The 57,671-nt window shown below is 54.5% G+C and carries 51 protein-coding genes, 5 tRNA genes and 2 pseudogenes (2 of these 58 only partly in view); 9 read left to right on the top strand and 49 right to left on the bottom strand.

Features of this window, described 5'->3' with window-relative positions; genetic code table 11:
• From luxS to tam, 15 genes are all read right to left on the bottom strand, one after another.
• Nucleotides 1-509, bottom strand: partial view of an S-ribosylhomocysteine lyase gene (gene luxS / locus LBW88_RS18045; protein WP_039330800.1) — the 5' portion only. 7 nt of this gene lie to the left of the window's left edge; the window shows 509 of its 516 coding nt (coding positions 1-509); it begins with the start codon at nt 507-509; its stop codon lies off the left edge, out of view.
• A 150-nt stretch (nt 510-659) separates the two neighbouring features.
• A complete protein-coding gene (gene gshA, locus LBW88_RS18040) occupies nt 660-2,264 on the bottom strand; it encodes a glutamate--cysteine ligase (RefSeq protein WP_224933369.1) in 1,605 nt (534 codons plus the stop codon).
• Between the two features lie 31 nt (nt 2,265-2,295).
• Complete coding sequence (locus tag LBW88_RS18035; RefSeq protein ID WP_100703645.1) at nt 2,296-2,724, bottom strand: YqaA family protein; 429 nt, start codon at nt 2,722-2,724, stop codon at nt 2,296-2,298.
• Nucleotides 2,721-3,287: a fructose-1-phosphate/6-phosphogluconate phosphatase gene (gene yqaB / locus LBW88_RS18030; RefSeq protein WP_224933370.1), complete on the bottom strand. Its 567-nt coding sequence runs from the start codon at nt 3,285-3,287 to the stop codon at nt 2,721-2,723. The genes LBW88_RS18035 and yqaB overlap by 4 nt, the downstream gene beginning before the upstream one ends.
• A gap of 233 nt (nt 3,288-3,520) precedes the next feature.
• Nucleotides 3,521-3,597: transfer RNA gene (locus tag LBW88_RS18025), tRNA-Arg, on the bottom strand.
• Nucleotides 3,598-3,657: 60 nt separating this feature from the next.
• Nucleotides 3,658-3,734 (bottom strand) — tRNA-Arg (locus LBW88_RS18020).
• A gap of 58 nt (nt 3,735-3,792) precedes the next feature.
• A tRNA-Arg gene (locus LBW88_RS18015) sits at nt 3,793-3,869 on the bottom strand.
• 85 nt (nt 3,870-3,954) lie between these two features.
• A tRNA-Arg gene (locus tag LBW88_RS18010) sits at nt 3,955-4,031 on the bottom strand.
• Nucleotides 4,032-4,039: 8 nt separating this feature from the next.
• Nucleotides 4,040-4,132 (bottom strand) — tRNA-Ser (locus LBW88_RS18005).
• Nucleotides 4,133-4,436: 304 nt separating this feature from the next.
• Nucleotides 4,437-4,622 (bottom strand): carbon storage regulator CsrA, encoded by a 186-nt coding sequence (gene csrA, locus LBW88_RS18000; protein ID WP_004155916.1) that lies wholly within the window; start codon nt 4,620-4,622, stop codon nt 4,437-4,439.
• Between the two features lie 250 nt (nt 4,623-4,872).
• Nucleotides 4,873-7,500: an alanine--tRNA ligase gene (gene alaS / locus LBW88_RS17995; RefSeq protein WP_224933371.1), complete on the bottom strand. Its 2,628-nt coding sequence runs from the start codon at nt 7,498-7,500 to the stop codon at nt 4,873-4,875.
• Nucleotides 7,501-7,634: 134 nt separating this feature from the next.
• The gene (locus LBW88_RS17990) at nt 7,635-8,150 is read right to left on the bottom strand and encodes a regulatory protein RecX (RefSeq protein ID WP_224933372.1); all 516 of its coding nucleotides are present in this window, start codon (nt 8,148-8,150) and stop codon (nt 7,635-7,637) included.
• A 107-nt stretch (nt 8,151-8,257) separates the two neighbouring features.
• Nucleotides 8,258-9,334, bottom strand: coding sequence for a recombinase RecA (gene recA, locus LBW88_RS17985; RefSeq protein ID WP_224933373.1), 1,077 nt, complete (start codon nt 9,332-9,334; stop codon nt 8,258-8,260).
• Between the two features lie 94 nt (nt 9,335-9,428).
• Nucleotides 9,429-9,923 carry a nicotinamide-nucleotide amidase gene (gene pncC, locus LBW88_RS17980; RefSeq protein WP_224933374.1) on the bottom strand — a complete coding sequence of 165 codons (495 nt, stop codon included), beginning with the start codon at nt 9,921-9,923 and terminating at the stop codon, nt 9,429-9,431.
• A 102-nt stretch (nt 9,924-10,025) separates the two neighbouring features.
• Nucleotides 10,026-10,802, bottom strand: a complete 777-nt coding sequence (gene tam / locus LBW88_RS17975) for a trans-aconitate 2-methyltransferase (protein ID WP_224933375.1) — start codon at nt 10,800-10,802, stop codon at nt 10,026-10,028.
• A gap of 168 nt (nt 10,803-10,970) precedes the next feature.
• Here tam and LBW88_RS17970 point away from each other — a divergent pair, with 168 nt between their 5' ends.
• Nucleotides 10,971-11,858: a dihydrodipicolinate synthase family protein gene (locus LBW88_RS17970; RefSeq protein ID WP_224933376.1), complete on the top strand. Its 888-nt coding sequence runs from the start codon at nt 10,971-10,973 to the stop codon at nt 11,856-11,858.
• A 35-nt stretch (nt 11,859-11,893) separates the two neighbouring features.
• On the opposite strand, the gene LBW88_RS17965 is transcribed toward LBW88_RS17970, so the two are convergent.
• Nucleotides 11,894-12,229, bottom strand: a complete 336-nt coding sequence (locus tag LBW88_RS17965; RefSeq protein ID WP_224933377.1) for a zinc ribbon domain-containing protein YjdM — start codon at nt 12,227-12,229, stop codon at nt 11,894-11,896.
• 86 nt (nt 12,230-12,315) lie between these two features.
• Nucleotides 12,316-13,398: a lytic murein transglycosylase B gene (gene mltB / locus LBW88_RS17960; protein ID WP_224933378.1), complete on the bottom strand. Its 1,083-nt coding sequence runs from the start codon at nt 13,396-13,398 to the stop codon at nt 12,316-12,318.
• Between the two features lie 348 nt (nt 13,399-13,746).
• On the opposite strand from mltB, the gene mutS reads away from it, so the two are divergent.
• The gene (gene mutS / locus LBW88_RS17955; protein ID WP_414004092.1) at nt 13,747-16,308 is read left to right on the top strand and encodes a DNA mismatch repair protein MutS; all 2,562 of its coding nucleotides are present in this window, start codon (nt 13,747-13,749) and stop codon (nt 16,306-16,308) included.
• Between the two features lie 134 nt (nt 16,309-16,442).
• Here the strand turns inward: mutS and rpoS are convergent, their stop codons facing one another.
• From rpoS to cysG, 13 genes are all read right to left on the bottom strand, one after another.
• Entirely contained in the window at nt 16,443-17,435 is a 993-nt protein-coding gene (rpoS, locus tag LBW88_RS17950) for an RNA polymerase sigma factor RpoS (RefSeq protein ID WP_039330767.1), read from the bottom strand.
• A gap of 50 nt (nt 17,436-17,485) precedes the next feature.
• Nucleotides 17,486-18,625, bottom strand: coding sequence for a murein hydrolase activator NlpD (nlpD, locus tag LBW88_RS17945; protein ID WP_224933380.1), 1,140 nt, complete (start codon nt 18,623-18,625; stop codon nt 17,486-17,488).
• A gap of 166 nt (nt 18,626-18,791) precedes the next feature.
• Nucleotides 18,792-19,418: a protein-L-isoaspartate(D-aspartate) O-methyltransferase gene (locus LBW88_RS17940; protein ID WP_224933381.1), complete on the bottom strand. Its 627-nt coding sequence runs from the start codon at nt 19,416-19,418 to the stop codon at nt 18,792-18,794.
• Nucleotides 19,412-20,173: a 5'/3'-nucleotidase SurE gene (gene surE, locus LBW88_RS17935; RefSeq protein WP_224933610.1), complete on the bottom strand. Its 762-nt coding sequence runs from the start codon at nt 20,171-20,173 to the stop codon at nt 19,412-19,414. The genes LBW88_RS17940 and surE overlap by 7 nt, the downstream gene beginning before the upstream one ends.
• 217 nt (nt 20,174-20,390) lie before the next feature.
• Nucleotides 20,391-21,434, bottom strand: a complete 1,044-nt coding sequence (truD, locus tag LBW88_RS17930) for a tRNA pseudouridine(13) synthase TruD (RefSeq protein ID WP_224933382.1) — start codon at nt 21,432-21,434, stop codon at nt 20,391-20,393.
• The gene (gene ispF / locus LBW88_RS17925; RefSeq protein WP_034823359.1) at nt 21,431-21,913 is read right to left on the bottom strand and encodes a 2-C-methyl-D-erythritol 2,4-cyclodiphosphate synthase; all 483 of its coding nucleotides are present in this window, start codon (nt 21,911-21,913) and stop codon (nt 21,431-21,433) included. The genes truD and ispF overlap by 4 nt, the downstream gene beginning before the upstream one ends.
• On the bottom strand, nt 21,913-22,629 hold the full coding sequence (gene ispD, locus LBW88_RS17920) for a 2-C-methyl-D-erythritol 4-phosphate cytidylyltransferase (protein WP_224933383.1): 717 nt from the start codon (nt 22,627-22,629) through the stop codon (nt 21,913-21,915). The genes ispF and ispD overlap by 1 nt, the downstream gene beginning before the upstream one ends.
• Before the next feature lie 3 nt (nt 22,630-22,632).
• On the bottom strand, nt 22,633-22,950 hold the full coding sequence (gene ftsB, locus LBW88_RS17915; RefSeq protein ID WP_007893240.1) for a cell division protein FtsB: 318 nt from the start codon (nt 22,948-22,950) through the stop codon (nt 22,633-22,635).
• 171 nt (nt 22,951-23,121) lie between these two features.
• Nucleotides 23,122-23,442 carry a DUF3561 family protein gene (locus LBW88_RS17910; RefSeq protein WP_224933384.1) on the bottom strand — a complete coding sequence of 107 codons (321 nt, stop codon included), beginning with the start codon at nt 23,440-23,442 and terminating at the stop codon, nt 23,122-23,124.
• Between the two features lie 56 nt (nt 23,443-23,498).
• Entirely contained in the window at nt 23,499-24,104 is a 606-nt protein-coding gene (cysC, locus tag LBW88_RS17905; protein ID WP_224933385.1) for an adenylyl-sulfate kinase, read from the bottom strand.
• Complete coding sequence (cysN, locus tag LBW88_RS17900) at nt 24,104-25,531, bottom strand: sulfate adenylyltransferase subunit CysN (RefSeq protein WP_224933386.1); 1,428 nt, start codon at nt 25,529-25,531, stop codon at nt 24,104-24,106. The genes cysC and cysN overlap by 1 nt, the downstream gene beginning before the upstream one ends.
• Before the next feature lie 10 nt (nt 25,532-25,541).
• The gene (cysD, locus tag LBW88_RS17895) at nt 25,542-26,450 is read right to left on the bottom strand and encodes a sulfate adenylyltransferase subunit CysD (RefSeq protein ID WP_100703628.1); all 909 of its coding nucleotides are present in this window, start codon (nt 26,448-26,450) and stop codon (nt 25,542-25,544) included.
• A gap of 9 nt (nt 26,451-26,459) precedes the next feature.
• On the bottom strand, nt 26,460-27,875 hold the full coding sequence (gene cysG, locus LBW88_RS17890; RefSeq protein ID WP_224933387.1) for a siroheme synthase CysG: 1,416 nt from the start codon (nt 27,873-27,875) through the stop codon (nt 26,460-26,462).
• A gap of 248 nt (nt 27,876-28,123) precedes the next feature.
• Between cysG and LBW88_RS17885 the strand changes: the two genes are divergently transcribed.
• Both LBW88_RS17885 and LBW88_RS17880 read left to right on the top strand, forming a co-directional pair.
• Nucleotides 28,124-29,143 carry an aminopeptidase gene (locus LBW88_RS17885; protein ID WP_224933388.1) on the top strand — a complete coding sequence of 340 codons (1,020 nt, stop codon included), beginning with the start codon at nt 28,124-28,126 and terminating at the stop codon, nt 29,141-29,143.
• A gap of 9 nt (nt 29,144-29,152) precedes the next feature.
• Nucleotides 29,153-29,437, top strand: a complete 285-nt coding sequence (locus LBW88_RS17880) for a YciI family protein (protein WP_224933389.1) — start codon at nt 29,153-29,155, stop codon at nt 29,435-29,437.
• 105 nt (nt 29,438-29,542) lie between these two features.
• Here the strand turns inward: LBW88_RS17880 and LBW88_RS17875 are convergent, their stop codons facing one another.
• From LBW88_RS17875 to cysJ, 3 genes are read right to left on the bottom strand one after another with little or no spacing between them, the layout of a single operon-like run.
• Nucleotides 29,543-30,277 (bottom strand): phosphoadenylyl-sulfate reductase, encoded by a 735-nt coding sequence (locus LBW88_RS17875; RefSeq protein WP_224933390.1) that lies wholly within the window; start codon nt 30,275-30,277, stop codon nt 29,543-29,545.
• Complete coding sequence (gene cysI / locus LBW88_RS17870; RefSeq protein WP_224933391.1) at nt 30,274-31,998, bottom strand: assimilatory sulfite reductase (NADPH) hemoprotein subunit; 1,725 nt, start codon at nt 31,996-31,998, stop codon at nt 30,274-30,276. The genes LBW88_RS17875 and cysI overlap by 4 nt, the downstream gene beginning before the upstream one ends.
• On the bottom strand, nt 31,998-33,803 hold the full coding sequence (cysJ, locus tag LBW88_RS17865) for an NADPH-dependent assimilatory sulfite reductase flavoprotein subunit (RefSeq protein WP_224933392.1): 1,806 nt from the start codon (nt 33,801-33,803) through the stop codon (nt 31,998-32,000). The genes cysI and cysJ overlap by 1 nt, the downstream gene beginning before the upstream one ends.
• A gap of 294 nt (nt 33,804-34,097) precedes the next feature.
• Here cysJ and queD point away from each other — a divergent pair, with 294 nt between their 5' ends.
• Both queD and LBW88_RS17855 read left to right on the top strand, forming a co-directional pair.
• Nucleotides 34,098-34,460 carry a 6-carboxytetrahydropterin synthase QueD gene (gene queD / locus LBW88_RS17860; RefSeq protein WP_176505758.1) on the top strand — a complete coding sequence of 121 codons (363 nt, stop codon included), beginning with the start codon at nt 34,098-34,100 and terminating at the stop codon, nt 34,458-34,460.
• A 129-nt stretch (nt 34,461-34,589) separates the two neighbouring features.
• Nucleotides 34,590-35,189 carry an inorganic diphosphatase gene (locus LBW88_RS17855; protein WP_224933393.1) on the top strand — a complete coding sequence of 200 codons (600 nt, stop codon included), beginning with the start codon at nt 34,590-34,592 and terminating at the stop codon, nt 35,187-35,189.
• Nucleotides 35,190-35,296: 107 nt separating this feature from the next.
• On the opposite strand, the gene queE is transcribed toward LBW88_RS17855, so the two are convergent.
• From queE to rumA, 6 genes and pseudogenes are all read right to left on the bottom strand, one after another.
• Complete coding sequence (gene queE, locus LBW88_RS17850; protein WP_224933394.1) at nt 35,297-35,968, bottom strand: 7-carboxy-7-deazaguanine synthase QueE; 672 nt, start codon at nt 35,966-35,968, stop codon at nt 35,297-35,299.
• 149 nt (nt 35,969-36,117) lie between these two features.
• Nucleotides 36,118-37,413, bottom strand: a complete 1,296-nt coding sequence (gene eno / locus LBW88_RS17845) for a phosphopyruvate hydratase (RefSeq protein ID WP_084936397.1) — start codon at nt 37,411-37,413, stop codon at nt 36,118-36,120.
• Nucleotides 37,414-37,490: 77 nt separating this feature from the next.
• Nucleotides 37,491-39,128 carry a glutamine hydrolyzing CTP synthase gene (gene pyrG / locus LBW88_RS17840; protein ID WP_224933395.1) on the bottom strand — a complete coding sequence of 546 codons (1,638 nt, stop codon included), beginning with the start codon at nt 39,126-39,128 and terminating at the stop codon, nt 37,491-37,493.
• A 235-nt stretch (nt 39,129-39,363) separates the two neighbouring features.
• Nucleotides 39,364-40,170: a nucleoside triphosphate pyrophosphohydrolase gene (gene mazG / locus LBW88_RS17835; RefSeq protein ID WP_224933396.1), complete on the bottom strand. Its 807-nt coding sequence runs from the start codon at nt 40,168-40,170 to the stop codon at nt 39,364-39,366.
• A 138-nt stretch (nt 40,171-40,308) separates the two neighbouring features.
• Nucleotides 40,309-42,543 (bottom strand): GTP diphosphokinase, encoded by a 2,235-nt coding sequence (gene relA, locus LBW88_RS17830; protein WP_224933397.1) that lies wholly within the window; start codon nt 42,541-42,543, stop codon nt 40,309-40,311.
• Between the two features lie 32 nt (nt 42,544-42,575).
• A pseudogene (gene rumA, locus LBW88_RS17825) lies at nt 42,576-43,113 on the bottom strand (23S rRNA (uracil(1939)-C(5))-methyltransferase RlmD); the annotation flags it as partial.
• Between the two features lie 226 nt (nt 43,114-43,339).
• On the opposite strand from rumA, the gene barA reads away from it, so the two are divergent.
• On the top strand, nt 43,340-46,069 hold the full coding sequence (gene barA / locus LBW88_RS17820; protein WP_224933398.1) for a two-component sensor histidine kinase BarA: 2,730 nt from the start codon (nt 43,340-43,342) through the stop codon (nt 46,067-46,069).
• A 219-nt stretch (nt 46,070-46,288) separates the two neighbouring features.
• Here the strand turns inward: barA and LBW88_RS17815 are convergent, their stop codons facing one another.
• The 6 genes from LBW88_RS17815 to LBW88_RS17790 form a co-directional block, all read right to left on the bottom strand.
• Nucleotides 46,289-47,428: a glycerate kinase gene (locus LBW88_RS17815; RefSeq protein WP_224933399.1), complete on the bottom strand. Its 1,140-nt coding sequence runs from the start codon at nt 47,426-47,428 to the stop codon at nt 46,289-46,291.
• 85 nt (nt 47,429-47,513) lie between these two features.
• The gene (gene garR / locus LBW88_RS17810; RefSeq protein ID WP_224933400.1) at nt 47,514-48,398 is read right to left on the bottom strand and encodes a 2-hydroxy-3-oxopropionate reductase; all 885 of its coding nucleotides are present in this window, start codon (nt 48,396-48,398) and stop codon (nt 47,514-47,516) included.
• 19 nt (nt 48,399-48,417) lie between these two features.
• Nucleotides 48,418-49,185 (bottom strand): 2-dehydro-3-deoxyglucarate aldolase, encoded by a 768-nt coding sequence (gene garL / locus LBW88_RS17805; protein WP_224933401.1) that lies wholly within the window; start codon nt 49,183-49,185, stop codon nt 48,418-48,420.
• A 52-nt stretch (nt 49,186-49,237) separates the two neighbouring features.
• Nucleotides 49,238-50,569 carry a glucarate dehydratase gene (gudD, locus tag LBW88_RS17800; protein WP_224933402.1) on the bottom strand — a complete coding sequence of 444 codons (1,332 nt, stop codon included), beginning with the start codon at nt 50,567-50,569 and terminating at the stop codon, nt 49,238-49,240.
• A gap of 10 nt (nt 50,570-50,579) precedes the next feature.
• Nucleotides 50,580-51,926, bottom strand: a complete 1,347-nt coding sequence (locus tag LBW88_RS17795) for a glucarate dehydratase family protein (RefSeq protein ID WP_224933403.1) — start codon at nt 51,924-51,926, stop codon at nt 50,580-50,582.
• Between the two features lie 9 nt (nt 51,927-51,935).
• Nucleotides 51,936-53,282, bottom strand: a complete 1,347-nt coding sequence (locus LBW88_RS17790) for an MFS transporter (RefSeq protein ID WP_224933404.1) — start codon at nt 53,280-53,282, stop codon at nt 51,936-51,938.
• A gap of 169 nt (nt 53,283-53,451) precedes the next feature.
• Between LBW88_RS17790 and LBW88_RS26645 the strand changes: the two are divergent.
• Both LBW88_RS26645 and garD read left to right on the top strand, forming a co-directional pair.
• A pseudogene (locus LBW88_RS26645) lies at nt 53,452-53,499 on the top strand (LEPR-XLL domain-containing protein); the annotation flags it as partial.
• A 289-nt stretch (nt 53,500-53,788) separates the two neighbouring features.
• A complete protein-coding gene (gene garD, locus LBW88_RS17780) occupies nt 53,789-55,348 on the top strand; it encodes a galactarate dehydratase (RefSeq protein ID WP_224933405.1) in 1,560 nt (519 codons plus the stop codon).
• A gap of 126 nt (nt 55,349-55,474) precedes the next feature.
• Here the strand turns inward: garD and LBW88_RS17775 are convergent, their stop codons facing one another.
• The 4 genes from LBW88_RS17775 to syd all read right to left on the bottom strand — a co-directional run.
• On the bottom strand, nt 55,475-55,921 hold the full coding sequence (locus LBW88_RS17775; RefSeq protein ID WP_224933406.1) for a flavodoxin: 447 nt from the start codon (nt 55,919-55,921) through the stop codon (nt 55,475-55,477).
• A gap of 12 nt (nt 55,922-55,933) precedes the next feature.
• Entirely contained in the window at nt 55,934-56,713 is a 780-nt protein-coding gene (gene truC / locus LBW88_RS17770; RefSeq protein ID WP_224933407.1) for a tRNA pseudouridine(65) synthase TruC, read from the bottom strand.
• Complete coding sequence (locus LBW88_RS17765; RefSeq protein WP_224933408.1) at nt 56,713-57,039, bottom strand: YqcC family protein; 327 nt, start codon at nt 57,037-57,039, stop codon at nt 56,713-56,715. The genes truC and LBW88_RS17765 overlap by 1 nt, the downstream gene beginning before the upstream one ends.
• A 590-nt stretch (nt 57,040-57,629) precedes the next feature.
• Nucleotides 57,630-57,671 carry the final stretch of a SecY-interacting protein gene (syd, locus tag LBW88_RS17760; protein ID WP_224933409.1) on the bottom strand. 507 nt of this gene lie beyond the right edge of the window, so only the last 42 of its 549 coding nucleotides appear in the window; its start codon lies off the right edge, out of view — the gene reads right to left on this strand; its stop codon occupies nt 57,630-57,632.

Here is a 57,671-nt window from a genome sequence, read left to right as displayed (position 1 = left end):
TGCAGCTCTTTCAGCTTCTCAGCCGGCAGTTTCAGATCTTCGTTACGGTTCACGCCAATGTCATGCGCCAACACGTTGCGCGCGATCTGCTGCGCTTCGTCGAGTGAGTGCAGCTTGTAGCTACCACACTGGTATTCATTCAGTTCCGGGATCTGGCTCTGTTCTTTCACTTTCAGAACGTCTTCCATCGCCCCTTTCCACGCTTTCGCTACGCGCTGCTCGTCAGGTTCACCAATCAGGCTCATGTAGAAGCCGGTGCGGCACCCCATTGGCGAGATATCAACGATTTCTACGCCATCACCGTTGAGGTGATTACGCATAAAGCCGGCAAACAGGTGCTCCAGCGTATGGATACCGCGCTCAGTCAGAATATCGATATTCGGACGGCAGAAACGCAGGTCAAAAACGGTGATGGTATCGCCATGCGGAGTGTTCATGGTTTTTGCAACGCGCACGGCAGGTGCGCCCATGATGGTGTGATCAACAGTAAAACTATCCAGTAGTGGCATACGTCACCTCCTGTTTTGAGATTTTTTTTAAAACGATGAAACTTTTCCGTTCGCCCAACGTCTGAATATATGAAAGACGCGCATTTGTTATCATCATCCCTGACAACAGAGATGTTAATTTTGGCCACAATGATGTGGCCATTTTCTTTTTCAGCCTTCGCGACCTGCCAGATAGCTTTCGAAATCCAGCGTATCGCTCTGTTCCAGCTTTTCCTGCGCCTGCACCGACTCCAACGCCTGACGACTAAAGTCATCTTCAGTCAAAATCTCTAACGGCTCTTCACACAGCAGATGGCGATACTGTTCAGCCAGTGCCACACCTGCGCCGGTCAAGCCATTTTCTTTGATGGCATGCAGAATGCGCGCTGAATAGGTTAGCTCAGGATCATCAAACGATGCCACCAGTTGATCGCAAACCTGTTGATATTGCGTGCTGCCGTAATTGCTGTCGAGCACTTCGGCCACACGACGCAGGTCGGCAAACAGGGCCTTACCCACATCAACCAGCGGATGTTCTGTGTCGCTACAACCCACGCCAATCACCTGTCCCGGCTTACGTCCTTCCATGACCACGCGGTTCCAGTTCTTACGGCTGCACAGCAGTTCGTCGGAACTCATTTCAGGGGCATCCGCCAGGGTACACCAGATCAGGAACAGGTCGAGGAAACGCGCCTGATTAGCGTCCACGCCAATAGCGGAGAACGGGTTGATATCCAGAGAACGTACTTCGATGTACTCGATCCCGCCGCGTAACAGCGCATCAGAAGGCGCTTCACCCGAACGTGTTACACGTTTTGGACGAATCGGTGCATACAATTCGTTCTCAATCTGCAACACGTTAGTGTTCAGCTGCAACCAGTTGCCGTCTGCATCTTTAGTTCCCATCGCCTCATACTCTGCGGACGGCGTTTTGATCGCCGCTTTCAGCGCAGCAACGTAACCGTCGAGCGAGTTAAAGGTGATGCCCAGGCCGCTTTGTGACTTGTTGGTATATCCCAAATCACTGAGACGCAGTGAAGTCGCATACGGCAGCCACAGCGTACCCTTGCCGTCTGTTTCAAACGGGAGCTTGCTTTCGCGCCCTTGCAGGAAGGACGAGCAGATCGCCGGTGAGGCACCAAACAGGTATGGGATCACCCAGCCAAAGCGATAGTAGTTGCGGATCAGACGCAGATAACCGGCAGAGATGGTCTCTTTACCGCTTTCCGCATCTTTAACGTCTGCCCACTCCTGCCAGAACGACAGTGGCAGCGAGAAGTTATAGTGCACGCCAGATATAATCTGCATCAGTGCGCTATAGCGATTTTTCAGCCCCTGACGGTAGAGCGTTTTCATCTTGCCGATGTTAGAGCTGCCATATTGCGCCAGCTCGATGCTATCAACATCATCAACATAACCTGGCATACTGAACGGCCACATGCGTTCCTGACCCAACTCACGCGCCGTGTGGCGGTGAATATCACGCAGGAATGCCAGTGAACGATCAATACTTTGATCGACAGGTGTGATGAACTCCAGCAGCGTTTCGGCAAAATCGGTGGTGATCCAACTGTGCTTCAGCGCTGAACCCAGAGATTCAGGATGTCCGGTCGTTGCCAGGTGACCATTCGGATTGACGCGCAACGTCTCGCGTTCAATGCCACGGCCGATACCCTTTAACGCGTCGGGATGCGCTTCCAACCAGGAAAGTGCTTTTGATACGTCCGGGATCACATTAACCTCCCGCTGTGCGAATAATTTATTTTTGTTCAGCATAATGTTAACCGTAGCCTCGAATCTGTGCGAATCAATGCCACCATTGCATTGTTTGTAATGTGGCGGTCGCGATAACGATATAACGCAGCGTTTTACCGATGGCGAGGAACAGCACCGAGGGCAGCCAGGCAAAGCGCAACCAGCCTGCAAGCACGCAAAGCAGGTCGCCCACTACCGGCAGCCAGCTTAATAGCAGTGCTGCAGGTCCCAATCGATGTAACCACGTCATTGCTGTGTCATGCCATCGCCCCTGCCCTTTTGGCGGCATGAGGCGACCAAGAATAATGTTGGTCAGGCCACCCAGCGTGTTTCCCACTGATGCGGCCAATAACAATCCATAGATCGAACCCTTTTGGGCGATCAGCAAAGCAATCAGCACAGCCTCTGAACTTCCCGGAAGCAGGGTGGCACTCAGAAAGCTACTGCCGAATAACGATCCATAGGTCAGGAATTCATTCACAGTAAACGGACATCAACCACATCCATGCCCGCGGCTTGCGCCGCCTGAACACCAAAGTCAGCATCTTCAAACACCACACAGCGTTCAGGTGCCACGCCCATTAATTCGGCGCAGCGTAAAAAGGTATCGGGTTGAGGTTTATGGCGCTGCACATCATCCGCACCGACCACGGCATCAAACAGATGATAGACACCCAACGCTTCCAGCAGAGCCTTTGCCAGGCTGTGTTCACTGCCCGTGCCCACCGCCATCGGCCGACGACCGTGATACGCTTTCACCACGTCCATTAACGGTAACGGACGCACGTCATCCAGCAACATCGCTCTAAGCGCCTCGGTTTTCTCTGCGGCCAGCAGATGAGGATCGTGCTCAGCGTTGTTCTGCTCAAGAATGTACTGCGCCAGCTGCCAGGTGGGTGCGCCATTAAAGCTCACCATTTTTTTCTCATCCATGGTGAAACCGTAGCGGCTCAGCACCTGCTGCCAGGCTTTTCGATGTGTCGGCTCAGTATCCAGGATCGTGCCGTCCATATCGAAAATCAGGGCATCATATTGGTCGTACATTGTCACTCCATCGAGCACCACAAAATGAGCCATTACTTTAGCGTAATGCGCTTAGGTTGTCGCCAGGTGTGCTTAACAGCAAATGCTTTGAAAGCATTAGCTATTTTTGTTTTCGGAAAAAGGTCAGGTGGCGATGCCGGGGATAAATGGCGGTTATATAAGTGGTTTTTGCGTGATGAAGAAAAATGGGAGGTAAATTCAGAAAGCAGGCGTTGATTGTTTTGAACAGGAGATGGTGCATCCAGGAGGATTCGAACCTCCGACCGCTCGGTTCGTAGCCGAGTACTCTATCCAGCTGAGCTATGGATGCATTGGGGTCTGACTGATATGACTAATGAAACACACTGAGAGTAGCGTGCGGAAAGCAGAATGGTGCATCCAGGAGGATTCGAACCTCCGACCGCTCGGTTCGTAGCCGAGTACTCTATCCAGCTGAGCTATGGATGCATTGAGAGATTTTCTTACGATGGACTTACTGCAATCAACCTGGGAATGATACGAAGAATGGTGCATCCAGGAGGATTCGAACCTCCGACCGCTCGGTTCGTAGCCGAGTACTCTATCCAGCTGAGCTATGGATGCATCGAGTTAATTCTTGTACAACGCAGGGTGCTGACAACTCACCATGAAAGGAACTGCTCGTTCACTCTTACTTCAGTTTTCCGAATGGTGCATCCAGGAGGATTCGAACCTCCGACCGCTCGGTTCGTAGCCGAGTACTCTATCCAGCTGAGCTATGGATGCATCGGAAATGGCGGTGAGGCGGGGATTCGAACCCCGGATGCAGCTTTTGACCGCATACTCCCTTAGCAGGGGAGCGCCTTCAGCCTCTCGGCCACCTCACCATACGCGTTCTTCCGAACCGTGCTTCTGAACTTGCTTCTGCTCATCGGCACTGCGTGGCGCACATATTACTTTCCCGCACTTATAAGTCAAACAATTTTTCCCGACTTTTTCCGGATATCGATTTGTTTGCACAAATGACGCGCAATTAGGATGTTTTACCGACAAAAAGAGTGATTAATCAACAGAGAAAGCACGTTGCAGTTAACAAAATGGGAAGAAAGAAAATGGGATCAAAGCAGGGAGAAAAGAGAAATGCGGGAAGAAAAGCGGTAGCGCCTCGCTGGATGCGAGGCGCTGAATCCGTTAGTAACTCGTTTGCTGAGTTTTTTCGGCCTGGATACGCTGATAGATTTCTTCGCGATGCACCGAAACTTCTTTAGGCGCATTAACGCCAATACGGACCTGGTTACCTTTAACACCCAGCACCGTTACAGTCACCTCATCGCCAATCATGAGGGTTTCACCAACTCGACGAGTTAGAATAAGCATTCTTTGCTCCTTGAAAGATTAAAAGAGTCGGGCCTGTTCGGTCTCCCGGCCATATCCATCATATAACGCTGAACAATGTCTATGACAAATACACCATTGTGCATCGCCACGCCAATACATTCTGCTGATAGTTAGTTTAGCCGAAATACACTACATCAACCGGACTTTGTCATTATCGGGTGCACACCGCGTTAAAAAGCGCCAGAACACGGGGATTCTGGCGCTGCTCACGATGCTGAGTTTTAATTCGTTACAGTCGGTTACTCACCCACTCCGGCACACCAGCCAGTGCACCAGACAGGGCCTCAGGGTTTGTGCCGCCCGCCTGAGCCATATCAGGACGGCCACCGCCTTTACCGCCAACCTGAGCGGCCAGTTCGCCAACCAACTCACCCGCTTTGACACGGTCGGTCAGGTCTTTGGTCACACCAGCAATCAGGGAAACCTTACCGTCCGCAACGGTTGCCAGCACAATGATGGCCGAGCCGAGCTGATTTTTCAGATCATCCATCATGGTACGCAGCATCTTCGGCTCAACGTTGCTGAGCTCGCTGACCAGCAGTTTGGTGCCCTTCACGTCCACCGCTTGACTGCTGAGCGAGGCACTTTCTTGCGCCGCTTGCTGATCACGCAGCTGCTGCAGTTCTTTTTCCAGCGCACGAACATGATCAACCAGACCGCGCACCTTCTCATTCAGATTACTGCTGTTGGCTTTAACCACCTGAGCAATTTCAGATATCTGATCGCTTTGCGCATGCAGTTGAGCAATCGCGCCCTCACCCGTCAGCGCTTCAATACGGCGCACACCTGCCGCCGTACCGGATTCAGACTGAATGCGGAACAGACCGATGTCACCGGTGCGCGCAGCGTGTGTACCGCCACACAGCTCAACGGAGTATTCGCCCATGCTGACCACGCGCACACGCTGTTCATATTTCTCACCAAACAACGCTGTTGCGCCACGCGCTTTCGCTTCATCCAGTTCCATCACTTCAGTCTGAATGAGTAAATTGCGACGAATCTGGGTATTAACGATATCCTCAACGGTACGAATCTGCTCTGGCTTCATCGCTTCAGTATGAGAGAAGTCGAAGCGCAGATATTTATCGTTGTTGAGCGAGCCTTTCTGACCCACATGATCGCCTAATACTTCGCGTAACGCTTCATGCATCAGATGCGTTGCCGAGTGGTTCAGGATGATACGTGCACGACGCTCTTCGTCCACTTGCGCATTGAGGCGGTCGCCAACACGCAGCTCACCGCTGTTGAGCTTACCGATATGACCAAAGGCTTTGCCATACTTCTGTGTATCCTGGACGCTGAATTCAGCATTCTGCCCAGTTAACACACCGGTATCGCCTACCTGACCACCTGATTCTCCGTAGAACGGCGTCTGGTCCAGAATCACTACCGCATCCTGACCAGCAGCAACCTGCTCGACCTGCTTGCCGTCAACAAACAGCGCCTGCACGGTGCCTTCAGCCTGCAGTTGCTCATAACCTTTAAAATCAGTGGCAGCATCAAAGCGAATTACGCTGTTGTAGTCAGCACCGAAGCCACTGGCCTCACGTGCACGCTGACGCTGCTGTTCCATGGCCGTTTCAAAGCCCGCTTCATCAATCTTCAGATTGCGCTCGCGGCAGACATCGGCAGTCAAATCCGCCGGGAAACCGAAGGTGTCATACAGACGGAAGACCGTTTCACCATCCAGCGTATCGCCTTGCAGATTGGCCAACTCTTCATCCAGCAATGCCAGGCCGCGTTCCAGCGTCTTAGCGAACTGCTCTTCTTCATTTTTCAGAGCATTTTCAACATGCTTCTGCTGGCGTTTCAGGTCTTCACCGGCATCGCCCATGACATCAATCAATGGCGCGACCAGCTTGTAGAAGAAGGCCTCTTTAGCGCCCACCATATTGCCATGACGCACTGCGCGACGAATGATGCGGCGCAGCACGTAGCCACGGTTTTCATTCGATGGGATGACACCATCAGCGATCAGGAATGCACAGGAACGGATGTGGTCAGCGATGACGCGCAACGATTTATTATTGAGGTCGGTTGCACCAGTAACCTGCGCAACGGCCTTGATCAGCCTGGCAAACAGATCGATTTCATAGTTAGAGTTAACGTGCTGCAGTACCGCGGCGATGCGCTCCAGGCCCATACCGGTATCAACAGAAGGCTTCGGCAAAGGTTCCATGGTGCCGTCGGCCTGACGGTTGAACTGCATGAAGACGATGTTCCAGATCTCAATGTAGCGATCGCCATCTTCTTCCGGGCTGCCGGGCGGGCCACCCCAGATATGGTCGCCGTGATCGTAGAAAATTTCGGTGCATGGACCGCAAGGGCCGGTATCACCCATCTGCCAGAAGTTGTCAGATGCGTAGGCGCTGCCTTTGTTATCGCCGATGCGGATGATGCGTTCGCGCGGTACACCGACATCGTTAGCCCAGATTTCGAAAGCTTCATCATCGGTTTCATAAACCGTGACCCACAAACGCTCTTTTGGCAGCTTGAACCACTGCTCACCCGTCAGCAGTTCCCAGGCATAAGCAATTGCTTCTTTCTTGAAGTAGTCGCCAAAGCTGAAGTTACCCAGCATTTCAAAGAAGGTGTGGTGACGAGCGGTGTAGCCAACGTTCTCAAGATCGTTGTGCTTGCCACCGGCGCGCACGCAACGCTGAGACGTGGTTGCGCGTGCATAATCGCGTTTATCCTGACCGAGGAAAACGTCTTTAAACTGCACCATTCCCGCATTGGTAAACAGCAACGTTGGGTCGTTATTCGGTACGAGGGAGCTGCTGGCTACAACCTGATGTCCCTTGCTATGAAAAAAGTCGAGAAACGCTTGACGGATCTCAGCAGTGCTCTTGCTCATATAATTCCTGGAATCACGCTAACGAACGTTCCCTTTCGCGGGCAAACCACATCTGCAGGTTTACCGCTGATTGAGGAACAAAAAGTGGGAATAAGATAAATTTTCTTCAGTGGGAAGTAAAATCCCATCGCCTTTCAGTCGTCAATATTTCTGAAAACTGCATGAATATCTTCCATCATAAAGCCTTTAGACATTAAAAAGCGCTGTACCTTGCTTTTCTCAGCCCAGGTTTGTGGCAGAGGTTCACCAAATTTACGCTTAGCCAAATCAGCCGCGCACTGGCTCCAGTCCACTTCAGTATCCATCATTGCCTGATTGATCTCATCGCGGCTGATGCCCTTCTGTTGCAACTCCATGCGCACGCGTTGTGAACCATATCCTTTGCGCGCCCGGCTTTGGATAAAACGTTCGGTAAAGCGCTGATCGTTCAGCCAGCCGCTTTCCTGGCACCAGTCGAGCACCTTTTCCAGCAACTCATCCGGTATCGGCACGTTTTCTTCTTGCTTCAGATAAGCTGCTCGCTGACTAGAGAGTTGCAGCTTACGTTTCAATTCGTCACGACTGTGGTCACGCTGTGATAACACACGCATGGCACGATCCAGCAAACGAGAAAATGTCGGCACCGAAGCCGCAGAAGGTGATGATGACATGAGTTGTACCTTGTTCTGACTGTTGCGCAGGGTAAAGCAAGAAGACGAGCAGGGGAAGTGTTGACGGGGAAAAGCAAACGGGAGCATCGCTGCTCCCGTTGGGTATCTTAGAAATCTTCGTTAGTTTCGCTAGCTTCCTGGTAGTCACCAGCAGGGGTTTGTGCTGCAGCGGCTCCTGCTGTCGCTGTCGCTCCCGTCAGCAGCAGATCACGCAACTTCTTATCGATCTCGTTGGCAATCGCTGGATTCTCTTTAAGGAAGTTGGTCGAGTTCGCTTTACCTTGACCAATTTTATCGCCGTTGTAGCTGTACCACGCACCGGCTTTCTCAACCAGTTTGTGCTTCACGCCGAGATCCACCAGCTCGCCGAAGGTGTTGATCCCTTCGCCATACATGATCTGGAATTCAGCCTGCTTAAACGGTGCAGCGATTTTGTTCTTCACCACTTTGACGCGGGTTTCGCTACCGACCACTTCATCGCCCTCTTTAATCGCACCGATACGGCGGATATCAAGACGAACAGAAGCGTAGAATTTCAGCGCGTTACCACCGGTGGTGGTTTCTGGGTTACCAAACATCACACCAATTTTCATACGAATCTGGTTGATGAAGATCAGCAGCGTGTTGGACTGCTTCAGGTTGCCCGCTAACTTACGCATCGCCTGGCTCATCATACGTGCAGCCAGACCCATGTGCGAATCACCGATTTCACCTTCGATCTCCGCTTTCGGCGTCAGTGCCGCCACGGAGTCAACGATGATCACATCAACGGCACCCGAGCGTGCTAACGCATCACAGATCTCCAGCGCTTGCTCACCGGTATCCGGCTGCGAACACAGCAGATTGTCGATATCTACGCCGAGTTTTTTGGCATACACCGGGTCAAGCGCGTGTTCCGCATCGATAAAGGCACAGGTTTTACCTTTACGCTGCGCTGCGGCAATCACCTGCAGTGTTAGCGTAGTTTTACCGGATGATTCTGGTCCGTAAATCTCAACGATACGGCCCATTGGCAAACCGCCGGCACCCAACGCGATATCCAGTGACAGTGAACCGGTCGAGATGGTTTCTACATCCATCGAACGGTCTTCACCCAGGCGCATGATCGAGCCTTTACCAAATTGTTTCTCAATCTGGCCCAGCGCGGCTGCTAAAGCTTTCTGTTTGTTCTCGTCAATCGCCATTTCCACTCCTAATCATGCTGGGTAAGCCGACATCATTATGTGCCTGCTCGTTCTGTTGCCGGTAATTATACTGTATGACCATACAGTATCAAGTTTAATTTGTCAGAAATTCATCAAGCAGTGTTTGCAGCGCCCAGGCGACAGATTGCCGACGCACCGCGTCACGGTCTCCGGCAAAGATCTGCCGCTGCGCCAGAACACGATCGCCAGGCCCGGCAATGGCAAACCACACAGTACCCACCGGCTTTTCTGCCGAACCGCCATCTGGCCCCGCAATACCGCTCACGGCAATGCCAAACTCAGCGGCGGCGGCATTGCAGGCACCCCGCGCCATCTCACGCACGGTTTGCTCACTCACCGCGCCATGCTGGGCCAGAGTATCAGCCTGTACACTCACCATCTGTTGTTTAGCTTCGTTGCTGTAGGTCACGAAACCCCGCTCAAACCAGGCTGAGCTGCCACTGATATCGGTAAACACTTTGGCAATCCAGCCACCGGTGCAGGATTCCGCCGCGGTCACCGTTGCCTCGCGTTTTTTCAGCTGTTCACCAATACGCTGGCTGAGCTGCTGCAACTGTTGGTCGTTCATCGCCTTCTCCTGTTTTGGCGCTGCGCGTTAACCATAAATGGTGCAACAGCGCGCCCTTTTCAACCTCTGACGCACCATTTTGCGCATCCGCTTCCAGCGATTTTAACGCGTTCTCACTGCGACCATAAATAAGCGTGGGAAAGCTAACAGAACCTGGCCGTTGTTGCGTGGGGGATAAGCCGTCAAAAGTGCCTGATGATAATCATGCAGAAAATCCGCTTGTTGCTGTTCGGTCAATCCCGCGAGGAAAGGACGCAAGCCCGTGGCACGGAGCCAGGTAATGATGCCCTGCGCATCGGCCATCGGGTGATAGTAAGTGGTACGCCAGATATCCACCTGACAACCCGCATCACTCAGCAAATCATAATATTGTTCCGTGGTCAGCAGACGTTTGCGATCCGCAGCCTGTGGCGAGATATGCGCCTGCCAGCGCTCACCTGCCGCCACTTCACGCATTAAGCGGTGGGAGGCCTCTTCAAGATTGTCCGGCATCTGAATCGCCAGAGCGCCACCGATATCCAGCTGTTCAACCAGATGCGGCAGCAGCGTGTGATGATCGGTTAGCCACTGAAGCGAAGCGTTCGCATAGATGACCTGCTGTGGCTGATTAGCCTGCCAGGTACGGATATCCGCCTGCAAAAAAGTGCAGGAAGGTAAACGCTCATGCGCTTGTTCGAGCATGGCTGCTGAGCTGTCGAGGCCCGTAATCACCGCGCCTGGCCACGCTTGCGCCAGCAGCTCTGTGCTGTTGCCAGGCCCGCATCCTAGGTCTGTAGCGAAATGCACGTCGGTAAGAGGAATACGTTCTAACAGTTCACGCGCAGGACGCGTGCGCTCCGATTCAAATTGACGATACAGCTGTGGATTCCAGTCTTGCATGGCAACGCTCCTGTCTGGCTGAAGAGCATCACACTACCTGTTTTCTTAATCGCGGAGCGAAGAGAAAAGTGCGATGTCTCACCTTTTTACCCTTTGTCACTGGTTAATGTCAGTCACGAGCACTAAGTTAAAACAACGTTTCATTTCATGAAAATTGAGGATGATGTTATGGCTGCACAACCTGAATTAACGGGCATCTGGTGTCCTTCAGTTACCCCTTTCGATCAACATAACCGACTCGATATTGATGCGCTGGGCCGCCACTTTGCGCGCCTGAGCACCTCGGGGATTGATACGCTGTTACTGATGGGCAGTATCGGAGAGTTTGCATCGTTAACCCAGCAGGAAAGACTGATGCTGATTAGCGAAGCACGTCAGCTTTCGCCACTGACCATGGTTGCGAATGTCTCAAGTACCTGTGTTCCGGATATGTTGCAGCTCGCTGAAGCTGCCTGGCAAAACGGGTATGACGCCGTGATGGTTTTGCCGCCCTACTATTATGGGCAAACGCAGAAACAGCTGTTGAGCTACTTTAAAGCGCTGGATAAACAGTTAGGTGGCAAGTGGTTTGCCTATAATTTCCCGGCGCGTACCGGCTGCGATTTGACGCCCGCATTGGTGGCAGAGTTAGCGGCTGAACTGCCGCAGTTTATCGGTATTAAAGACACCATGGATTGCCTGTCGCACAATCGTGCCCTGATTGAAGAAACTCAAAAGGTACGCCCTGATTTCACGGTGCTTTCCGGATATGACGAATATCTGCTGCCCAATTTACTGGCAGGCGGTGCCGGGGTGATTTCCGGTTTAAACAACATTGTGCCGGAGTTGTTTGCCGGGGCGATGCGCGCCTGGCGTGCGGGAGATTTAGCGCAGTTGGCACAGATTCAGCAGCGCATTGGTAAGCTGATGGCGATCTACACCATTGGCGATGACTTTGTCACGACCATCAAAACCGCAGTGGCGCGCAAATATGATTCTATGAGCAGCCATTCACGCAATTATGGCGGTGAACTGACGGCTGAGCAGTGCGCGGAGCTGGATCGCTTACTGATGTGAACACAATACGGGACGGCCGGGCAGCCGTCCTGTTCTCAGTTCTTTTTCACAAACTCAGATTTGAGTTTCATCGGACCAAAACCATCAATTTTGCAATCAATGTTATGGTCGCCTTCAACCAGGCGAATGCTTTTCACTTTGGTGCCAATCTTCAGGGTTGAGGAGCTCCCTTTCACCTTGAGATCTTTGACCACAGTAACGCTGTCGCCATCGGCGAGCAGATTGCCATTGGCATCACGCACCACCAGGCTATCCGATGCTGCATCAGCACTCGGTGACCAGATATGACCACAAGATGGGCAGTTCAGGTTTTCACCATCCTGCCAGGTATAATCAGCCTGACACACAGGGCAAGCAGGTAACGTTGTCATTAGCGTTCCTCAGAAGTCGAAAGGCGGTAAAGATGGCACCGCAAAAGGGGCGCCATCTTATACCCTCACTCTTTATAAGGACAGCATTAAAGCATGTTGCCCTGACGCGCTTTCGCCACTGCCTGGCCCAACTGCCACACCGCCATCGCATAGTGCGTACTGTGGTTATAGCGCGTGATGACATAGAAGTTAGGCAGACCATACCAATATTGATAACTGGTACCCAGATCAAAGCGCAGCAGACTCGCTTGGTTGTTACCATCCAGCGATCCTTGCGGCGTGAGGCCGCTCGCCATCAACGTATTCACCGGATAAAGCGTTTTAAACCCATTTTCCAGCGCAGGAGCCTGACCGCTTGCCGGTACGGCAACATTCTGCCCCGCGCGCCAGCCGTGCTCTTTGAAGTAATTTGCTACGCTGCCAATCGCATCCACCGGATCCCACAGGTTAATGTGGCCATCACCATTGAAGTCGACCGCATACTGCTTATAAGAAGACGGCATAAACTGACCGTAACCCATTGCACCCGCGAAGGAACCGCGCAGATCCAGCGGGTCGTCCTGTTCAGTACGCGCCATCAACAGGAAGGTTTCCAGTTCGCTGCTGAAGTAGGCCGCGCGACGCGGATAGCTAAAGGATAAGGTGGCCAGCGCATCCAGCAGACGCGTTTTGCCCATCACCCGACCCCAACGTGTTTCCACGCCAATGATCCCGACAATGATCTCTGGCGGCACACCATAAACCTGTTGAGCGCGTTGCAGCGCGTCCTGATATTGATCCCAGAACGCCACACCATTTTGCACATTATCTGGCGTGATGAATTTATTGCGATAGCGGATCCAGGCACCGTTTGGCCCCGTCGGCGGCGTGTAGCTTGGCGCTTGTTGATCCATCAGGCGCAGCACGTAATCAAGACGCTTCGCCTGGCCAATCACGGCATGCAGTTGATCGCGGTTAAAACCGTGTTTTGCCACCATTTGATCAATAAACTGCTCAGCCGCCGGATTTCCCGCGAAATCACCAAACATCGGCTGAACGGCGTGTGAAGGTTCCAGTAAAAAACCACCTTTTGGTGCAGGCACAACGGCGGTTTGCTGCTGGGTTGCAGGCTTACTGCTGCAGGCAGCAAGCAAGGCGATAAGTGGAAGAAAAGCAACCTTAAAACGCATTAGATATCCATAAGCCAGATGAAACCGGAAGCCAACATGGTAATCGTTCATCAAAGCGGGATACAGAGCAATATCTTAAATTTACGCTGCTTTTCCCTGGTTTCAGTGGGTTGCAGCGAAAATTTGCGGAACGGATCCACAGTTTATCTTTAACACCAGATTTTGCTTTTTACTGCTTGTCGCAATTTGTTAAGGTCGGCTGCCAGAATCCATTGCGAGCGGATGATGCGCGCAGGGCAAAATGTTAATATCTGCGCTTTGGTTATCCATCTGTAGGATAACGCACCACGCTGGCCTGCTCATGTCGGGCAGCCATGATCGAACGAGTGAATTTTGAGTGAAAACGAGATGAAAGGAGCAGCGCAAATGGACTTTACTGGCCACACGCCCATGATGCAGCAATACCTGCGCCTGAAGGCTGACCATCCCGAAATCCTGCTGTTTTATCGCATGGGCGATTTTTACGAGCTGTTCTACGACGACGCCAGGCGAGCCTCGCAACTGCTGGAGATTTCACTCACTAAACGCGGCGCGTCAGCGGGTGAACCCATCCCGATGGCGGGCGTGCCTTATCATGCTGTTGAAGGTTACCTGGCGAAACTGGTCCAGCTCGGTGAATCCGTGGCGATCTGTGAACAGATTGGCGATCCGGCGCTGAGCAAAGGCCCGGTCGAACGTAAGGTCGTCCGCATTGTGACCCCCGGCACCATCAGTGATGAAGCGCTGTTGCAGGAACGTCAGGATAACTTGCTGGCGGCAATCTTCCAGAGCCCGCGCGGATTTGGTTATGCCACGCTTGATATCAGCTCGGGTCGTTTTCGCCTGAGCGAACCAGCCGATCAGGAGACTATGGCGGCAGAACTGCAGCGTACTAACCCTGCCGAACTGCTCTACCCAGAAGATTTCCAGGCGATGGCGCTGATCGATCAGCGTCGTGGTCTGCGCCGTCGTCCGCTGTGGGAATATGAAATCGACACCGCACGCCAGCAATTAAACCTGCAATTTGGCACGCGTGATCTCAGCGGCTTTGGTGTTGAACAGGCCCATCTGGCGCTGCGCGCTGCGGGTTGCCTGCTTCAATATGTTAAGGACACCCAACGCACCTCCCTGCCACATATTCGCTCGTTAAGTATGGAGCGCCAGCAGGACAGCGTAATCATGGATGCGGCCACCCGCCGCAACCTGGAAATCACGCAGAACCTGGCAGGAGGTCTCGACAATACCCTGGCAGCGGTGCTGGATAAAACCGTCACTCCGATGGGCAGCCGTATGCTGAAGCGCTGGCTGCACATGCCGCTGCGCGATGTCACCACCATTGGTCGGCGCCAGGAATCCATTGCCGAACTGCAATCACTGAGTGAAGCATTGCAGCCGGTATTGCGCCAGGTGGGCGATTTGGAACGCATCCTGGCGCGCCTGGCACTGCGCACCGCGCGCCCGCGTGATTTGGCTCGCATGCGACATGCCTTCCAGCAACTGCCGGAACTGAATCAGCAGTTGCAAGGTGTTGAGGCGATCCAGCTAGTCAATTTGCGTTCGCAGATGGGTGAGTTTGCTGAACTGCGCGAGCTGCTGGAACAAGCCGTCATTGAATCCCCTCCCGTACTGGTGCGTGACGGCGGTGTGATTGCGCCTGGCTATAACGCCGAATTAGATGAATGGCGCGCGCTGGCTGACGGCGCTACGGATTATCTCGACCGCCTCGAAATTCGTGAGCGAGAGAAGTTAGGTCTGGATACCTTAAAGGTCGGTTTTAACGCAATTCATGGTTACTACATTCAGGTCAGCCGCGGCCAAAGCCATCAGGTGCCGATTCACTATGTCCGCCGCCAGACGTTGAAAAACGCCGAGCGCTACATTATTCCCGAATTGAAAGAGTATGAAGACAAAGTACTGACCTCAAAAGGCAAAGCGCTGGCGCTCGAAAAAGGCCTGTACGAAGCGTTACTCGATAGCTTACTGCCTCATCTTGAAGCACTGCAGATCAGTGCGGCGGCGCTGGCTGAACTGGATGTGTTGGCTAACCTGGCAGAACGTGCCTGGACGCTGAATTACTGCCGCCCGGTGCTGCAGGAAAAAGCCGGCATTCGCATCACCGCTGGCCGCCATCCTGTCGTGGAGCAGGTGCTGAAAGAGCCGTTCATTGCTAACCCGCTGTCGCTGTCAAATCAGCGCCGCATGTTGATCATCACCGGTCCGAATATGGGCGGTAAAAGTACCTATATGCGTCAGACTGCATTGATTGCGCTGATGGCGTGGATTGGCAGCTATGTGCCAGCCGAAGAGACCGTGATTGGTCCTATCGATCGCATCTTCACGCGTGTCGGTGCGGCCGATGACCTGGCGTCAGGGCGCTCAACCTTTATGGTCGAGATGACTGAGACGGCCAATATCCTGCACAACGCCACTGAGAACAGTCTGGTGTTGATGGATGAAATCGGTCGCGGCACATCAACCTACGATGGGTTGTCGTTGGCGTGGGCCTGTGCGGAAAGCCTGGCGAATCGAATCAAAGCGATGACGTTGTTTGCCACCCACTACTTTGAACTCACCACCCTGCCGGAAAAAATGGAAGGCGTAGTGAATGTGCATCTTGATGCTGTGGAGCATGGCGATACCATTGCATTCATGCACAGCGTGCAGGATGGCGCAGCCAGTAAAAGTTATGGTCTGGCGGTTGCTGCATTAGCGGGTGTACCGAAAGATGTGATCAAACGCGCGCGCAACAAGCTGAAAGAGCTGGAAGCGCTCTCCGGCAGTTCAGCGGCATCCACGGTAGAAGGATCGCAAATGCAGCTGTTGGTAGCAGAAACATCGCCAGCTGTAGATGCGTTAGAAGCGCTGGATCCTGATAGCCTTACACCAAAACAGGCGCTGGAGTGGATTTACCGTCTTAAAACGCTGGTGTAATCATACGGAATGGCGGTGCTGATGCGCCGCTATCCTTTGCCAGGTAATGCCAGATTCCAGTGATAAGTACTGGCAGATTTCTGACATAAAAAAACGGTGACCCAAGGGTCACCGTTCTTGTTGCCAGTTACGGCTTATTCGCGAAATAGTGCTTCGATGTTGAGGCCCTGAGTCTGCAGGATTTCACGCAGACGACGCAGACCTTCAACCTGAATCTGACGGACACGTTCACGGGTCAACCCGATCTCACGGCCCACATCTTCCAGCGTTGCCGCTTCATAACCTAACAGGCCGAAACGACGCGCCAGCACTTCACGCTGCTTGGCATTCAATTCAAACAACCACTTAACGATGCTTTGTTTCATATCATCGTCCTGCGTGGTGTCTTCCGGGCCGTTGTCTTTTTCATCGGCCAGGATATCCAGCAGCGCTTTTTCGGAATCTCCACCCAGCGGTGTGTCAACCGAGGTAATACGCTCATTGAGACGCAGCATACGGCTTACGTCATCAACTGGCTTGTCTAACTGCTCGGCAATCTCTTCTGCACTCGGCTCATGGTCAAGCTTGTGCGAAAGTTCACGCGCGGTACGCAGGTAAACATTCAACTCTTTAACGATGTGGATCGGCAGACGAATGGTACGGGTTTGATTCATGATCGCCCGTTCAATAGTCTGACGAATCCACCAGGTGGCGTATGTTGAGAAACGGAACCCACGTTCTGGGTCAAACTTCTCTACGGCACGAATCAGGCCGAGATTACCCTCTTCAATCAGATCCAGCAGTGCCAGACCACGATTGCTATAACGACGGGCAATTTTCACCACCAGGCGTAAATTACTTTCAATCATGCGGCGACGAGAAGGAATGTCACCTCGCAATGCACGACGGGCGAAGAAGACTTCTTCTTCCGCTGTTAACAGTGGAGAGTAACCAATCTCTCCGAGGTAAAGCTGCGTCGCATCCAAAACGCGTTGCGTCGCACCCTGTGACAACAGCTCTTCTTCAGCTACTTCGCTATCACCAGGTTCGTTCTCAACGAGAGCCTTCTCATCAAAAACCTCAGCTCCGTTCTCCTCGAATTCCGCATCTTCATGTAACTCGTTAACTTTCAGCGTATTCTGGTTCATAAGCGGCTCCTACCCGTGATCCAAGGGCAGAACACCAAGGTTCTGCCGGATTATCGCTGCGGTAAATAACGCAACGGGTTTACGGATTTCCCCTTGTAACGAATTTCAAAATGTAATCTTACCGAACTGGTTCCGGTGCTACCCATGGTAGCTATTTTTTGCCCCGCCTTAACTTCCTGTTGTTCCCGAACCAGCATGGAATCGTTATGGGCGTAAGCACTCAGGTAATCATCGTTGTGTTTGATGATGATTAAATTACCGTACCCACGGAGCGCGTTGCCTGCGTAAACCACTCTTCCTGATGCAGTGGCTATAACAGGTTGTCCACGCGAACCGGCGATATCGACCCCTTTATTTCCGCCTTCCGCAGCGGAGAAGTTATCGATGATCTTCCCATCAGTCGGCCAACGCCAGCTTCCCACTGGAGTTGTGCTATTCGTCGTGCTGCTGACTGTAGGCGGTGCGGTAACCGGAGCTGTGGTCGTTGCCACATTATTTGCCCCTTTCGACGGCAGCATTTTACCGCCTGTCGAACCCGAATCATCAGAATACGTAATAACAGGTTGCTGTGCAACAGGGGCTGATTTTATTTGCGTCTGGTTAGCCGCTACCGGCACGCCGCCCTGCGTCGCATCCGCTGCGGTTATCGCGTTGCCACCGGTGATGGTCTGGCCATTACCGTTGCCAACCTGCAGCACTTGCCCGGCTTCCAGGCCATACGGGGCCGCGACGTTGTTGCGTTGCGCCAGGTCGCGGAAGTCGTTGCCGGTAATCCAGGCAATATAGAACAGGGTATCGCCTCGTTTGACGGTATAGGTCTCACCGCCGTAACTGCCTTTCGGAATATTCCCATAATTGCGGTTGTACACAATGCGACCATTTTCGGTAACCACATTATTATTACCACTAACCATTCCACCGGACGGCGCAGCCGATGGTGTACCACCGCTTAACATTCCGCCGCGCGGCATAGCCGGCACGGTGCTGTTCTGTGAGGACATCATGCCACCGCTCGGTGCAGAGCCCATGCCACCGCTGGGTGCGGACGCCATGCCGCTGTCCCCGCCGCCGCCAATCTGGCTAATCGGAGCCTGCGTGTTGTCGCCTGAGCTACAACCCGCCAGCCAAAAACCTACCAGTGAAAGTGCCGCCAAACGGCGTAATTGAAATACTGTGCTTCCCGTGCTCATTGATCCCCCGTTATGGCAATCCTGGATGTAACTGTTTCATGGTTGTGACCGCATTATTCACTGCGCAACAGGCGGAATACGGTCTTTCACATTGATTAACAAGGATAGTAACAATATCAACTGCGCCATGCCATGTAACAGTTGTGAAGATTTACGTAGCAATGGCTCAGGCCAGATCGCCCTGAACTAACGGCACAAAGCGGACGGGTTCGATGATTTCTTCAATTAATTCACCACCCTGACGACGTAAACGCTTTAAAACCTGCTGATCTTCGCCTACTGGCAGCACCATTTTGCCACCCTCACCTAATTGCGCTATCAGCGCAGTCGGAATTTCAGGGGGTGCAGCGGTGACAATGATGGCATCAAACGGGCCACGTGCCGCCCAACCTTGCCAACCGTCGCCATGACGAGTCGAAATATTGTGCAAGTCGAGTTGTTTCAGGCGGCGCTTGGCCTGCCATTGCAACCCTTTAATGCGTTCAACGGAATAAACGTGATTGACCAAATGGGCCAGAATAGCGGTCTGATAGCCCGAACCGGTGCCGATTTCCAGCACGCGCGAATCCGGGTTCAGTTCAAGTAACGCGGTCATCCGCGCCACCATATAGGGCTGTGAAATCGTCTGGCCACTGCCAATGGGCAGCGCAACGTTTTCCCAGGCTTTATGCTCAAACGCCTCATCGATAAAGCGTTCACGCGGGACATCGGCGATAGCTTTTAACAGGTGCTCATCGTGAATACCCTGCGCACGCAGTTGCTCTAACAGCGCTTCGATGCGTCGGTTCACCATGCGAGATTTACCTCAGCCTCGACCAACCAGTCACTTAAAACTTCCTGCGCCGCATGTGCAGTGAGATCGACATGCAATGCCGTCAGCGATACGTAACCTGCATCTACCGCAGCGAAATCGGTATCAGGGCCTGCATCCAATTTTTCACCCGGCGGGCCAATCCAGTACAGCGTATGGCCACGCGGATCTTCCGTACAAATCACCTGATCGGCCGGATGGCGGCTGCCGCAACGCGTTACGCGGAAACCTTTGATTTCCGCTAGCGGTAAATCGGGCACATTAATATTCAGGATACGCCCGGTGCGCAACGGTGCGCGGGATAAAGCACGCAGCAGTGTGCAGGTCACCGCCGCGGCGGTGGCGTAGTGTTGATGGCCATTAAGTGAGACCGCCAGCGCGGGCAATCCGAGATGACGCCCTTCCATCGCGGCAGCCACGGTGCCAGAGTAGATCACGTCATCACCCAGATTGGGGCCGGCGTTGATGCCTGAAACCACAATATCCGGACGCGGCTGCATCAGTTTGTTGACCCCGAGAAACACACAATCCGTCGGCGTGCCCATCTGGACGGCGATGTCACCATTCTCATGGGTAAAAGTACGCAGCGGGGTTTCTAACGTCAGGGAATTTGATGCGCCACTTCGATTGCGATCGGGCGCGACAACCTGCACCTCCGCAAACTCACGCAGTGCGCGAGCCAGCGTCTGAATGCCGGGGGCATGAATTCCATCGTCGTTGCTGAGCAATATCCGCATCTGTTCCTGACCTTTGTTCATTCAACTGGCCCTCAGCTCGCCTGGCATCCGCTGTTGGGGTGCCGAATAAAGAAGATCTGGCGAGACGAAGATGTTTGCATTCTAGCGGTGAGGCGCGGGAAGTGGTAGGCGTAAATCACGGAACTTCCGGCGTTTGCCGCAACATTATGCAGCCGGAGCAGATATTTACCCGACGTTGAGGCCGGGTAAAGTAGGGTTATTCATCGCTGATAGGCGCAGCGGCACCGTTACTCAACAGTTCACGCACCACGCTGGTGGCGAAACTTCCGGCTGGCAGCCAGAACTGCATCTCCAGCGTCACGTCATCCCACCAGTTCCAGCATAGATCTTTTGGCACCACCAGCATGGCGCGGCGCGCCGCATCAACGCGCTCACGTTCCAGCAGCGCCAGCAAATCCGCAGCAGGTGCCAGATTAGCCTGCTCAAAGGCCAACGCATCTCCCTGAGGACCCAGATCACCTCGCCCGGCAAGCGGCGCGGTGATGCGCAATTCATGGTGATTCACACGCTGCTGCAATTCCGCCAGCTCTTCCGCCTGCGCGACAAACCAACTGCCGCGACCGGCCAACTGCAGTGCATCACCCGCCTGCACCTGATCCAACACCCCATCGCGCTGCAAACGCGCACTGGTGACCTGATTAAACAGTTGGCTGCGCGCAGCGGACAGCAAAATACCTTTCATGCTGCGATCGCGCGGGCGGAATTTCTCTTCAGCCCACAGCTTTGCCTGCGTCAGGTTGTTGCCGCCACGGCCAAAACGTTGTTCACCAAAGTAGTTAGGCACGCCGCTTTGCTGAATGCGCTGCAACCGCCCTTCTACTTCATCACGATCGGAAATCTGACGTACGATCAAACGGAACGCATTTCCCGCCAGCGCACCGGTGCGTAATTTACGCTTGTGGCGAATCACCTGCAGAATTTCCACGCCTTCCAGCTGGAAGCCCGCCAGATTTGGCATTGCGTTTCCCGGCACGCGGAAACACAGCGTCTGCTCGGTCACCGCATGGCGATCCTTCATGCCGGCATAACTCATATCGCGCTGATGTACGCCGAGGAATTTAGCAATAGCCTCAGCGACGAAACGCGTGTTACAGCCAATTTTCCGAATGCGCACCAGTACCTGTTCGCCCTCGCCATCATAGGGATAGCCGAGGTCTTCGATGACCACGAAGTCTTCAGGATTGGCTTTGATGACGCCCGTCGCGGTTGGCACACCGTGCAGGTAGAGCAACTCACTCATGCGTTATCGGCCTTCACCAGTAACGCCACCGCTTCACAGGCAATGCCTTCGCCACGGCCCGTAAAGCCGAGCTTTTCCGTGGTGGTGGCTTTCACGTTGACATCATCCATATGGCAACCCAGATCTTCTGCGATGTTGACGCGCATCTGCGGCACATGCGGCAGCATTTTCGGCGCCTGCGCGATGATGGTCACGTCAACGTTACCAATGCGATAGCCTTTCAGCTGGATACGACGCCAGGCTTCGCGCAGCAAGCCACGGCTGTCAGCCCCTTTAAAGGCCGGATCGGTGTCCGGGAACAGCTTGCCGATATCACCCATCGCCACCGCACCCAGCAGCGCATCCGTCAGCGCATGCAGCGCCACGTCGCCATCCGAATGGGCAATAAAACCGTGTTCGAAGGGAATACGCACCCCGCCAATCACCAACGGACCTTCGCCGCCAAACGCGTGAACGTCAAAACCGTGGCCGATACGCATCATGCGCTCTCCTTTAACTGAATCTGGGTTAGATAGAAGGCCGCCAGCGCCAGATCTTCTGGCCGCGTCACCTTGATATTGTCGCTGCGTCCGCTGACTAACTCGGGATGGTAACCGCAATACTCCAGCGCCGATGCTTCATCAGTAATGGTAGCGCCATCGTGGAGTGCGCGCGTCAGGCACGCCGTGAGTAACTGATGCGGGAAAAATTGCGGCGTCAGCGCGTGCCACAAATCCTCACGCTCCACAGTGTGAGCAATCGCCGCTTTACCGGGCTCAGCGCGCTTCATGGTGTCGCGCACCGGCGCTGCCAGAATCGCCCCAACTTTGCTGTGCTCGCGCACTGCCAGCAGTCGTGCCAGGTCATCCGGATGCAAGCATGGACGCGCGGCATCGTGCACCAGCACCCATTCACTGTGTCGAATTGCCTGAAGTCCTGCCAGCACTGACTCGGCACGCGTATCACCACCCGTCACGCGTAACACGCGTGGATCCTGTGCCAGTGGCAGCGAATCAAACCAACCGTCATCAGGACTGATTGGCACGATCACTTGCTTAACAGCAGGATGCGACAGTAAGCGCGCGACGCTGTGTTCAAGAAGGGTAAATTGACCGATGGTCAGATACTGTTTTGGGCAGGCAGCCTGCATACGGCTGCCCACGCCTGCGGCAGGCACCACGGCAATCACATCCGCAAGGGAAGAGAGGTTGTTCATGGTTTATCGTTGTTGATTTTGCGCAGCTTGTTGCGCGTTACGTTTGTTCTGGTCTGGCACCAGACGATAGAAAGTCTCACCGGGCTTAATCATGCCCAGTTCATTACGTGCACGTTCCTCAATTGCTTCTGAACCGCCATTGAGGTCATCAATTTCGGCAAACAACTGATCGTTACGTGCTTTGAGTTTGGCGTTATTCGCCTGCTGCGACGCGACGTCTTCGTTGACGCGCGTATAGTCATGAATACCGTTCTTACCCAGCCACAAGGAATATTGGAGCCATCCCAGCAGCACGAGCAACAGTAGCGTCAGTTTACCCATCCCCGCCCCCTGAAAAACGGCCCAATCATCCCATAACTTCGCACAGGACTCCACAGTGACAGCGAAAATGCTCCCAGCAGACGATTGTCTGTACAAAAAATAGCAGGGTTAAAAGCGGGACGGCAGGTAAAGTTTTGTAACCTGCCGATGCGTTTGCACATCAGGATCGAATTACCAACCGGAGAGAAATGAGAACAGCATCCAGAACAGACACACCACCACGATAGTGGTAAGTACCCCACTCCAGAACAGGCGCCCGCGAATCATTAAGCTCAGAACGATGCCAATCAGCACCGAAACCGGTAACAGCGCGAGAAAGAATGGCCAGGTGTAGAGGAAAAAGAACAGCGTGTTGGAGCCGTAAAGCATGAACGGAATCGCCAGCGCGCACCAGTACGAGAGAAAGCCAATCACGCCGCCCGGTAATGATGAGCGAGACTCATCCGGGGTGCGTTCATCTTTGCGTGCCAGCATGGGGGTAACGTTCTGCATAGAGATCCTGTTGACGCTTAAACGCGGCAAACCTGATGAGATTTGCCGCTGTCGGTTCAGGATCTGATGATATCGCGGTGGCGCAGGAGGTCTAACAATTGGGCACTCAGTTTTGTAACCAATTGTTCGCCATCAAGATGGATTTCCGGCGCGTCTGGCGCCTCATAAACACTGTCGATACCAGTGAAATTACGCAGCTCACCGGCTCGGGCTTTTTTGTACAAACCTTTGGGATCGCGCGCTTCACACACGGCCAGCGGCGTATCGACAAACACCTCGATAAACTGCCCGGCACCCAGCAAGTCACGCACCATCTGGCGTTCCGCGCGATGCGGCGAGATAAAGGCGGTCAATACCACTAAACCGGCATCGACCATCAGTTTCGCCACTTCACCCACGCGACGAATATTCTCTTTACGATCGTCATCGCTGAAGCCGAGGTCACGGCACAGGCCGTGACGCACGTTGTCACCATCCAGCAGATAGGTGCTGACACCCGCGCGATGCAGCACCTGCTCCAGCGCGCCGGCCACCGTGGATTTACCCGAGCCTGACAGCCCGGTAAACCACAGCACCACGCCCTGATGGCCGTGCTGCTGTTCGCGCTCATCACGCGTCACCGGATGGTCATGCCACACCACATTGTCGTCGTGTTGGGCCATTACTTGCCACCCAGCAGGTCGCGCGCATTCCAGTGTGGGAAGTGACGACGCACCAGCGCATTCAACTCCAGTTCGAAATCACTAAACTGACCAGCTTGCCCACGCACATCCGTCAGTGGCTGATTGATCATACCTGCACCGACCGTGACATTGCTCAGACGATCGATAAAGATCATGCCGCCAGTCACCGGGTTCTGCTGATACGCATCCAGCACCATCGGCTCATCAAAGGTGAGCTCCACCAGCCCAATACCGTTCAGCGGCAGGCTTTCCACCGCGCGTTTCTCCAGCGTGTTGATCTCCACCTGATGGATGATCTTCTCGATACGACCACGCGCTTTCTTACCGGCGATCTTCACTTCATAGCTCTGACCCGGCTGCAGCGGCTGTTCTGCCATCCACACCACATCAACGGTGGCAGACTGCACCGCTTGCAACTCGGCGGCGGCATCGACCAGCAGATCGCCACGGCTGATGTCGATCTCATCTTTCAGCACCAGCGTAATGGCCTCACCCGCTGACGCTTCCTGCAGGTCACCGTCAAAGGTCACAATGCGCGAAATGGTTGACTCGACACCGGACGGCAGCACCTTGACGCGCTGACCCACCTGCACCGTGCCCGACGCCAGCGTACCGGCATAGCCACGGAAATCGAGGTTCGGACGGTTCACATACTGCACCGGGAAACGCATCGGCTGGTGATCCACCACGCGCTTCAGCTCTACGGTTTCCAGCACGTCCAGCAGCGTTGGGCCGCTGTACCATGGCATGGTCACACTCGGCGTGGCGACGTTATCCCCTTCCAGTGCAGACATCGGCACAAAGCGGATATCGAGATCTTCCGGCAGCTGGCCGGCGAAATCGAGGTAAGACTGTTTGATCTGCTCGTAGGTCTCCTGCTTGTAATCCACCAGATCCATCTTGTTGATGGCGACCACCAGGTGCTTGATGCCCAGCAGCGTGGAGATAAAGCTGTGGCGACGGGTTTGATCCAGCACGCCTTTACGCGCATCGATCAGCAGAATCGCCAAATCACAAGTCGACGCACCGGTCGCCATGTTGCGGGTGTACTGCTCATGCCCCGGCGTGTCGGCGATGATAAATTTGCGCTTCTCGGTGGAGAAATAGCGATATGCCACATCAATGGTAATGCCCTGCTCACGCTCGGCTTGCAGGCCATCCACCAGCAAGGCCAGATCGAGCTTTTCGCCCTGGGTGCCGTGACGCTTGCTGTCATTGTGCAGCGAGGAGAGCTGATCTTCATAAATCTGACGGGTGTCATGCAGCAGACGACCAATCAGCGTACTTTTGCCGTCGTCGACGCTACCGCATGTCAGGAAACGCAGCAGGCTTTTGTGTTGTTGCGCGGTCAGCCAGGCTTCTACGCCACCCTGATCGGCAATCTGTTGTGCAATTACGGTATTCATCTGCGTCTCCTTAGAAATAACCCTGACGTTTCTTCATTTCCATCGAACCGGCCTGGTCGCGGTCAATCATGCGGCCCTGGCGTTCACTGGTGGTGGAGACCAGCATCTCTTCAATAATTTCCGGCAGCGTCTGCGCTTCGGATTCCACCGCGCCGGTCAGCGGCCAGCAGCCGAGGGTACGGAAACGCACCATACGCTGTTTGATCACTTCACCAGGTTGCAGATCGATACGGTCATCATCGATCATCATCAGCATGCCATCACGCTCCAGCACCGGACGCGGCGCGGCAAGATACAACGGAACGATCTCGATGTTTTCCAGGAAGATGTACTGCCAGATATCCAACTCGGTCCAGTTGGAGAGCGGGAACACGCGAATGCTTTCGCCTTTGTTGATCTGGCCGTTGTAGTTATGCCACAGCTCAGGACGCTGATTTTTCGGATCCCAGCGATGGAAACGATCGCGGAACGAATAAATACGCTCTTTGGCACGCGACTTCTCTTCGTCACGACGCGCGCCACCGAAGGCGGCATCAAAACCGTACTTATTCAGCGCCTGCTTCAGGCCCTCGGTTTTCATGATGTCGGTGTGTTTGGCGCTACCGTGGACGAACGGGTTGATGCCCATCGCCACGCCTTCCGGATTGCGGTGCACCAGCAACTCGGCACCCATATTTTTTACCGTGCGATCGCGGAACTCGTACATTTCGCGGAATTTCCAGCCGGTATCAACGTGCAGCAGCGGAAATGGCAGCGTGCCCGGATAGAAGGCTTTACGCGCCAGATGCAGCATCACCGAGGAGTCTTTACCGATGGAGTACATCATCACCGGATTGCTGAACTCGGCCGCCACCTCGCGGATGATATGGATACTCTCTGCCTCCAGCTGGCGCAGATGAGTAAGACGATTTTGGTCCATAATTTTTCCTCAAGCCAAATTGACAACGGCGGACTCGCGAGCCCCCTGCTGTGCCGAATGTTGGAACCAGGCTAATTGCCCGTGCAAATTCACCACTTCACCCACCACAATCAGGGCCGGTGTGGGCGCGGCAACCGCCAGCGCCTCAAGCTGATCTAAGGTACCGGTCAGCACTTGTTGATTCTGACGCGTGCCGCAGCCAATTACGGCTACCGGCGTTGAAGCCGCGCGTCCATGTTCGATAAGGCCCGCCGCAATTTCTGCCGCTTTCAACGTGCCCATGTAAATCGCTAACGTCTGACGCGCACGCGCCAGCGTTGGCCAGTCAATGCCTTCGCTATCACTGCGTAAGTGGCCGGTGACAAACAGCACGCTCTGCGCGTGATCGCGATGGGTTAACGGAATCCCGGCATAGGCAGTGGCACCCGCTGCCGCGGTAATGCCCGGCACCACCTGGAACGGAATGCCCGCCGCTTTCGCCGCCTGCAGCTCTTCACCGCCGCGACCAAAGATAAAGGGATCGCCGCCTTTCAAGCGCACCACGCGCTTGCCCTGCTGCGCCAGCTCGACCAGCATTGCATTGGTCTCTTCCTGAGAAACGGAGTGCGCGCCCGCACGCTTGCCGACGCAGATGCGATCGGCATCGCGGCGTACCAGCTCCAGCACTTCGTCGCTCACCAGATGGTCATACAGCACCACATCCGCCAGCTGCATGACCTGTAAGCCACGCAGCGTAAGCAAACCGCTATCACCCGGGCCGGCTCCCACTAAGGTGATTTCACCCTGGTTGTCGCTGTCGTTCTCTAATTCATGATCCAGCGTACGGCGCGCTTCGTTGACGTTGCCAGCCGACATCTGGCTGGCAAACAGACCATTAAAAGCGCGCTCCCAGAAACGACGACGTTCCGACATGTTGTGATAACGCTGTTTAACCTTGTCACGCCACTGTCCTGCGACTTCGGCCATCTGACCTAAGTTAGCAGGCAGCAGCGCCTCGATTTTTTCACGCAGTAAACGCGCGAGAACCGGCGCGGTGCCACTGGAAGAGATCGCCACCACCAGCGGAGAGCGGTCAACAATAGAAGGGAAGATAAAGCTGCACTTGGGCTGGTCGTCGACCACGTTAACCAGCTTGTGGCGTGCGTTGGCGGCATCAAACACCTGCGCATTGAGCGCGTTATCATCAGTGGCAGCGATCACTAAAAACACGCTATCCAACTGTGCGGGTTCAAAGCGGTGCGCGATCCATTCAATCGCGTCAATTTCCAGCAGCGCCTGCAACTCATGGCCGAGGTCGCGCGCTGCTACCAATACGCGCGCACCGGCACGTCGCAGCAGTTCGATTTTACGCGCAGCGATTTCACCACCGCCGACAACCAGCACCGGACGGTTTTTGAGATCGGCAAAGAGAGGCAGATAATCCACGTTAACCTTGCTAGTTTTACAATAAGTTAACGCGACTATACGTCCCCGCCTTCTGGCAGATGAAATTACGAATTGGCATTAGTAGTTACCGAATGGAATAACGCCCCAGGAATGCTGATAACAATTTGTGCTTAACAAATGATATTGCTGGTGTTTCGGAGCAATTCAAATTGTGCAATCGCGGTCACAGTTTCATACTAACTCGGAATTTTTTTAGCATGACGGGATGTCAGAAAAGGACCCTAACTATGTTTGCCACTCTCCGCCGCACCGTGCTGGCCGCACTGATCGCGGGCGGTTTGCCTTTATTTGCCCATGCAGCAACTTACGCGCCCGGGCATTTTGCTGAACAGCAGCTACGCCATATCGCTACCTATTTCCCTGGCCGCATGAGCGGCAGCCCAGCCGAGCTGATGACGGCCGATTACCTGCAGCAGCAATTCACCGAGCTGGGTTACAAGAGTAATACCCGCCAGTTCAATACCAGCTATAACTGGTCAGAGCGCAAGGGCGAGACGCGCCCGCGTAAGGTATCCGCCACTTCGGTGATCGCCGCGCGCAGCGGCGCGGTGCCGCAAGAGATTCTGATCGTCACCCATCTCGATACCTGGACGCCCCTCAGCCGCCATGAAGCGGATAACAATCTGGGCGGCCTGCGTTTACAAGGTGTGGACGACAATGCGTCCGGTCTGGGTGTCATGCTTGAACTGGCACAACAGCTGAGTAAAACGCCACTGCATTATGGCGTACGCTTTGTCGCGCTGAGTGCCGGTGAGGCCGGACTGCATGGAATGGATGATTACCTGTCGCGCATGAGTGCTCAGGAAAAGAAAAATACCCTGCTGGTGATTGATCTCAACAGCCTGATCGTCGGCGATCACCTCTACTTTAACAGTGGCGCCAATACCCCCTCCGCAGTCCGCAAGCAGACCAGCTCGCGCGCCGTGCAGCTAGCGCATCGCTACGGTATTTCCGCCGCCAGCCATACGCTGACGGCACGCGACTATCCTGGGGTCAATCCGTTTGATAAAGCCGGCATGCCGCTGCTGGATGTCACCGCCGCCAACTGGGCGCTGGGTAATAAAGACGGACAGCAGCAGCGGGCGCACAGTAGCCACTTCCCGGAGGGCAATGTACGCCATCAAACCGATCGCGATAACCTCAATTATCTGGATCGCTGGCTACCGGGCCGGATTACGCAACGCACGCGTGACAGCGTGAAGATCTTACTGCCGCTGGTCACCGAGCTGGCTAACCCAACAACTTAAGGATTTGCTATGTACGTGGTGTATCTCAACTATTTCCGTCCTGCAGAAGAAGCGGATGCGCTGCTGGCGCCGCACATTGAGTGGCTGGATCGTTACTTTGACAGCGGTGACTTTATTGCGGCAGGCCGTAAAGATCCGCGCACTGGCGGTATGGTGCTGGTGAAGGATATGGATCGTGCCCAACTGGATGTGATTCTGGCAGAAGATCCGTTTGTCGCCGTGGCTCACTATGAGGTAACAAAAGTGAACGTGACGCGCGCAGCGGATGCGTTTGCAGGCTTGAAAGGAATCTAAGGTTCAAATCGTAGCGGCACGATTTAGCGTGCGCCTGACAGCGTCAGAGGCGCTAAAGGGAGGCGCGATAAATCACGCCGCTGCGATTTTCAGCCGTTTTCTGCATCAGCCCTCGTGCAATCCGCACTCGCGCTTCAGGCCAAAGAAGCGTGTTTCTTCTTCTGCCATGCCCGGTTCCCACTTCTTGGTGGTGTGCGTATCGCCCACTGACAGATAACCTTCGTCCCACAGCGGATGGTACTTCAGGCCATGCTGCTTCAGGTACTGATGCACCTGACGGTTATCCCAGTCAATGATCGGCAAAATCTTGAATACGCCACGCTGCACCGCCAGCACCGGCAAACTGGCACGGCTGCCAGACTGGTCACGGCGTAAACCGGCGAACCACGTCTGCGCGCCCAGTGTTTCCAGCGCACGGTTCATCGGCTCAACTTTATTAATCTGGTTGTACTGCTCAATCCCTTCGACGCCCTGCTCCCACAGTTTGCCGTAGCGCGCTTCCTGCCACGCCGCAGAAGTCTCGGCGCGGAAGATTTGCAGATTGAGATTGAGCTTCCCGGTTAACTCATCAATGAAGCGATAAGTTTCCGGGAACAGATAGCCAGTATCGGTCAGGATCACCGGCGTATCCGGTTTCTGCTGCGTCACCATATGCAGCAGAACCGCCGCCTGAATACCAAAGCTGGAAGACAGCACAAACGCGCCCGGCATATTCTCCAGCGCCCAGCTTACGCGCTGCTCAGCGGAGAGTTTCTCCAGCTGCACGTTGCTTTCGGCCAATGCCATGATGCGATCCACTTTGCTGCCACTATTCAGTGCTGCGAGATCAAGTACCGTCATACTGCCTCCGAGTCCCAAAAATCACGGGCGGGATCCACCACGGCTTTGATGATGCCAGCGCGGATCACGAAGTCACCGAAGCCTTCATCGGCCTGACGCTCGGTTGCCCAGCGCGCCACCAGCTCATCGATGCTGGCCAGAATTTCGCCTTCGTTGATGTTCTCGCGGTACATGCGAGGAATACGTGTACCCATGCGGTTGCCGCCAAGATGTAAGTTGTAACGGCCCGGCGCTTTACCCACCAGACCCAACTCCGCCAGCAAAGCACGGCCACAGCCGTTCGGGCAACCGGTAACGCGTAGCACTATGTGCTCTTCACCCACGCCGTGCTTATGCATGATCTCTTCCACCCTGGTCACAAACGAAGGCAGGAAGCGCTCGGCTTCGGCCATCGCTAATGGGCAGGTCGGGAAGGCCACGCAGGCCATTGAATTCTCGCGCTGTGGCGTGACCGCTTCCATCAAACCGTGTTCACGGGCGATGGCTTCGATCTGCGCTTTTTGCTTCTCTGGCACACCGGCGACGATCAGGTTCTGGTTGGCGGTTAAACGGAAATCGCCCTGATGAATTTTAGCGATTTCGGCAATGCCGCGCTTCAGTGGACGGCCCGGATAATCCATCAGACGGCCGTTTTCGATAAACAGCGTCAGGTGCCATTTTTTATCGATGCCTTTCACCCAGCCTACGCGGTCGCCACGGGTGGTAAACGCGTAAGGACGAATCGGTTCAAACGTCAGGCCGGCACGCTTTTCCACTTCGGCTTTGAAGGTATCAACACCAACACGCTCCAGCGTGTATTTGGTTTTGGCATTTTTACGATCGGTACGGTTGCCCCAGTCGCGCTGCGTGGTGACCACCGCGGCGGCGACATCAAGGATCTTCTCCACCGGCAGGTAACCAAACTCGCTGGCGGTACGCGCATAAGTCGCTTTGTTACCGTGATCAATCGACAAACCACCGCCGACCAGCAGGTTAAAGCCAATCAGCTTGCCATTCTCAGCAATAGCGATGAAGTTCAGATCGTTGGCATGCAGATCGACATCGTTATGCGGCGGCACCACCACGGTGGTTTTGAATTTACGCGGCAGATAGGTTTCACCGAGGATCGGCTCTTTATCCGTGGTAGCAACCTTCTCTTTATCCCACCAAATCTCCGCGTAAGCGCGGGTTTGCGGCAGCAGGTGCTCGGAGAGCTTTTTCGCCCACTCGTAGGCTTCCTGATGCAACTCCGACTCCACTGGGTTCGAGGTGCACAGCACGTTACGGTTCACGTCGTTGGCGGTCGCCAGCGCGTCGAGACCGACTTCATGCAGCATTTGGTGCGTCGGCTTCACGTTCTTTTTCAGAATGCCGTGAAACTGGAAGGTCTGACGGTTGGTCAGACGGATGCTGCCATAAATAGTTTTATCGGTAGCGAACTTATCAATCGCCAGCCACTGCGTTGGCGTAATGATGCCGCCCGGCAGACGGCAACGCAGCATCATCGCGTGGCGCGGTTCGAGTTTCTGCGCCGCACGCTCCGCACGAATATCGCGGTCGTCCTGCTGGTACATGCCGTGAAAACGGATCAGCAGGAAGTTATCGCCGCTGAAGCCGCCGGTCAGCCCCTCATCGAGATCCTCGAGGATGGTGCCACGCAGGTAGTTACTCTGTTTTTTCAGACGCTCAGCGTCGACCAGCTTGCCTTCAACGACCAGCGGTCCAGGATGTTTTTCGCTCATTAGTAAACGTCTCGCTGATAACGGCGCTCAATGCGCAGCTCACTTAAAAATTCGTCAGCCGTTTCACGATCCATGCCGCCGTGTTCGACCACCACATCCAGTAATGCCTGCTCAACGTCTTTCGCCATGCGATTGGCGTCGCCGCAGACGTAAAGGTGTGCGCCCTCTTCAATCCAGCGCCACACTTCCGCCCCTTTAGCGCGGATTTTATCTTGTACGTATATTTTCTCAGCCTGGTCGCGTGACCACGCTAAATCAATGTTGGTCAGCAAACCGTCTTTCACGTATTTCTGCCATTCCACCTGATAGAGGAAATCATCAGTGAAGTGCGGGTTACCAAAGAACAGCCAGTTTTTGCCGCCTGCGCCATCGTTATCACGCTGCTGCATAAAGGAACGGAACGGCGCAATACCGGTGCCTGGGCCCACCATGATCACCGGGGTCTCCGGATTCGCCGGCAGACGGAAGTTGTCGTTGTGTTCGATGAACACGCGGATCTCGCCGTCTTCTTCGATGCGATCCGCCAGCCAGGTTGAAGCACCACCGCCACGCTGACGGCCATCAATCTCGTAGCGCACCGCGCCGACAGTGATATGCACTTCGGTGTCGGTTTCCGCTTGTGATGAAGCGATTGAGTAAAGACGCGGCGTCAGTGGTCGCAGCAAACCCGTCAACTGTTCGGCATTCAATTCGGTCGGTGCCTGGCGCATCATATCGACAATCGGGAAGCTCTGCGCATAGCTCTGCAGCTTCGGTTTATCGCCCGCCAGCGCCAGCAGTGCATCATTGCGCGACAGCGCCGCATACTGCTCAACAATCTGCGGGGTATTCACCGTCAGCTCATAATGTTTTTGCAGTGCCTCGGTGAGCGGCAAGGTTTCGCCCTTCACTTCAACGGACTCATCACCTTTCAGCCACACCAGTTGCAATAACTCCTGCACCAGTTCGGCATCGTTCTCAAACCATACGCCCAGCGCATCGCCCGGCTGGTAACGCAGTCCTGACTCGCCTAAATCGATTTCGATATGACGCACGTCTTTATCGGAATCACGACCGGTGATTTTTTGGTTAGCGGCAAAGCTGGCGGTCAGTGGCGCTTCTTTGCTGTACGGGCTGCTGTGGATGTCGTTCACCACGCCAGAAGCCGTCACAGCCGCCACCACAGAAGGTTCACTCGGCACACGCGCTTTCAGAATTTCAGTCAGCTGCTGACGCCAGGCCGTGGCTTGCTCTTTATACTCCACGTCGGCATCAACACGATCCAGCAGACGTTCTGCGCCCAGTTCCGCCAGACGCTCATCAAAGTCTTTACCGGCTTTGCTGAAGAATTCATACGAGGTGTCACCGAGGCCAAACACCGCAAACGCGGAGCCGGCCGCAAATTTCGGCGCCTTCTTCGACAGCAGGAATTTATGCAGAGCGACCGCTTCTTCCGGTGGCTCACCTTCACCTTGCGTCGAGGTGACCACGACCAGTAATTTCTCCTGGCCGATTTGCTTGAACTTGTAGTCACCGGCGTTGACCAGATTAACGCTTAACTTGGCGGCCAGCAGATCATCGCGCAGCTGTTCCGCCAGGCGACGAGCATTACCGGTTTGCGAAGCAGAAATCAGCGTGATGGTTGGCACCTCGGCCTGCACTGGCGCAGGTGCAGCGACAGCGCCCGGGGTCTGATTGACCATGCCCCAGAAGTAGCCGGAGAGCCAGGCCATCTGCGTGGTATTAAAATCCGTGGTCGCTGCCTGTAAGCGCGCGAGTTGCTCCGGATTAAGCGGGAGCATTGAACCTGGTGCCTGAGTCGTCATCGCGTTAAAAATTCCAGTGTCTGAAGTCCGGACCGATAAATGGCGGAAGAGTGGGTAGGTTACCGGGCTGTATATTAACGATTAAATAAGCCTTCGACATAATTAATAACCAAAATGACTAAGTGGTTTTTCGGGTAATTGTAATCGGCAAAAGTGGTAAATAAAGGCACGGTTATTCAATCAGTTAATTAAGCCTTCCAGGCCATAGATAGCGCAAAATGCCCTTTTCATCGTAAGCGGGTGCGAAAAATCTGTGATTCAGGTAGAATTCGGCGGTTTTTAAGTCTGAGAGCCATTATGTCTACCACGCTGTTTAAAGAGTTCCAGTTCGAATCTGCTCACCGCCTGCCGCATGTGCCTGAAGGGCATAAGTGTGGTCGTCTGCACGGCCATTCGTTTTTGGTTCGATTAGAAATTACCGGTGAAGTGGATGCGCATACCGGTTGGGTAATGGATTTTGCCGAACTGAAGGCGGCGTTTATGCCGATTTATGATCGTCTCGATCATCACTATCTAAATGATATTCCAGGCCTGGAAAATCCGACCAGTGAAGTGCTGGCAAAATGGATTTGGGATCAGATGAAGCCGATCCTGCCAGAACTGAGCGCAGTGATGATCAAAGAAACCTGTACCGCAGGTTGTACTTATAAAGGTTAATCACTGTTGACGGGCTGCCGCAGTGCAGCCTGACTTTCAGCTATACGCTTCTTTACGTTCACTTCATCTCCCTGTCATCCGCCCCCTCTACGTTGTTGTCTCCTTCATTAAAGATCAAGAGAATCAACAATGAACTTCGTTAAACGCCTTTCTGTTATCGCTTTACTGGTTTCCGCCTCTGCCGCCGTTCAGGCTCAAAACGTACTGGATTTTCCGCAGCCAGAAAAAGTACCGGATGAGTTCTATGCCGTGACTGAAATTCCCGCTGGCGGCATGATTAAATATGAAACCGATGCAAAAACCGGTTTCATCGTCGCTGACCGTTTCCAGTCGATGCCGGTTGCCTATCCGGCAAACTACGGCTCACTGACCCAGTCTCTGGGCGGCGATGGCGATCCGCTGGATGTGATCTTCTACACTCGTGCACCGCTGCAACCAGGCACGCTGATCAAACTGCGTCCGATCGGCGTACTGAAAATGATCGATGGCGGCGAAGTAGACGACAAGATTGTTGCGGTTCCGACCAGCAAAATCGACCCGACTTACGATGACATTAAAGAGATGAGCGATCTGCCAAAAATGGAGCAGGAGCGTCTGCAAGCGTTCTTCCGCGTGTATAAGCAGTTGCCAGATGGCCGTAAGAAAGTCGAACTGAATGGTTTTGAAGATGCGGCGAAAGCCAAAACTGAGATCAAACAGGCCTTCGAGGCCTATAAAGCCAAGCAGTAAAACAGATGGCTGGACCGGTGCGGTCATGGGCAAGGTCGCCATGAATGGCGACCCTACGGTGCCTGTGCAATTTTTTGTAGGGTGCGCATTGATGCGCACCGAATTAATCAGGCAATATTCAAATACTTATGCGTCTGCATCGAAAGACGCCAGTTACGCGCAATGCAGGTATCAATACACAGTTTGGTGGCCGCATCGCCACGACTGATCGGTTGCAGCGCCACGATGCGCTTCTTATCATCATGCAGACCCGCCAGTAACACATCCAACGCTTCGACATCACGCTCGCGTGCCACCGGATGTTTAATCTCATCCGCACGCTGCAACGCCTGCGGCAACACGTCATAACCGCCGCGCATATTCACCTTCGGTGAAACCGTCACCCAGGTGGCGTCAGAACAGTGCACTTCATGGGTACCGCTGGTCTCAATCTGGCACTCAAAACCGGCCACTTCCAGCGCCTCAGTCAATGGACGCAAATCAAAAATAGCCGGTTCACCGCCAGTGATCACCACATGGCGCGCGGTCCAGCCCTGACGTTGAATGGTCTCAATCAGCATTGCCGCATCGGCGCTGCCCCAGGCGTCACTCTCCACGGTTTTCACCAGAATATCGCCCAGCGAGGTCTCCCGATCGGCCAGCTTTTCCCAGGTATGTTTGGTATCACACCAGCTACAGCCCACTGGACATCCCTGTAAGCGGATGAACAGCGCCGGAACACCGGTGTAAAAACCTTCACCCTGCAGGGTCTGGAACATTTCGTTAATCGGGTAGAACATTTTTCACTCACGTCTAAATTTCGAGGCGGGGATTATGGCAGATTTTCGCGGTGCGTTCACAGCTGCTTCGTGTCAAAAAAACAAAAGCCCCGCACGAGGCGGGGCTTTATCAGCGATGATGCGGCCATTAAGGCCACATCAACAGACCATTACTGGCCTTTAACTTCTTTCAGACCGTTGAACGGGGCTTTGTCGCCCAGCGCTTCTTCGATACGAATCAGCTGGTTGTACTTAGCAACACGATCAGAACGGCTCATAGAACCGGTTTTGATCTGGCCTGCTGCAGTACCGACCGCCAGGTCAGCGATGGTGGCATCTTCAGTTTCACCTGAACGGTGTGAAATCACCGCGGTGTAACCTGCATCTTTAGCCATCTTGATTGCAGCCAGAGTTTCGGTCAGAGAACCGATCTGGTTGAATTTGATCAGGATGGAGTTAGCGATGCCTTTATCGATACCTTCTTTCAGGATCTTGGTGTTGGTGACGAACAGGTCGTCACCTACCAGCTGAATTTTGTCGCCCAGTACTTTGGTCTGGTAAGCGAAGCCCGCCCAGTCAGACTCATCCAGACCGTCTTCGATAGAAACGATTGGGTACTGTTTGGTCAGATCTTCCAGGAAGTGCGTGAACTCTTCAGAGGTGAATGCTTTGTTGCCTTCGCCAGCCAGCACATATTTGCCGTCTTTATAGAATTCAGACGCCGCACAGTCCATCGCCAGGGTGATGTCTTTACCCAGTTCGTAACCTGCTGCTTTTACCGCTTCAGCGATAACAGCCAGTGCTTCAGCGTTAGAACCCAGGTTTGGCGCGTAGCCACCTTCGTCACCTACCGCAGTGCTCATGCCTTTGGCTTTCAGAACTTTTGCCAGGTTGTGGAAAACTTCAGAACCCATACGGATGGCTTCTTTCACGTTTTTCGCGCCAACTGGCTGAATCATGAATTCCTGGATGTCGACGTTGTTGTCGGCGTGCTCACCACCGTTGATGATGTTCATCATTGGCAGTGGCATAGAGTATTTGCCTGGGGTGCCGTTCAGTTCAGCGATGTGCGCGTACAGTGGCAGGCCTTTAGAAGCCGCAGCCGCTTTAGCCGCTGCCAGAGAAACCGCCAGAATGGCGTTAGCGCCGAAGTTGGATTTGTTCTCAGTACCGTCCAGCTCGATCATGATCTTATCGATGTTCGCCTGGTCTTTGGCATCTTTACCGGTTACCGCACCAGCGATAGGACCGTTAACAGCTGCAACCGCTTTGGTTACACCTTTGCCCAGGAAACGAGATTTGTCACCGTCACGCAGCTCCAGTGCTTCGCGAGAACCGGTTGAAGCACCTGATGGCGCGGCAGCCAGACCAACGAAACCGCCTTCCAGATGCACTTCTGCTTCTACAGTCGGGTTGCCACGGGAGTCGATGATTTCGCGACCGATGACTTTTACGATTTTGGACATTCGATTTTCCTCAGTACAAGTTAGTCAATCCTAAGACAAACAACGCGCGAAAAGTTCGCGCGCTGTTCGTTAAACTCTTACTTCGCTAACCGCTTCTGGTGCTCCTGCGCGGCTTTTACAAAGCCAGCGAACAGCGGATGACCATCACGCGGGGTCGACGTGAATTCCGGGTGGAACTGACAAGCTACAAACCACGGATGGTTCGGGAGTTCGATGATCTCCACCAGCTGGTCGTCGCCGGAACGGCCCGCAATATGCAGACCCGCCGCTTCAATCGGCTTCAACAGCAGATTGTTCACTTCATAACGATGGCGGTGACGTTCAGTAATCACGTCAGTACCGTACAGCTGGCGCACCTTGCTTTCCGGCGTCAGCTGGCACTGCTGGCTACCCAGACGCATGGTGCCGCCCAGATCGCTCTGCTCTGTACGCTGCTCAACGTTACCTTCTTCATCACGCCATTCAGTGATCAGTGCAACCACTGGGTACTTACAGTCTGGCACAAATTCCGTTGAGTTGGCGTCAGCCATCCCAGCCACGTTGCGCGCGAATTCCATCAGCGCAATCTGCATACCGAGGCAGATACCCAGGTAAGGGATATTGTTCTCACGTGCATACTGCGCGGTGAGCATTTTGCCTTCCACACCACGGTAGCCGAAGCCACCCGGGATCAGGATAGCATCCAGATCTTTCAGAATTTCGACACCGCGAGATTCCACATCCTGCGAGTCGATCAGCTTGATATTCACGGTCACACGATTTTTCAGGCCACCGTGCTTCAACGCTTCAATCACCGATTTGTACGCATCAGGCAGCTCGACATATTTGCCGACCATACCGATAGTCACTTCGCCGCCCGGATTGGCTTCTTCGTAAATCACCTGTTCCCATTCGGCCAGGTTCGCTTCCGGTGCGCTCAGATTGAAACGCTTGCAGATATAGTCATCCAGGCCCTGTGATTTCAACATGCCAGGAATCTTGTAAATGGAATCCACATCTTTCAGGGAAATAACCGCTTTTTCCGGCACGTTACAGAACAGCGCGATCTTCGCACGTTCGTTAGCCGGCACGGCACGGTCAGAACGGCAAATCAGCACATCTGGCTGGATACCGATCGACAACAGCTCTTTCACTGAATGCTGGGTTGGCTTGGTTTTCACTTCGCCTGCAGCCGCCATATACGGCACCAGCGTCAGGTGCATATACATGGTGTGTTCACGGCCCACATCGACAGCCATCTGGCGAATCGCTTCGAGGAACGGCAGGGATTCGATATCACCTACGGTACCGCCGATTTCAACCAGCACGACATCATGACCTTCGCCGCCTTCAATAATGCGTTCTTTGATGGCGTTGGTGATGTGTGGGATGACCTGAATCGTGGCACCCAGATAGTCACCGCGACGCTCTTTGCGCAGCACTTCTGAGTAGATACGACCGGTCGTAAAGTTGTTGCGGCGCGACATTTTGGTACGGATGAAGCGCTCGTAGTGACCCAAGTCCAGATCGGTTTCGGCCCCATCATCGGTAACAAACACTTCACCGTGCTGCGTTGGGCTCATGGTACCCGGATCGACGTTGATATACGGATCGAGTTTCATGATGGTCACATTCAGACCACGTGCTTCAAGAATGGCTGCGAGGGAGGCTGCGGCAATGCCTTTGCCCAGAGAGGATACGACCCCGCCGGTCACAAAAATATAATTCGTTGTCATGCTGAACCTGAGAGTTTAGGTTTAAAGACGGTGGAATAACCAAGACGGGAAAATAGTATACCCGAAGTCGTCTTAAGCCACAATTGATGAATCACACCATCCCCCACGCATTGTTGCCGATAACATAGCGGATAGGTGGGGTTGAAATGTTGACGTGCGTCACAAAGTTGCCGCTCGGCTGAATCGAGTAAGCGCAAGCGGACAAATTATGCACAACGCAGGAATAATCGGCAATTTATGGAATAATCGCTGAGTCTTTGTTCTCACTGACTTTCACCTGCTGCCAGGCGGCTTCCATTTGATCCAGGGTGGCATCGGTCATCGCCAGTCCCTGATCCGTGATGATCTTTTCAACCTGACGGAAACGGCGCTCAAATTTGTCGTTGGCTTTCTGCAAGGCGATTTCGGCTTTGCTGCCCAGATGACGAGAAAGGTTGACGGTGGCGAACAGCAGATCGCCAATCTCCTCTTCCAGCTTGTCGTTATCGACCACCGCCTGCTGCGCTTCGTGCATCACTTCATCGATCTCTTCATGCACTTTATCGAGCACCGGCCCGAGGTTATTCCAGTCGAATCCCACCGTGCTACAGCGCTTCTGAATTTTGTGCGCGCGCATCAGTGCAGGCAAAGCTTTAGGTATGTCATCCAACGCTGAGTGCTGTGACTTCTCGGCACGCTCGCTGTGTTTGATCGCTTCCCAGTTTTTCAGTACTTCCTGCGTGGTCTCAGCCTGCACATCTCCGAAGATGTGCGGATGGCGGCGCTCAAGTTTGTCGCTGATGGCGTTACAAATATCATCGAAGTTAAAACGCTGCTGCTCATCGGCCATCTGCGCGTAAAACACCACCTGGAACAACAGGTCTCCGAGCTCACCGCGCAGACCGTCAAAGTCTTCACGCTGAATGGCATCGATCACTTCGTAAGTTTCTTCCAGCGTGTAAGGCGCGATGGAGGCGAAGGTCTGCTGACGATCCCACGGGCAGCCGCGTTCCGGGTCGCGCAGAGTTTGCATAATGGTGAGCAGGCGATTCAGGGCTGTCATGGGGAAATCCTTAGGAGTTAAAAATGGAAAAGGCCGCCATAAATGGCGACCCTGTGGCGCACCGAAACACTGTAGACGCGCTATTTATGGCTGAAACAACGTAGGGTCACCATTTATGGCGACCTGAACCTGGCAACATCAGTTCAAACGGCGCGCGTCGATGATATCCGGCACTTGATTAAGACGCGCCAGCACGCGGCCCAGCACCTGCTGGTTGTAAATTTCGATATCCATATCAATGGTCGCCAGCTGCTTTTTGGTGTCGCTGCGGCTGGAAACCCCAAGCACGTTAACCTTCTCATTTGCCAGAATTGTGGTGATATCGCGCAGTAACCCGCTGCGATCGTTGGCCGTCACGCGCACTACCAGCGAATAACCGCTGGAGTAATCTTCACCCCACACCGCATCGACAATTCGTTCCGGTGCATGAGAGATCAGTTCGCTTAACTGATCACAATCGGCACGGTGAATGGAAATGCCGCGCCCTTGCGTAATAAAGCCCACGATATCGTCGCCTGGAATCGGCTGGCAGCAGCGTGCGATGTGGTGCAGCAGATTACCCACGCCTTCCACCACCACACGTCCGCTTTCTTTGCGAGCAGAAGAAGGGTGATGTGATTTCTGTGTCAGTTGACGCAGCGCTTCGCGATCTTCCTCTTCAGCACTCGGCTTATTGAGCTTGGCCTGCAGGAAGTTAACCATCTGATTGAGGCGAATATCGCCGCCGCCAATCATTGCCAACAACTCATCCTGCGAGCTGACGTTATAACGCGGCAGCAGAATTTTTTCTGCATCACGGAAACTAATATCCAGCTGGCTCAACTCGCTTTCAAGAATCTGTCGGCCAGCCACAATGTTCTTGTCGCGATCCTGTTTGCGGAACCAGGCGTGAATCTTCGAACGACCACGGCTGGTGGTGATGTAGCCGAGGTTCGGGTTTAGCCAGTCGCGGCTCGGGTTCGGCTGCTTCTGGGTGATCACTTCAATCTGATCGCCCATTTGCAACTGATAGGTGAACGGTACGATACGGCCGCTGATCTTGGCACCAATGCAGCGATGGCCGATGTCGCTGTGAATGTGATAAGCGAAGTCGAGTGGCGTTGAACCGGATGGCAGATCGACCACGTCACCTTTCGGGGTAAACACGTACACCCGATCGTCAAATACCTGACTGCGCACCTCTTCCAGCATCTCGCCAGAATCGGACATCTCTTCCTGCCAGGTGATCAGCTTACGCAGCCACGCAATGCGTTCTTCGTGCCCTGCGGCACCACGCGCGTTGCTGGAGGTTGGGCCTTCTTTGTACTTCCAGTGCGCGGCAACGCCTAATTCTGCATCTTCATGCATCTGGCGCGTACGAATCTGGATCTCTACCGTCTTGCCCTGCGGACCGAGCACCACAGTGTGAATCGATTGATAACCATTGGGCTTTGGATTGGCAACGTAGTCGTCGAATTCGCTGGGAAGATGGCGATACAGCGTGTGCACGGTACCCAGCGCGCCGTAGCAATCCTGCAAACGTTCCGCGACGATGCGCACCGCACGCACATCGAACAGTTCGTCAAACGCCAGCGACTTTTTCTGCATCTTGCGCCAGATGCTGTAGATATGTTTAGGGCGGCCATACACTTCGGCGCGCACGCCCTCTTTCTGCATCTCCGAGCGCAGATTACTCACGAAGTTATCGATGTACCCTTCGCGGTCAATGCGACGTTCATGCAGCAATTTAGCGATGCGTTTGTATTCATCAGGATGCAGATAGCGGAAGCAGTAATCTTCCAGCTCCCATTTGAGCTGACCAATACCCAGACGGTTGGCTAACGGCGCATAGATGTTGGTGCTTTCTTTGGCGGCGAGGACGCGTTCGTCTTCTGGCGCGTCCTTCATTTCACGCAGGTGGGCGATGCGCTCCGCCAGCTTGATGACGACGCAGCGGAAATCTTCCACCATCGCCAGCAACATGCGACGTACGTTATCCACCTGCTCGGAAGCCATCGAATCATTGTGGATGGCTTTCAGCTGGCGGATCGCATCCATATCGCGCACGCCGTGCACCAGGGACACAATGCCTTTGCCGAAAGACTCTTCCAGCTCTTCTTCACTGACCACATCGGCGTTAGCCAGCGGGAACAGCAAAGCAGCGCGCAGGCTGTCGTTATCCATACTGAGCATGGTGAGAATTTCCACCATCTCAATACCGCGCCATAGCAGCAGAGCCTGATCTGGATGGTTGTGCGTTTCGGTTTCACAGTAGCGCCAGGTGTCCGCCAATCGCTGACAGGATTGCGGATTATTGATATTTAAACTGGCGATCCACTGGTCAAGGGCAAACTCCCCTTCCGTATTTAAATGCGCACTTCTAACCGCAACCATATCCTCTCCTGCCATAACGACGAAAACGCCGCTTATGTTTTGCTAAACAGCACCATGGATTCGAGATGACGGGTATGTGGGAACATATCCAGCATCGCGACCCTTTCCAAATGGTAGCCCGCCGACAGTCATGCCTGACTGTCGCGCGCAAGTGTTGTTGGGTTACAGGAAACATAGACCACGCGTTGCGGCGCAAGTTTAACGATATGCGACATCACACCCGCGGCTCCAGCGCGTGCTGGATCCCGTAACACCTTGTTAAATCCCTGTGCTGCCCACGGCTGGTGGGCAACGTCTTCTTCCAGGTTGTGCGGGAAAAAGCGGACATTTTTAAGATTATTCAGCTCAGCATTATACGCTGCCTGTCGGACTAATGCTGCAACACCCTCCACACCCAAAGAAATTTGTACGAACTTTCCTACAGGCTGGCTGATGACCCTGCCGCAAAACGCCTCGCGCATCCGAGCGCTTGTGCTCATGCGAAAAACGTTCCAGTTTTGCAAGATCCTTTACAGGCACTGCATCAAGATGACGCAGCGCCAGCGGCGCTCCCTTATCCGCCAGAATAAGAGCGCTGGGCTTCTCAACGTCTGAAAGATATTGAGACAGTGGTGCAACAGCGGTTATCACGCCTCACGTTTGGGCACCAAAATGGGGCGCTGTGCCAATTCCACCCCGCGGAGTCGCTACATGCTGTTTTGCGGAGTAAAATTGCGCCATAGTGTGAGGAATTGGGTGTGCCGCCGCGCAAGGTGAGTGCACAGGGATTAATGCCGAGAATTGCCAGACCACAATTATGACCAAATATAGCCTGCGGGCGCGAATGATGATTTTGATACTGGCGCCAACCTTAATGATTGGTCTGTTGCTCAGTACCTTCTTCGTGGTGCACCGCTATAACGAGTTACAGCATCAGGTGCGCGATGCCGGATCGAACATTATCGAACCGCTGGCGGTATCCAGCGAATACGGCATGACCTGGCACAACCGTGATGCGATTCGCGAGCTGGTCAGCCTGCTGCATCGTCGTCATTCCGATATTGTCCGTGCCATTACTATTTTCGACAATAACAATCACATCTACGTCACCTCGAACAACAACCAAAATCTGGCGTTATTGCAGAAAGAAGATATCTCGACGCTGGAAGATGGCGTTTCCGTCGAGCGCCACGGCAATTTGATGGTGCTGCGCACGCCAATCATCTCCGAGCGTTATTCGGTGGATGAACTGCCAGGAGAAGACGCCAAGCCGGCCGGCAATCCGCTGGGTTATGTGGCCATTGAACTGGATCTGCAATCGGTGCGACTGGAGCAGTACAAAGAGGTGTTTGTGGCCACCTTGCTGCTGCTATTCTGCTTATGTATCGCCATGCTGTTTGCCTATCGCCTGATGCGCGATGTCACCGGGCCGATTCGCAATATGGTTTCCACAGTAGACCGCATACGCCGTGGCCAGCTCGACAGCCGCGTTGATGGCTATATGCTGGGTGAGCTGAGTATTTTGAAAAACGGCATCAACGCCATGGCGATGTCGCTCACCGCTTACCATGAAGAGATGCAGCAGAATATTGATCAGGCCACTTACGATCTGCGTGAAACGCTGGAGCAGTTGGAGATTCAAAACGTCGAACTGGATTTGGCGAAGAAGCGCGCGCAGGAAGCCGCACGTATCAAATCAGAGTTCCTCGCCAATATGTCGCACGAGTTGCGAACGCCGTTGAATGGCGTGATTGGCTTTACCCGCCAGATGCTGAAAACCGGGTTAAGTACCAACCAGCGCGATTATATGAGCACCATTGAGCGCTCGGCCAACAACCTGCTGAGCATCATCAACGATGTGCTGGATTTTTCGAAGCTCGAAGCGGGCAAGCTGGTGCTGGAATCGATCCCGTTCCCGCTGCGCGCCACGCTGGATGAAACCCTGGTGCTGCTGGCACCTTCAGCACATGACAAGGGATTAGAGATCACCGTCTGCCTGGAAAAACAGGTGCCGGATAATGTGATTGGTGACCCGCTGCGGTTACAGCAGATCATGATCAATCTGATTGGCAATGCGATTAAATTTACCGAAACGGGCCATATCGATTTGCGCGTCGAGTTGCGCAGCCTGAGCAATACGCGCGTCGGGCTGGAAATTCAGATTCACGACACCGGCATTGGTATTTCCGAGCAGCAGCAGTCGCAGCTGTTCCAGGCTTTCCGTCAGGCGGATGCGAGTATTTCGCGGCGCCATGGCGGCACCGGATTAGGCCTGGTGATTACGCAAAAACTGGTGTCTGAAATGGGCGGCGAGATTGCCTTCCACAGCCGTCAGAATCAGGGATCCACTTTCTGGGTGCACGTCCATCTCGATCTCAATCCTAACGCGCCACCGATCCCGCGCATGCTGGAAGATCTGCGTGCCACCCCATTAGCCTATATCGAACCGCATGCTGCGGTAGCGAAAGCGGTTCAGGAGATGCTCAGCATCACGCCGCTGCAAGTGCAGCATTTCGCTTCGCTGGAAGAGTTGCCGGATACCCGCTTCCCACTGCTGTTAATGGGATTACCGGTGAGCGATCCGCATCCCGCGACGCTACCGGATGCTTTGATTCAGCGCCTGCGCGCGCATGCCGACTCAGTGCTGCTGGCACTTCCGAGCGAGATGATGCTGTTTGCCGACGATCTGCGCGCGCGGGGCATTGCGGGCTGTATTGCCAAACCGGTTTCACTGACACGCCTGCTGCCGATGCTACTGGATTTGCACAGTCTGCATAACGATGCCTTACCGCACAGTACCCGCCAGCCGCTGACGGTGATGGCGGTGGATGACAATCCTGCCAATCTGAAATTAATTGGCGCTCTGCTGGAGGAGCAGGTTCAGCACATCATTCTGTGTGATAACGCGGAACAAGCCATCCGACAGGCGCGGTTACATAAGCTGGATGTGATTTTGATGGATATCCAGATGCCGGATATCGATGGCATTCGCGCCAGTGAAATTATCCGCAGCCTGCCGCTGCATGCGAATACACCGATTGTCGCGGTCACCGCACATGCACTGGATGGCGAACGTCAGCAGCTGATTGGTGCCGGAATGAATGATTATCTGGCGAAGCCGATTGATGAAGGTAAATTGAGTCAGCTGTTGCAGCGTTATGCTCCGAATCCCACGGCAACAGCGACACTGTTGCCCGATGTTGCGCCGTCGCTCGACTGGACACTGGCGCTGCGCCAGGCCGCCAATAAACCGGATCTGGCACGCGATCTGCTGCAAATGCTGCTGGATTTCCTGCCGGAAGTGGAAGATCGCGTGGAGAGTTGCATGGCCAGTAACGATGTTGTTGGCCTGCGCGAGATCATCCATAAGCTGCACGGCAGCGCCAGCTACAGCGGCGTGCCACGATTGAAACAGCTGTGCCAGCAGCTAGAGAAGAGCCTGCATCAGGAGAGCGATATTGAAGCGCTGGAGCCGGAATTGCTTGAATTGAGTGATGAGATGGCGAACGTGGCGCGTGAAGCGCGGAAGGTGTTGGGCGTCATGTGATGGAGTTTTCAGACTTGGTGCGGCGCGATTTATCGTGCGTTACCTGAAGCGGCACTGCGCCACATCCGGTTAACACGCGCGATAAATCGTGTGTAGTCTGAAGCAGTACGGCAACACATCCGGTAAACACGCGCGATAAATCGTGCGTTATCTGAAGCAGCGCGGCACCGCATCCGGTAAACACGTGCGATACGTCGCGCCGCTACGGTTCGCGCCGGGTTACAGTTCTTGCCCTAGCTTGATCGTCGCCGCCACATTACGCGCAGTGAGTCGCACATTTTGCGCGGCATTGGCCAGCGCATCTTCCAGCGAGCCTATGCTAAACAGCACGCTAAACACCGCGTCCAGCCCGTGCTGATGCACCACGCCAACATCTGCGGTTAAACTCCCGGCGATACCAATCACCGGCTTATTGAACTGCTTCGCCACTTTCGCCACGCCAATCGGCACTTTACCGTTAATCGTCTGGCTATCAATGCGCCCTTCGCCGGTGATCACCAAATCGGCATCTTTCACCTGATCGGCTAATCCCAGGGCTTCGGTCACGATCTCAATACCGCGACGCAGCTCGGCCTGACAAAATGCATGCAGCGCCGCGCCCATGCCACCCGCTGCACCGCCGCCGGCGATGTGCATTACATCGATATCTAAATCGCGATGGATAATCTCAGCGTAATGCGCCAGCGCTTTATCCAGTTGCTTTACCAGCTCCGGCGTGGCCCCTTTTTGTGGACCAAAAATCGCCGAGGCGCCCTCTTCACCGGTCAAAGGATTGGTGACATCGCAGGCCACTTCGATGCGGCACTGCTGAATGCGCTTATCCAGCTGGTCGATTTCGATGCGCGCTAACTGGGGTAACGCACCGCCGCCAAAGGCAATCTCATTGCCTTGTTGGTCCAGCAAACGGGCACCCAGCGCCTGCATCATGCCGGACCCACCATCATTGGTGGCGCTGCCGCCAATGCCAATAATGATATGTTCAACACCGCGGTCGAGCGCGTTTTTAATCAGCTCGCCGGTGCCATAAGAGTTGGTGATCAGCGGGTCACGCTGCGCGGCAGGCACCAGTTCCAGACCGCTGGCTGCCGCCATTTCAATAAAGGCGCTGCGCTCATCACCCGATAATCCGTAAAAGGCCTCAACAGGCGCACCGAGTGGTCCGGTCACGGTTAATCTGACAATACTTCCCTGCGTCGCCGCCACCATGGCTTCTACCGTGCCTTCACCACCGTCGGCGACCGGTATTTTCACGTATTCGGCGTCGGGAAAAATCTCGCTAAATCCCGCTTCAATCGCCGCAGCCACTTCCAGGGCGGACAAACTCTCTTTATATGAATCCGGTGCGATGACAATTTTCATAGGCAATCCGAGCGCGATGGGTGACGGAGTTCCGTCCTGCTAATGCAGTAAGCCGTCCGGCATCCGCAGACACCGGACAGGCAAACTACCGGGTGATCTCGACCTGAGCTAATTTTTCATAATAGCAAGCCAGCGCACTATGGTCAGATGTGCCCTTGCCGTCGACTTTCAGCGCCTGCATCATTTCCATCACCGCAGCAGTCAGCGGCAGATGCGCGCCAATGCCGTGTGAGGTATCCAGCGCATTCGCCAGGTCTTTGATATGCAGGTCAATACGGAAGCCTGGCTTGAAGTTACGGTCCAGTACCATCGGTGCTTTGGCGTCCAGCACCGTGCTGCCTGCCAGTCCGCCACGAATGGCCTGATATACCAGCTCCGGATTCACGCCCGCTTTGGTTGCCAGCGACAGCGCTTCGGACATGGCCGCGATATTCAGCGCCACAATCACCTGATTTGCCAGCTTGGTGACGTTGCCTGCACCGATATCACCGGTATGCACCACCGATCCCGCCATGGCTTTCATGATGTCGTAGCACTGATCGAACACCGCTTTATCACCACCGACCATCACGGACAGCGTGCCCTCAATGGCTTTCGGCTCGCCGCCGCTGACCGGCGCATCGAGCATCTTGATACCTTTCTCAGCCAGCGCATCGTGCACTTCACGGCTGGCCAGCGGCGCGATGGAACTCATGTCGATGACGATCAGACCCGCCTTCGCACCTTCGATAATGCCGTTGGCGCCGAGGCACACTTCCTTCACCTGTGGTGAATTCGGCACCATGGTGATCAACACATCGACCTGCTCAGCCACCTCTTTTGGCGTTTTCGCCACGGTAGCACCCAGCTCCACCAGTTCGGCTTCATTGCTGACGTTGTGATCGCGAACGACCAGTGAATAACCGGCTTTCACCAGGTTTTTACTCATCGGTTTGCCCATAATACCGAGGCCGATAAATCCAATTTTCATTGCCTTTCCTCTTCGTCAGTTATTTCTTAAATTTGTCGCACAGCGCCTGAGTGGCGTTGCGGAAAACACCGAGATCGCTGCCCACGGCAACGAATGTGGCGCCCCATTCGAGATAACGGCGTGCGTCGGCTTCCACCGGCGCCAGAATCCCGCTCGGCTTGCCCGCTGCTTTGGCACGTTCAAAGATATGTTTGATCACCTTCAGCACTTCAGGATGTGCAGGCTGACCGAGATAGCCCATCGCCGCCGAGAGATCGCCCGGTCCGACAAAGATGCCATCCACGCCGTCAACAGCAGCAATCGCATCGATGTTATCCACGGCCTGCTGCGTTTCGATCTGCACCAGCACCGTGATGTTGTCATTGATGGTGGCGTTATAATCCGGCAGCGTGCCGTACATATTGCTGCGATGCGAAACCGACACGCCGCGAATGCCCGATGGCGGATAGCGCGTTGAGGCCACGGCGCGAATCGCCTCTTCCTCGGTTTCCACAAATGGCACCAGGAAGTTATAGAAGCCAATATCCAGCAGGCGTTTGATGATGATCGGTTCGTTGCACGGTGGACGCACCACCGGCGCGCTGTGGCTGCCTTTCAGCGCCATCAACTGCGGGATAAAGGTGGTGATGTCGTTCGGCGCATGTTCACCATCCAGCACCAGCCAGTCAAAGCCTGCCAGCCCCAGAACTTCGGTGGAAATCGGGCTGGCAAGCGCACACCAGCTACCAATCAGGGTTTCCCCTGCCTGCAAACGACGACGAAAATGGTTCGGCCAGGCATTGCTCATTGTCTTTACTCCTGTCTGTTACAACAGGCGCCCGCACGGGGCGCCGGAAACGTTAGCGCACCAGGCACGGACGCTTGTTATCGAATGTCCAGTTCGGCACAAGGAACTGCATCGCCTGCGCATCGTCGCGCGCGCCCAAACCGTGTTTCTGATACAGCGCATTGGCCTGCATCACCTGATCCATATCCAGCTCGACGCCAAGACCCGGTTTTTGCGGCACCTGCACCATGCCGCCTTTGATCTGGAACGGCTCTTTGGTCAGGCGCTGATTGCCCTCCTGCCAGATCCAGTGGGTATCGATGGCGGTAATCGCGCCCGGCGCAGCTGCCGCCACGTGGGTGAACATCGCCAGCGAGATATCGAAGTGGTTGTTGGAGTGCGAACCCCAGGTCAGGCCGAAGTCGTGGCACATCTGCGCCACGCGCACCGAGCCCTGCATGGTCCAGAAATGCGGATCGGCCAGCGGGATGTCCACCGATTGCAGTGACAGCGTGTGGCCCATTTGACGCCAGTCGGTAGCGATCATATTGGTGGCAGTCGGCATACCGGTCGCGCGACGGAATTCCGCCATCACTTCGCGGCCCGAATAGCCCTGCTCGGCGCCGCACGGATCTTCCGCGTAGGCCAGCACGCCTTTGAGTTGCTTACCAAGGATGATCGCTTCATTCAGCGACCAGGCACCGTTGGGATCGAGCGTGACGCGCGCCTGTGGGAAGCGTTTAGCCAGCGCCGTGACGGCTTCGGCTTCTTCGCCACCGCGCAGCACGCCGCCTTTCAGTTTGAAATCGTTGAAGCCATATTTCTCATACGCGGCTTCGGCCAGACGCACCACGGTATCCGGCGTCAGCGCCTCTTCATGGCGCAGGCGATACCAATCGCACTTGTCCGTCTCCTGGCTCTGATACGGCAGCGAGGTTTTGGTGCGGTCGCCAACGTAGAACAGATAACCCAGCATCTCCACGCGGTCACGCTGCTGGCCATCGCCAAGCAGCGAGGCAACGTTGACGCCCAGATGCTGACCGAGCAGATCCAGCAGCGCCGCTTCAATGCCGGTCACCACATGGATGGTGGTGCGCAGGTCAAAGGTCTGATTACCGCGTCCGCTGGAATCGCGGTCGGCAAAGGTGCTGCGCACCAGATTGAGGATGTTTTTGTATTCACCCACGGTTTTCTGCACCACCAGCGCCGCCGCATCTTCCAGCGTCTGACGAATTTTCTCGCCGCCCGGAATTTCGCCCACGCCGGTGTGGCCGGCGTTGTCCTTGATGATGACGATGTTACGGGTGAAAAACGGCGAATGGGCACCGCTCAGATTCAGCAACATGCTGTCGTGACCGGCCACCGGAATGACCTGCAGCGATGTGATTTTTGGTGTCTGACTCATTTCCTGCTCCTTATGCATGACGGCGACCGAAGGCCGGACGCTTACGGTCGAATGACCAACCGGGAACCAGATACTGCATCGCCGTGGCGTCGTTACGCGATCCCGCCGGCAGTGATTTGTACAGGGCATTGGCCTGATGCAGGCGATCCCAATCCAGCTCGACGCCGAGGCCTGGCTTATCCGGCACGGCAATCTTGCCGTTGCGGATTTGCAGCGGCTCTTTGGTCAGGCGCTGATCGCCTTCCTGCCAGATCCAGTGGGTATCGATAGCGGTGGGTTTGCCCGGTGCCGCCGCGCCAACGTGGGTGAACATCGCCAGCGAAATATCGAAGTGGTTGTTGGAGTGGCAACCCCAGGTTAAGCCCCAGTCATCACACAGTTGCGCCACACGCACCGCGCCGCTTAGCGTCCAGAAGTGCGGATCGGCCAGCGGAATATCCACTGAGTTGAGCATCACCGCGTGATTCATCTCACGCCAGTTAGTGGCGATCATATTGGTGGCGACCGGCAATCCGGTGGCCCGGCGGAACTCCGCCATCACTTCGCGGCCAGAATAGCCCTGTTCGGCACCGCACGGGTCTTCAGCGTAGGTCAGCACATCGCCCATGCCTTTGCATAAACGAATGGCTTCATCGAGCGTCCAGGCACCATTGGGATCGACGGTGATGCGCGCCTCCGGGAAACGTTTTTTCAGGGCGGCCGCGGATTCAATCTCCTGCTCGCCCGGCAATACGCCGCCCTTCAGTTTGAAATCTTTGAAACCGTATTTGTCCTGTGCCGCTTCCGCCAGGCGCACCACCGCTTCTGGCGTCAGCGCTTCCTGATGCCGCAGGTGATACCAGTCATGGCTGGCACCTTCACCGGTCAGATAGGGCAAATCGGTTTTGCGTCGATCGCCGAGATAGAACAGATAACCGAGTACCGTCACTTCATCACGCTGCTGGCCCGGGCCGAGCAATTCTGCCACCGGCACGCCGAGGCATTGGCCCAGCAAATCCAGCAGTGCCGCTTCCAGCGCGGCGACCGCGTTGACGCGCAGTTCGAAGGTCCAGGCACCTTTACCGAAGGTATCGAAATCCGCCGACTGATTGCCTTTGTGCACCTGCTGCACCAGGCGGTTCATGCGCGCCACCTGTTGGCCTTTGACCTGCGGAATCGCCTCCATCAGCGTTTGATAGATGGTCTCGCCGCCCGGCGCTTCACCAACGCCAGTGTGACCATCGCTGTCGGTCAACACCACAATGTTGCGGGTGAAGCAGGCGCTGTGCGCACCGCCAATGTTCAGCAGCATGCTGTCGTAACCGGCAACCGGAATCACCTGCATATCGGTGATCACCGGGCTACTTTGCGTATTCATATCTCGTCCTTATGCTCGGTGTTTCAGTTCAATACGTTTGATATCGCCCGTAATGAACAGGAAGCTAAATGCAGCGACAAAGGCGTGAATCCCCACATAAATCAGCGCACCTTCGAAAGAACCGGAAGCGGCGATGATGTAGCCGATAGCAATTGGCGTGACGATGCCGGAGAAGTTGCCGAACATGTTGAACAAGCCGCCGCTCAAACCACTGATCTCTTTCGGTGCGGTATCCGCCATCACTGCCCAGCCCAGCGCGCCAATGCCCTTGCCGAAGAACGCCATTGCCATAAACAGCACCACCACCCATTCGGTGTCGGTGTAATTACACATCACCATGCTGATGGAGAGCAGCATGCCGACCACAATTGGCGTCTTACGCGCAATGTTCAGCGAACCGGTTTTACGCATCAGGTAATCGGAAATCACACCACCTAACACGCCGCCCAGGAAGCCGCAGATGGCGGGAATCGAGGCGATCATGCCTGCTTTCAGAATCGACATGCCGCGTGCCTGCACCAGATACACCGGGAACCAGGTGATAAAGAAGTAGGTCAGCGCATTCACGCAGTACTGTCCGAGGTAGATGCCCCACATCATGCGAGTCGCCAGCAGCTGCTTGATTTGGAACCACTTCTCGTCCCAGCTCACTTTGCGCTCGGCCTTTTTGGCATCCATGTTGATCAGCGCACCGCCCTGTTCCATATACTCCAGCTCGGCTTTGTTGACGCCCGGATGGTTGTTCGGGTCGTGCATAAACTTCAACCAGACGAAGCTCAGGATGATGCCCAGACCGCCCATAAACCAGAACACATGTGCCCAGCCTACCTCGGCCACCAGCCAGCCCATGATCGGTGCGAAGATCACCGTGGCGAAATACTGCGCCGAGTTAAAAATCGCCACGGCAGTCCCACGCTCTTGTGCCGGGAACCAGGCCGCAACAATTCGGCTGTTACCCGGGAACGACGGGGCCTCAGCCAGGCCGACCATAAAGCGCAGCAGGAACAGTGAAACCACGATGCCGAAGCCGCTGAACAGATCGACAAAGCCCTGCAGCAGGGTGAACAGCGACCAGAGGAAAATACTCCAGAAGTAGACGCGTTTTGAGCCAAAGCGGTCGAGCAGCCAGCCGCCAGGAATTTGTCCAATAACGTAAGCCCATGAGAAGGCGGAGAAGATATAGCCGAGACCGACCGAATCGAGGCCGATATCTTTAGACATCGCGGAACCGGCAATCGAAATGGTTGCACGGTCACCGTAGTTGAATGAAGTGACGATAAATAACATCACCACAATCCAGTAACGGGCGTTGGTGCGTTTTTGCACCGCTTCCGCTGTCTGGCTGAAACTATTCATGTTGCACTCCTGAAATATAGCGAACGCTACATTCACTCTGACTGCATACACATCGCGTTGGGTATCAGAATGATGTCGGGTTAAACACGGCGATTGTTGTTATGGCAAAACGATGATGCGTCGTGACAAATAACCAAACGTTGAAGAACGAGAATCAGTATAGGAACAGCCCCACCACGAGGCATTGGAAGAACGCATGATGATGAGCGGTGATTGATACGGATTTTATGGCAATTGCACATATCCCTGCGGCGTAGCTCACGGAACCTGATTTTTCACCCATGAATTGATTAAGAAGCAGCCAGTCAACGTGCGCTTTGTGAGTCCGTTCACTTGTATTTGGATAAACGAACCAAACTCCGCGATTAAAACCGCTAAAAGCCAGTCAGTTGCACAATGCGCTGGCCAATACCCCTGCATATACTGAGGCTGGCAAAAAATGATGACGTGACGGAAGCATTTACAACGCGCTGCCATGTACAGCGCGACGCACTGGAAGGTGAGCAATGAACCGACCGCTAACAGAGAAACCGCTTTATATAAAAGTACACGATGCCGACAACGTGGCGATCGTGGTCAACAATCAGGGGTCACCCGCTGGCACCCACTTTGAAGATGGCTTGCGGCTCACTGAACACGTGCCGCAGGGACATAAAGTGGCGCTGGTGGATATTCCTGAAAACGGCGTCATCCTGCGCTACGGCGAAGTGATTGGCACCGCGTTGCGCCCGATTGCACAAGGCAGCTGGATTGAAGAATCGCTGGTGGCGCTACCCGAAGCGCCTCCGCTCAACAGTTTACCCCTGGCGAACAATGTTCCCCCCGATCTGCCACCGCTCGAAGGTTACACCTTTGAGGGTTATCGCAACGCCGATGGCAGCGTGGGAACGCGCAATCTGCTCGGTATTACCACCAGCGTGCACTGTGTGGCTGGCGTCGTAGATTACGTAGTGCAAATCATTGAACGCGATCTGCTGCCGCGCTATCCCAACGTCGATGGCGTGGTGGCACTGAACCATCTTTATGGCTGTGGTGTGGCGATCAACGCGCCCGCTGCGGTGGTGCCAATCCGCACCATTCATAACCTCGCGCTCAACCCAAATTTTGGTGGCGAAGTGATGATCGTCAGTCTCGGCTGCGAGAAGTTACAGCCAGAGCGTCTGCTAACCGGCACGCCGGATGTACAGGCGATTTCGCTGGATGATCATGACATTGTGCGTTTGCAGGATGAGCGTCATGTCGGTTTCGGCGCGATGGTGGATGAGATTCTTCAAGTCGCCGAACGCCATTTGAAGAAGCTTAATCAGCGCCAGCGTGAAACGTGCCCGGCATCAGAACTGGTGATTGGCACGCAATGCGGCGGCAGCGATGCGTTTTCCGGCGTCACCGCCAACCCGGCTGTCGGCTTCGCCTCTGATTTGCTGGTGCGCTGCGGTGCCACGGTGATGTTCTCTGAGGTGACCGAAGTACGCGATGCGATACATCTGCTGACGCCGCGCGTGGTCGATGAAAACGTCGGTCAACGTCTGCTGGAAGAGATGGCGTGGTATGACGATTATCTCAGCCAGGGACAAACCGATCGCAGCGCCAACCCTTCGCCGGGGAATAAGAAAGGTGGACTGGCGAACGTGGTGGAGAAAGCGCTCGGTTCGATAGCCAAATCAGGCCGCAGCCCGATTGTGGAAGTGCTGTCACCCGGTCAGCGCCCGACAAAGCGCGGTTTGATCTATGCGGCAACACCGGCCAGTGATTTTGTCTGCGGCACCCAGCAGATGGCATCCGGGATCACCTTGCAGGTGTTCACCACCGGCCGCGGCACGCCATATGGTCTGGCTGCGATTCCGGTAATTAAGATGGCGACACGCAATGCGCTGGCTGAGCGCTGGCACGATCTGATGGATATCAATGCGGGCACCATTGCTACCGGCGAGGAGAGTATTGAGCAGGTGGGCTGGCGGTTGTTTGAGTTGATTCTGGAGATTGCCAGTGGTCGCAAACAAACCTGGTCCGATCGCTGGGGAATCCGCAATCAGCTGGCGGTGTTTAATCCGGCACCGGTGACCTGATGGCCATTTGCCCCTCTCCCAACATCGGAGAGAGGAACAATCTGGAGGGCCTGAAATATCATCACCTCATTTTCAGGCCCTTTAGATTGCCTATGGTCGCTTGCAAGAGCCAACGCGAAGGCAGAATTACAGCAGTTTACCCCAGTTCTCAACCCACGGTGTAGTTACTGACTCAGGCTCTGGATCTTCTGTGGCATCCACCAGTAGTACATCACCGATGCGTTTGGCACTCTGTTCCTGCAAGGTGGCATCAAAGGTTTTGCCCGCACCGCAGAAGTTGTCATAGCTGCTGTCACCCAACGCAATCACGCCATAACGCAACTCCGGCTGGTAACCGACTTCATCGCGTACCTGCACATACAAACGAGCAATATTGTCCGGGAAATCACCCTGGCCGGTGGTGGAAGTGACAATCAGCACCACATCCTTGCTGTAAGCCTGCCAATCCGCCAGTGACGGATCTTCAAAGACTTTCACTTCGTGGCCTTGCTCTTCCAGTACCGGCTGCGCTTCTTCCGCTACCAGCAATGCATTGCCGTAAACCGTACCTGTAAAAATGCCAATCTTTGCCATCTTGCCGCTCCTTTATTCTGTTGGCTTATCCTGGACTGCCTCGTCGGCAAACTCAACCCTGGGAACGTCAGGGATCTGCTCCTGCCAGCCAAACTGTTGCAGCATGCCTTGCCAGACGCGATCCAACCCCGCGCGAATTACCAAAGGTTCTCCGGTCACCGGATGCGTCAGGCTGAGTGCGCTGGCATGCAGCATCAATCGATTCATACCAAAGTGTTCTGCTGCACCCCGGTTCTGCCGCAAATCGCCATGGGCGCTATCGCCAATAATCGGATGGCGCAGGTGCACCATATGGCGACGCAGCTGATGTTTGCGGCCGGTATGCGGTGACATCTCCACCAGGGTATAACGCGCGCTGTCGTAACGGCTGATCGCCACAGGCATTTCCACCTGTGCCAGCGAGCGATAGTCGGTGACGGCTTCCTGTGCGATACGTTCCTGAGTCGCGAACTTATCGGCAATTTTATCCAGCTCTTCGATCAGCGGGTAGTCGAGCGTCGCGCTGCCATCCAGCCAACCACGCAGCACTGCGTGATAGGTCTTCTGCATTTTATGCTGCTCGAACTGCTGTGACAGCAAATGCGCCACTTCGCTGGAGAGCGCCATTAACAGCACGCCGGAGGTGGGGCGATCGAGACGATGTACGGTAAATACGTGCTGACCAATTTGATCGCGTACCGTTTGCATCACCACCACTTTCTCGTCGCGATCGAGCCAGCTACGATGCACTAGCCAACCTGAGGGTTTATTGACGGCGACCAGCCACTCATCTTGATAAAGGATTTCTAACATTAAGAGGTCGGATCCTGAAAAAGCGCGTCAAACTGCCCTAATGTCAGCAACAGGACTGCATGGCCTGACGTGGTGGCTGGTAACGCGACTTCATAGTAAGGCGTCACAGAGAAATTCTGCGGCAGTGGCGCGCCAGCTTCGATTAGCGCAGAAAAGCGTGGGATGAGCACCCATTGCAGCCACTCTAGCGGCTCCATGGTATTGAGACAAAAAGGTTCAGTGCTGGCGAAGGCTGCCGCCTCAGGGGATTGCGTCTGCCAGTGGCCGTGTTCGCGCATCACCGCTTCGATCTGCTGCAGCTGTTGAATAATCATTTGCGACGACATACGCCACCTCCAGAGAAAAATTGGGCGGCAAGCATACCATTAGTCGTTCACGCTGCAAAAAAGGCATAAAAAAAGGGAGCACTGTGATTACAGTGCTCCCGGTTTCGTTCGCAGCATTCCCGCCACCGCTGTGCTCCCTGCTCATCCATGACAACTCTTCCTCTGCTTTCCATTGCCTGTCATCGTGACAGTTATCCTTAGCATCCTGGCCCACCACCATCCACGTGGCTCTCATTCTCCGTCCTGGAGGTGTCCCTGACTCAATCCTGAGTGTCCTGCTTCATCCTGAAGCCTTCCATGTGCCGTAAACTCCGTTACGTTCCTGCCTCCTGGCTGACATTCTCCTGAACGTCTCTTTAATCCCCAGCATCCTGCCAGTGGTGACTATTCTGTCAGAAACCATCGCAATAACAAGTTAGTAAGTCGCGTTAATAGATTTCTCACACTACTAATTTTAGGAGTGATGCCATAAGCTTATGATTCACAATATTTTTACATCTTTATCTTCCGGATGGCTGCAAGATGATCTAGCGATCTCTCACACCTAATGTGAGAGATCTCTTACAAACCCAACCTGCGAAATCTGCCACTCAGGTACTAACCGGTTGTAAATCATTAAGAAATGTCTGAAT

It is taken from the genome of Pantoea sp. alder81 (assembly GCF_020179835.1).
Lineage (GTDB): Bacteria > Pseudomonadota > Gammaproteobacteria > Enterobacterales > Enterobacteriaceae > Pantoea.
The sequence above is the reverse complement of the archived record's forward strand: the minus strand, read 5'-3'. Positions and strand labels throughout refer to the sequence as shown.

What these genes read in the sequence shown, in the direction of transcription:
- gshA (WP_224933369.1), bottom strand. Translation starts at nt 2,264, where the DNA reads ATGCTGAACAAAAATAAATTATTCGCACAGCGGGAGGTTAATGTGATC.
- yqaB (WP_224933370.1), bottom strand. Translation starts at nt 3,287, where the DNA reads ATGTACGACCAATATGATGCCCTGATTTTCGATATGGACGGCACGATC.
- csrA (WP_004155916.1), bottom strand. Translation starts at nt 4,622, where the DNA reads ATGCTTATTCTAACTCGTCGAGTTGGTGAAACCCTCATGATTGGCGAT.
- alaS (WP_224933371.1), bottom strand. Translation starts at nt 7,500, where the DNA reads ATGAGCAAGAGCACTGCTGAGATCCGTCAAGCGTTTCTCGACTTTTTT.
- LBW88_RS17990 (WP_224933372.1), bottom strand. Translation starts at nt 8,150, where the DNA reads ATGTCATCATCACCTTCTGCGGCTTCGGTGCCGACATTTTCTCGTTTG.
- recA (WP_224933373.1), bottom strand. Translation starts at nt 9,334, where the DNA reads ATGGCGATTGACGAGAACAAACAGAAAGCTTTAGCAGCCGCGCTGGGC.
- pncC (WP_224933374.1), bottom strand. Translation starts at nt 9,923, where the DNA reads ATGAACGACCAACAGTTGCAGCAGCTCAGCCAGCGTATTGGTGAACAG.
- tam (WP_224933375.1), bottom strand. Translation starts at nt 10,802, where the DNA reads ATGCAAGACTGGAATCCACAGCTGTATCGTCAATTTGAATCGGAGCGC.
- LBW88_RS17970 (WP_224933376.1), top strand. Translation starts at nt 10,971, where the DNA reads ATGGCTGCACAACCTGAATTAACGGGCATCTGGTGTCCTTCAGTTACC.
- LBW88_RS17965 (WP_224933377.1), bottom strand. Translation starts at nt 12,229, where the DNA reads ATGACAACGTTACCTGCTTGCCCTGTGTGTCAGGCTGATTATACCTGG.
- mltB (WP_224933378.1), bottom strand. Translation starts at nt 13,398, where the DNA reads ATGCGTTTTAAGGTTGCTTTTCTTCCACTTATCGCCTTGCTTGCTGCC.
- mutS (WP_414004092.1), top strand. Translation starts at nt 13,747, where the DNA reads ATGAAAGGAGCAGCGCAAATGGACTTTACTGGCCACACGCCCATGATG.
- rpoS (WP_039330767.1), bottom strand. Translation starts at nt 17,435, where the DNA reads ATGAACCAGAATACGCTGAAAGTTAACGAGTTACATGAAGATGCGGAA.
- nlpD (WP_224933380.1), bottom strand. Translation starts at nt 18,625, where the DNA reads ATGAGCACGGGAAGCACAGTATTTCAATTACGCCGTTTGGCGGCACTT.
- LBW88_RS17940 (WP_224933381.1), bottom strand. Translation starts at nt 19,418, where the DNA reads ATGGTGAACCGACGCATCGAAGCGCTGTTAGAGCAACTGCGTGCGCAG.
- surE (WP_224933610.1), bottom strand. Translation starts at nt 20,173, where the DNA reads ATGCGGATATTGCTCAGCAACGACGATGGAATTCATGCCCCCGGCATT.
- truD (WP_224933382.1), bottom strand. Translation starts at nt 21,434, where the DNA reads ATGAGTGAGTTGCTCTACCTGCACGGTGTGCCAACCGCGACGGGCGTC.
- ispF (WP_034823359.1), bottom strand. Translation starts at nt 21,913, where the DNA reads ATGCGTATCGGCCACGGTTTTGACGTTCACGCGTTTGGCGGCGAAGGT.
- ispD (WP_224933383.1), bottom strand. Translation starts at nt 22,629, where the DNA reads ATGAACAACCTCTCTTCCCTTGCGGATGTGATTGCCGTGGTGCCTGCC.
- ftsB (WP_007893240.1), bottom strand. Translation starts at nt 22,950, where the DNA reads ATGGGTAAACTGACGCTACTGTTGCTCGTGCTGCTGGGATGGCTCCAA.
- LBW88_RS17910 (WP_224933384.1), bottom strand. Translation starts at nt 23,442, where the DNA reads ATGCAGAACGTTACCCCCATGCTGGCACGCAAAGATGAACGCACCCCG.
- cysC (WP_224933385.1), bottom strand. Translation starts at nt 24,104, where the DNA reads ATGGCCCAACACGACGACAATGTGGTGTGGCATGACCATCCGGTGACG.
- cysN (WP_224933386.1), bottom strand. Translation starts at nt 25,531, where the DNA reads ATGAATACCGTAATTGCACAACAGATTGCCGATCAGGGTGGCGTAGAA.
- cysD (WP_100703628.1), bottom strand. Translation starts at nt 26,450, where the DNA reads ATGGACCAAAATCGTCTTACTCATCTGCGCCAGCTGGAGGCAGAGAGT.
- LBW88_RS17885 (WP_224933388.1), top strand. Translation starts at nt 28,124, where the DNA reads ATGTTTGCCACTCTCCGCCGCACCGTGCTGGCCGCACTGATCGCGGGC.
- LBW88_RS17880 (WP_224933389.1), top strand. Translation starts at nt 29,153, where the DNA reads ATGTACGTGGTGTATCTCAACTATTTCCGTCCTGCAGAAGAAGCGGAT.
- LBW88_RS17875 (WP_224933390.1), bottom strand. Translation starts at nt 30,277, where the DNA reads ATGACGGTACTTGATCTCGCAGCACTGAATAGTGGCAGCAAAGTGGAT.
- cysI (WP_224933391.1), bottom strand. Translation starts at nt 31,998, where the DNA reads ATGAGCGAAAAACATCCTGGACCGCTGGTCGTTGAAGGCAAGCTGGTC.
- cysJ (WP_224933392.1), bottom strand. Translation starts at nt 33,803, where the DNA reads ATGACGACTCAGGCACCAGGTTCAATGCTCCCGCTTAATCCGGAGCAA.
- LBW88_RS17855 (WP_224933393.1), top strand. Translation starts at nt 34,590, where the DNA reads ATGAACTTCGTTAAACGCCTTTCTGTTATCGCTTTACTGGTTTCCGCC.
- queE (WP_224933394.1), bottom strand. Translation starts at nt 35,968, where the DNA reads ATGTTCTACCCGATTAACGAAATGTTCCAGACCCTGCAGGGTGAAGGT.
- eno (WP_084936397.1), bottom strand. Translation starts at nt 37,413, where the DNA reads ATGTCCAAAATCGTAAAAGTCATCGGTCGCGAAATCATCGACTCCCGT.
- pyrG (WP_224933395.1), bottom strand. Translation starts at nt 39,128, where the DNA reads ATGACAACGAATTATATTTTTGTGACCGGCGGGGTCGTATCCTCTCTG.
- mazG (WP_224933396.1), bottom strand. Translation starts at nt 40,170, where the DNA reads ATGACAGCCCTGAATCGCCTGCTCACCATTATGCAAACTCTGCGCGAC.
- relA (WP_224933397.1), bottom strand. Translation starts at nt 42,543, where the DNA reads ATGGTTGCGGTTAGAAGTGCGCATTTAAATACGGAAGGGGAGTTTGCC.
- barA (WP_224933398.1), top strand. Translation starts at nt 43,340, where the DNA reads ATGACCAAATATAGCCTGCGGGCGCGAATGATGATTTTGATACTGGCG.
- LBW88_RS17815 (WP_224933399.1), bottom strand. Translation starts at nt 47,428, where the DNA reads ATGAAAATTGTCATCGCACCGGATTCATATAAAGAGAGTTTGTCCGCC.
- garR (WP_224933400.1), bottom strand. Translation starts at nt 48,398, where the DNA reads ATGAAAATTGGATTTATCGGCCTCGGTATTATGGGCAAACCGATGAGT.
- garL (WP_224933401.1), bottom strand. Translation starts at nt 49,185, where the DNA reads ATGAGCAATGCCTGGCCGAACCATTTTCGTCGTCGTTTGCAGGCAGGG.
- gudD (WP_224933402.1), bottom strand. Translation starts at nt 50,569, where the DNA reads ATGAGTCAGACACCAAAAATCACATCGCTGCAGGTCATTCCGGTGGCC.
- LBW88_RS17795 (WP_224933403.1), bottom strand. Translation starts at nt 51,926, where the DNA reads ATGAATACGCAAAGTAGCCCGGTGATCACCGATATGCAGGTGATTCCG.
- LBW88_RS17790 (WP_224933404.1), bottom strand. Translation starts at nt 53,282, where the DNA reads ATGAATAGTTTCAGCCAGACAGCGGAAGCGGTGCAAAAACGCACCAAC.
- garD (WP_224933405.1), top strand. Translation starts at nt 53,789, where the DNA reads ATGAACCGACCGCTAACAGAGAAACCGCTTTATATAAAAGTACACGAT.
- LBW88_RS17775 (WP_224933406.1), bottom strand. Translation starts at nt 55,921, where the DNA reads ATGGCAAAGATTGGCATTTTTACAGGTACGGTTTACGGCAATGCATTG.
- truC (WP_224933407.1), bottom strand. Translation starts at nt 56,713, where the DNA reads ATGTTAGAAATCCTTTATCAAGATGAGTGGCTGGTCGCCGTCAATAAA.
- LBW88_RS17765 (WP_224933408.1), bottom strand. Translation starts at nt 57,039, where the DNA reads ATGTCGTCGCAAATGATTATTCAACAGCTGCAGCAGATCGAAGCGGTG.